This is a genomic window from Pseudomonas sp. 18.1.10 (assembly GCF_024655625.1).
GTDB lineage: Bacteria > Pseudomonadota > Gammaproteobacteria > Pseudomonadales > Pseudomonadaceae > Aquipseudomonas.
Window position 1 is genome coordinate 1 of the sequence record NZ_JANLGL010000012.1, and the last position, 56,199, is coordinate 56,199.

The following is a 56,199-nucleotide window of genomic DNA, read 5'->3' on the forward strand; positions in this document are numbered from 1 at the left end:
AATGCGGTCTACCAGTGACAGATGTACTGGCTGATCCACCGCATTCGCGAGCAAGCCCGCTCCCACATTTTTGTACGGTGTGGTGTCAGAAAATATAGTCGGTGGTTAAAAAGCTGGAGTCACGGTTTTTCAGGATGTCACTGACCAACGCCTTGTTGCTCTCCTGGAACTTGGTCGCCACCAACGTACGGATCGAGAACACGCGCAACGCGTCATGCACCGACAGCGTGCCCTCGGCCGAGTTCTTGCGCCCGTTGAACGGGAACGTGTCCGGCCCGCGCTGGCACTGCGCGTTGATATTGATACGGCCGACCTGGTTGGCGAAGGTGTCCACCAGCTTGCCGACGGCTTCGGGATTGGTGCCGAAGATGCTCAGTTGCTGGCCGAAATCCGAGTCCAGCACGTAGTCGATCACGGTCTCCAGGTCGCGGTAGGGCACGATCGGTACCACCGGGCCGAACTGTTCTTCGTGGTACACGCGCATCTGCGGGTTCACCGGGTACAGCACCGCCGGGTAGAAGAACGAGCCGCGACTTTCGCCGCCATGGGCGTTCACCACCTGGGCGCCGTGTTGCGCGGCATCGGCCACCAGGCCGTTGAGGTAGTCGACCTTGCCGGCCTCCGGCAGTGGCGTCAGCGACACGCCATCTTCCCACGGCATGCCGGGTTTGAGGCTGGTCAGCTTCTGGTTGAATTTCTCGATAAAGCGTTCAACCACGTCTTCATGCACAAAGAGGATTTTCAACGCGGTGCAACGCTGGCCGTTGAACGACAACGAGCCGGTGACAGCCTCGCTCACGGCATTGTCCAGGTCCACCTCGGGCAACACGATGCCCGGGTTTTTCGCATCCAGGCCCAGGGCCGCGCGCAAACGGTGCGGTTTTGGGTGCAGCTTTTTCAGGTCGCTGGCGGCCTTGTTGGTGCCGATAAACGCAAAGATGTCGATCTTGCCGCTGGCCATCAGCGCGCTGACGGTCTCGCGGCCGCTGCCGTAGATCACGTTGATTACACCCGCCGGGAAGCTGTCGCGGAACGCTTCCAGCAACGGGCGGATCAGCAGTACGCCGAGCTTGGCCGGCTTGAACACCACGGTGTTGCCCATGATGAGTGCCGGGATCAGCGTGGTGAACGTCTCGTTGAGCGGGTAGTTGTAGGGGCCCATGCACAACGCTACGCCCAGTGGTACGCGGCGGATCTGGCCGAGGGTGTCCTGTTCCAGCTCGAAGCGGCTGGAGCGGCGGTCGAGTTCCTTGAGGGCGTTGATGGTGTCGGTGATGTAGTCGCAGGTGCGGTCGAATTCTTTCTGTGAGTCCTTGAGGTTCTTGCCGATCTCCCACATCAGCAGCTTGACCACGGCGTCGCGCTGTTCACGCATGCGGCTTAAAAAAGCTTCGACATGCCGGATGCGGTCGACCACGCGCATCGTCGGCCACTCGCCTTGGCCACGGTTGTAGGCACGCACGGCGGCATCGAGGGCGGTGAGGGCGGTGTCGGCGTCCAGCAGCGGCGTGCTGCCGATGTGTACGCGCTTGTCACCGAGCTGCACCGGGCTTTGCACTTGGGCCAATGGGCCGTTCCACACCTGCAACTGGCCATCGACCAGGTAATCACGCTGTTCAATGGGCGCCGCCAGGCGGTATTGCTCGGGAATGTCGTTGGCGGTGGCGGGAAACAGCTTGTCGAGCAGGTTGCTGGTGGTCATGTCGCTACCCCTGGAATAGTTGCAAAACATGACTAGAGAGTCACCCAACACAGGGCTCTATGGCAAGGCTTGCGCGCTTTCTTGTACGCCTGCGGGTAAACTGCGTGGCTTTCTTGAAGGAGTTCACATGAGTCAGTACCAGCCGGGCATTCTTGCCGCACCGGTGCCGTTGCAGGCACGCCATCTGTTTTTTGCCGTGGATTCACTGGCCGCCGTGCCCGCTGCGCTTGATGCGCTGGTGCAGTTGACGGATGCGCAGGTGGTGGTCGGTTTTGGTGAGCCGCTGGTCAATGCACTGGACGCTCAGATTGACGGCTTGCGCAGTTTTCCCACCGTCAGCGGCCCGGGTGCGCACAACCCGTCCACCCAGCAGGCGTTGTGGGTGTGGCTGCACGGCGTGGATCGCGGTGAGTTGCTGTTGCGCAGCCGCGCCTTTGAAAAAGCCCTGGCCCCGGCGTTCAGCCTGGTGCAGATGACCGAAGGCTTCCGCTACAAGACCGGCTTCGACCTCACCGACTACGAAGACGGCACCGAAAACCCCCACGACGACGCTGCCGTCGAAGCCGCCCTGACCGACAGCGGCGCCAGCTTCGCCGCGATCCAGCAATGGCAGCACGACCTCGACGGCTTCGCCGCGTTGCCGGCGCAGGAGCGCGACCACATCATCGGCCGTCGCCATGGCGACAACGAAGAACTCGACGACGCCCCGGAATCCGCCCACGTCAAACGCACCGCTCAGGAAAGCTTCACCCCGGAAGCCTTCGTGGTGCGCCGCTCCATGCCATGGGCCGAAAACGGCCAGGCGGGGTTGATGTTCCTGGCGTTTGGCCATTCCTTCGACGCGTTTGAAGCGCAACTGCGCAGGATGAGTGGGCTGGAGGATGGGATTGTTGATGGGTTGTATCGCATCAGTACGCCGTTGACGGGGGGCTACTACTGGTGCCCGCCGGTCAAGGACGGGCGCTTGGCGCTGAGTGTGTTGGTACGCTGATCTAAGCGAGTAATTCAACCTCGCCACTGTGCAGGCGGTAAATGCCGCCGACGATGTTCAATTGGCCGTTGGCCAGTGCCTCGGTCAGCAGGCTGGACTCGCGCTTGAGCCGCGCCACAGTATCCCGGACATTTTGCGCAATAGCGTTGTCGAGGAGATTGCCGGGTGCTTTCAACACCGTGTTCACGGATGGTTTGAACGCACTCGCCAGGCCCTGGATCTTGCCGGGGAACGTGGCGTTGTCGGTGACGGCCTTGACGCCGGCCGCAACGGCGCCACAGCTGTCATGCCCCAGCACCAGGATCAGTGGGGTGTTCAGCACCGCGACGGCGTATTCGAGGCTGGCAAGCCCGTCATTGGTGACGAAGTTGCCCGCGACGCGGACTGAAAAAAGTTCGCCCAGGCCGGTGTCAAACATGTACTCAGGAGCAATCCTTGAATCGGCGCAGGCCAGTACCGCTGCGAACGGATGCTGGCCGTTGACCAGAGCCGCGCGTTCATCCATCAGGCCACGGCGCTTTGTGACATCTGCGGCGTATCGACGGTTGCCTTCCTGCAGCCGCGCCAGGGCTTGTTGTGGGTTTGTCACAGCGGGTGGAGCAGCCACGTCATGTGCCAGCGCAGGCGGCAATGCACCTGCCAATAGCAGTGCTCCGGCGCCGGCGGTGGCCAGTCGTAGAAAGTTGCGGCGGTCATTCATCAAGGTGGGGGGAGCGGGGTGGTGGGCGTTGTCCATCGATGGGCTTCTCGCAGTGGTTGAAACAGAGAAGTACCAAGGTTGCAAACAACGCTGCGCAAGGCTGTAGGAGGCCTCCGATTGAGGCGTAAACATTGGCATTGGACATGAAGATGTTGACAGCTGGCCAATCGGCCGCTGAAAAAAATTGCCGCTGCCCGTACTCTAGACACTTTTGCCACCCGTACGGATTGTTCATGTCTTCAGTTGCCGATGGGCTGCCCCTCAATAAACGCCTGCCGGCCGTGATCGCGATCTCCCTGGGGATCGGCATGGCGACCCTGGACACGGCCATCGTCAACACGGCGTTGCCGACCTTGGCCGAAGGCATTGGCACCGACTCGGCCTCGGTGATCTGGGTGGTCAACGCCTATCAACTGGCGATCATCGCCACGGTGCTGCCCTTTGCGTCGCTGAGCGAGGTGTTGGGGCATCGCCGCGTATACCTCGGCGGCTTGTTGCTGTTTATCGTCTCGTCGCTGTTTTGCGGGCTTGCCGGCTCGCTGGAAACCCTCACCGCCGCGCGGGTGGTGCAGGGGCTCGGGGCGGCGGCGATCATGAGCGTGAACACCGCGTTGCTGCGGCATATCTATCCGTCGCGCATGCTCGGGCGTGGCCTGGGCTATAACTCGCTGGTGGTGGGGTTGGCGTTTACCCTTGGGCCGACGGCGGCGTCGGCGATCCTGGCGGTGACCACCTGGCACTGGCTGTACCTCATTAATGTGCCGCTGGGGCTGTTGGCCCTGGCGTTGGGCCTGCGCTCGTTGCCGACCCTGCCGATGACAGGGCACGCGTTTGACCGGCTGGCGGCCGTGCTGTGTGCCGGGTTGTTCGCCTTGCTGGTGTTGGGGCTGGGTACGGCGGTGCATGGCGCCCAGGGCGCACTGACCCTGGGCTTGATCGCCGTGGCGTTGCTGTGCGGCGCCTTGCTGCTGCGCCGCCAGGCCGGGCACCCGGCGCCGATGCTGGCGGTGGACCTGTTCAAGCGGCCGGTGTTTGCCTTGTCGTCCCTCACCGCGATTTGCGCGTTCAGTGCCCAGGGCCTGGCGTTTGTGTCGTTGCCGTTCCTGTTGCAGGCGGTGCTGGGCCATAGCCAGGTGGAAACCGGTTTTCTGATGACGCCGTGGCCGGCTGTCGTGGCGGTGATGGCGTTGGTGGCCGGGCGCCTGGCGGACCGCGTGTCGCTGGGCGCGTTGTGCGGCATCGGCCTGTTAATGCTCAGCCTGGGTATGGCGGCGTTGGCCAGCCTGGGCAATGAGGCGTCGGCCTGGGACATTGGCTGGCGCATGGCCTTGTGTGGCGCCGGTTTTGGCTTCTTCCAGTCGCCCAACCTCAAGGCCATCATGACCAGCGCGCCGCTCGCCCGCAGCGGTGGGGCCAGTGGCATCGTGGCGATTTCGCGGTTGCTGGGGCAGACGCTGGGGGCGTCGCTGGTGGCCCTGTGTTTCCACCTCTTCGTCGACAGCGGCCCGCAATTTGCGTTGTGGCTGGGCTGCGTGTTTGCGCTGGTGGGCGCCGTGGCCAGCGTGTTGCGTTTGCTGCCCTATGGAAAAAAGCCCGCCAGGCCGTTGTAAAACACGCGGGGGGAGGGCTACCGTGGCGACCTGAATATTTCGGGATGTTTCAGATTTATGACCGCCGTCGCCCAACGCACTGCTGACAGCCAATCCCGCCGCGCCGCGCTGACCCTGGCTTTGTGCCTGCCCAGCGATGTGCTGCTGTACCTGCTGCTGCCGATGGAATCCCAGGCCTTCGGCATCACGCTGGCCCAGGCCGGGGTATTGCTGGCGGCCAACCGCCTGGTGCGGATTTTCGGCTACCGGCATGTGCTGAACTTCTACGCACGCAACGGCGACCGCCTGACCTGCATGATCGCCGCCGGCGCCGCGACGCTGTGCGCCTTGGGCAACTCGGTGTTGTCGGGCTTTGCCGCATTGCTGGGGTTGCGGTTGGTCTGGGGCCTGTGTTTTGCCGCGTTGAACCTCTCGACCCAAGTGTTGGCGACGTCGGAACCTGCGGGCGCCGCACGCCGGGCCGGACGCTCACGGGCAGTGATCGCCCTCGGGCCGATGCTCGCGCTGCCGCTGGGCGGTTGGCTGACGTTATGGGCCGGGCCGCGCCCGATCTTTCTGATCCTCGCCGGTTGCTGCCTGGCGGGCTTGTGGGTGGCGCGCGGCTTGCCCGTCGCCGGCCATGATCTGCACAGCAGCGGGCGCCGTTTCAAGTGGCCGGACAGCGTGGCGCTGTGGTCGTTTATCGAAGGCGTGGCGTTGGATGGGCTGTTTATCTTTGGCCTGTCGATCCAGGCGCAGAAGATCCTTGGCGGCAATGCAGTATTGATCGCTGGCGGGTTGATGGCGCTGCGCTATGTCTCGGAAATGCTCCTGAGCCCCCTGGGTGGGCGCGCGGCCCAGCGCTTCGGCGCGACCTCGATGTTGCTGCTGTTCTCGTTTATGAGTGCGCTGGCCCTGACCGCGTTTGCCAGCTACTGGGTGATCGTCGGCGCGGCCGCGGTGCTGGTGTTGCGCGCGCTGCAACTGCCGCTGGTGACGACCTTGGTGGCCGAGCGCAACCCCGGTGCGAGGCGGGTGTCGGCGCTGGCCTCGAATGCGGTCTGGCGTGATATCGGCGCGGGCCTTGGGCCGTTGTTGGCGGGGTTGTTGCTGCCGGTGGCATCGGCGCCGCTGGTGTTTGGCCTGGCCGGCGCCGCGATTGCCGTGAGTGCGCTGTTCTGCTGGCGCGCCGGTCGGGTCGCCTAACCGCGCAGTTGCTCCAGCCACGCCGGATCAAGGCGTGTTTGTTCGGTCTCGATGCCCAGCGCCTGCATTTTCGCCTTGTGCTCTTCGACTTCGCTGAGCAGTTGCGCCTGGGCGCTGGAGTTGGCGTCGAGGGCATGCATCTGCGTCAGCCCCAGGTGGTAGAAGCGCAGCAGCTTGATTGCCGTTGGGTCATTGGCCTGCACACGTTCGGTAACCTTGTGCATCACATTGGTTATGCTCATCAGGCTGCGCTTGAGCTGCCAGCCATACACCGCGGGCGCCAGCCACGCCTGGGTCCAGAACGGGCCGCGCACCAGGGCCAGGGTAATCAGCACGCCAGCAAATACGCCGCCGACGTTGAAGCGAAAGTTGTCACCGCCTGGCTCGCCGAAGATCGTCACGGCCAGGGTCGATAACCCCATGGCCAGCAAGAGGAACAGCAAGGCCACAATCAACGTGCTGCGGCGGGTTTGCTGGCGAAAGGTGGCTGGGTCGCAGGGTTTGAGTTCGAACATCCGGTTCTTCTCTCCAAGAGGGGCGGGCTGGCATCTTCGCATGGCAGCAGGGGAAGGGATTGATTTTCCAGCGTCCCGGCGCCCATCGACGATTTGCCCGTTCAGGTCTGCGACCGACACCTACATCGCAGTATGCCCGCTAATCAGTGACAGGAAAGGCACAGACATGTCCTGCACGGCGTGGGTGGCAAAACAAGTTGAACGATGCTTTGCAACGGTTTCTCTAAACCTTGTAGACCCACTGAGGTGAACCATCATGGCCGAATACAAACAGCCTCCCCCCGGCACTCCGAACCCTGACCGCACACCCGGCGAGGAGGAGCGTGACAACGATGCGTTACGCCCCAACGACCCTGCGGAGCGTCAGGACAATGACGTGGAGCAGGTCGAAGAGAACCTGGAAAACCTTCACGACAAAGCCCGTCCACTCTGAGCAAGGAGAACACTGTGAGTAATCCCCCAAAAGGCCCAAGCTCGGTTGAGCATGGCAGTGGTAAGGATGAGCTGGGGTTTGATCCGGACTCGCCGGATGTGAGCGATCCGCAGGTTGATCCGGTTGGCCCCGCCATCGCGCCGTTGGATAAAGAGAAAGAGCAGGCCGAAAAAAAGCCGCCCTATGATCCATTGGGCGACTTGAAGCCATAACCTGAGCCCCGCCATTGCGGGGCTTCGGCTTATTTAGGCGCTATCCACGTCACCTCAGTAATCCCAAATTTCTCCGCCCAAGGTCGCGTCGTCTTCTTCACCTGTTCATGGCCCACGCGCCCTATGCGGCTCACATGGGCGATATCGGCATCCACCGCTGCCCAGTGCCAGGCCTCGGCGTTGTTCATCACTTCGGCGCGTACGACAAAGGACTTTTGTTGACCGTGCAGTTGGTAGTTGATCGTGTAAATTTTTGCGGTACTCATGGTGCCTCCCTGTCTTGTTATAAATGGATAGGGCGGCGTTCAAAAAGGTTCATTCAAAATGACAATTTGCACGTCGGCGCGGCATAGTGTCGCCTCTGCACTGTGCCCAAGGACTGCGCCATGCCCGACCTGACTCATCGCCAGCTTTACCTGCAACGCCTGGGCTACGACACGCTGCCAGCGCCCACCCTGCAAACCCTGCGCGACCTGCAACTGCGCCATGTGTGCACCTTTGCCTTTGAAAGCCTGTCCACCTTGCTGCGCCAGCCGGTGCCCATCGACCTGGCCAGTGTCGAGCGCAAAGTGCTGCTCGATGGGCGAGGGGGGTATTGCTATGAGTTGAACCAGATGTTTCTGGCCCTGTTGCAGGAACTCGGTTTTGACGCGCGCGGCATCACCGGCCGCGTGGTCATGGGCGGGCCGCCGGATGCACGCACGGCACGCACCCATCGCTTGAGCCTGGTGACCCTGGACGGCGTGCGCTACATCACCGACGTCGGCTTTGGCGGCATGGTGCCCAGCGGCCCGTTGCGGTTGGACAGCGAGGCGGAGCAAGCCACGGCTCACGAATTCTATCGCCTGACGCACAATGCGGACGACAGCTACACGTTATGGGCGGAAGTCGGCGGGGAGTGGCGTGGGTTGTATGTGTTCGACCTGCAAGAGCAGGCGGATATCGACTATGAGATTGGCAACTGGTACGTGTCTACGCATCCGGGTTCGCCGTTTCTGGGCCAGTTGAAAGTGGCCCTGTTGGCACCGGGCAAGCGCCACACGTTGAACAACGCCCACTATGCGGTCCACTACCTGGATCGGCCCAGTAAGAAACGCACGATTAAACAGGCCGATGAACTCTTGGTGCTGCTCAGGGAAACCTTTGGGATTCGCTTACCGGCAGATAGCCATCTTGTTGAAGAAATCAATGGCCTAATAATGGCAACTAGCTAGAAATATTGAGATAGAGCCATCGCTGAACCGTTTTATCTCCCTGTCTGCGCAAATGAATGCGAACCTTTTTCCTACATTTAGGCTCGAAGCGGTTCCGGAGTAATTTGCTCACCAGACAAGGAGCTGTAAAACGATGTCCAAGCTATTCGGAAAATTCCTCAAGCACACCTCGGTATTTGCGCTAGTCGCAGCGCCTGCCATGGTGTTCGCCGCACCGCCTACGGGGCCGATTTCCACCTTCGGTATCCTGGGCGCCTACAACGACTTCAAGCTCGAAGGCGGCAGCCAGAGTGACAAGGACAACATGCCCGAAGCGGGCTTGTTCTATAACTTCGGCAACAAGCTCACCGCTGAGTCCGGCTTCATCTACCAGGCGGGCGTTACCGCCAAGTACGGCAAAAAGAGCGACAACAAGCTCAAGGACGGCCAGGCCGACCTGGACCTCGGCTGGCGTGCCGCGCTGGATGCGCGCAACTCGGTCGATGTGATTGCCGGCGGCGGCTACAGCTGGACCCGCTACGAGCTGGACTCCAACAACGAAGACCTGGAGCTCACCAGCAAATCGCCATTTGCCAAGGCGGCGCTGGGCTACAACCACCAGTTCGATGACATGACCCTGCGTGTCGAAGCCGGTGCCCGTCGCACCCTCGACGGCCGCGCCAAGATCAAGGTGGACGGCCTGGGCAGCGACACCGTGGACCTCAAGGACCGCACCAACCCGTACGCCGAAGTCAGCCTGCTGATGAACCAGAAGGGCGACTTGCCGGTGGTCGCGGGCCTGTACTACACCCGCACCGAGTACAAGCTGGATGAAGACTCGGAGGTGGCGGATAACACCAGGCTCAAGCGGGATGAGTATGGGGTGAAGGTCGGTATCGCGTTCTAACGCCAGCACCGAGTAACACATGTGGGAGCGGGCTTGCTCGCGAAAGCGGTGGGTCAGTCGAAGTTTCTGTGACTGATACTGTGCATTCGCGAGCAAGCCCGCTCCCACACAAGCCCCCACACACGGGTATGGGGTGTTAACTCAATGCAGCAAGTTGCGCCACGGTTTCCGGAAAACGCTCCACCAGCCGGATCAAGGTCACTGCCTGGGCATTGGGTTTGGCCCGGCCTTGCTCCCAGTTCTCCAGCGTGCGGGTATTGGTGCGCAGATACATGGCAAATACCGAGCGGGAGAGGTTGAGCTGTTGGCGTACCGCGACCACTTCCTCTGCGCTCAGCGGTGCCAATTTGTTGAGATGGACCTTGTGGGTCCGCAGGGTGACTTTGCCTTGGCGTGCGTTTGCCAGTGCGTCGAAGCCTTCGATCAGTTCGGAAAAAATGTCACGTTTCATGATGTGTTCTCGCTTTGATTTCCCTGTCCAGCATGTGTTTTAGGGCCTTCTTGTGTTGCGGCGCCAGGTCGTCCTGTTCGTGTTTGCCGTACAGGGTAAACAGCCAGAATTGCGTGCCACCCGACCACCAGTAGTAAATGACGCGCAGTCCACCGCGCTTGCCCTTGTTTCGTCGCTCGTCGATGAAGCGGACTTTGCGTAAGCCTCCCGTTCCCTCGATCACGTCTCCTGCTTGTGGGTGCCTCATCAACTCCTGTTGAAACCCCTGGTAAAGCTCGTCACTCAGATAGTCCTTGCGATGTCGCTCGAAGGCCGGCAGTTCGATAAATAGAGCATCCATGTTCTGTACGTAGCCTGCGTAGAGTTTGCTGGCCCACTCGCTGTGGGTCAAGTGACCCTGCTGTGGGAACTTTCCTAAAACGCAGACACCATACGGCGGCCTTCGGCGGCTTGATGCCGGACGAAGCATGCAGGGAGAAGAGGAATTTTCAACAAGTGGAGGAGGGCAAAAAGCACTTGCACATGAAACGCAAAACGGCGCCCGAAGGCGCCGTTTTGTTTACCACATCGACTTAAGCGATCAAACGCCCAACACCGCATGCTGCACCAAAGTGAGCAACGGCTGTGGGTACACGCCCAGGAAGAACGCGAGCAGGGCGATGGCCAGCAGCATCACGCCGCCTGCCTTCTGTTCCCAATGCAGCTCGGCATCCACACGGCGCAGGTTTGGCTCGATCAGGTACAGGGTGACCATCACGCGCAGGTAGTAGAACACGCCGATGGCGCTGCCCAGTACGAGGGAAGCAACCAGCCACCATTCGTGGGCTTCAACACCGGTAGCCACGATGTAGAACTTGCCGATAAAGCCCGCCGTCAGCGGAATGCCGGCCAGGGACAGCATCATCACGGTGAGTACGGCGGTCAGGTACGGACGGCGCCAGAACAGGCCGCGGTATTCGTACAGGGCGTCGGCGTCACGGCCTTTGAACGGCGAGGACATCAGCGTGATCACGCCGAATGCACCGAGGCTGGTGATCACGTAGGTGACCAGATACACGCCCATGGCTTCCACGGCCAGGCCTTTGCTCGCCACCAGGGCGATCAGCAGGTAGCCGAAGTGGGCGATGGAGGAGTAACCCAGCAGACGCTTGAGGTTGTTCTGGGTCAGGGCCAGCAGGTTGCCGAACAGGATCGACGCAATGGCGATCACGGTCAGTACGTCGCTGAGCACGCCGGTGTTGGCGGCAGGGGAGATCTGGAACAGACGCACCATCACCGCAAACACAGCCACTTTCGACGCGGTTGCCAGGAACGCGGCTACCGGCGCCGGGGCGCCTTCGTACACGTCTGGGGTCCACAGGTGGAACGGCACCAAGGAGAGCTTGAACGCCAGGCCGATCAGCATCATCGCCAGGCCCAGTTGGGCAATCGGTGCAGGCATGCTGGTGGTAGCCAGGGCGTGGCCGATACCGGTGAAGCTCAGGCTGCCGGCTTCGGCGTAGAGCAGGGCCATACCGAACAACAGGAACGCAGAACCAGCAGCCGACAGCACCATGTACTTGATGCCGGCTTCCAGGGAGCGCTTGTTGAAGAAGGCGTAGGCCACCAGGCCGTAGGTCGGGATCGACAGCAGTTCCAGGCCGATGAACAGGCCCGCCAGGTGCTGTGCGCTGACCAGCACGATGCCACCGGCCGCAGCCAGCAGGATCAGCAGGTACAGCTCTTCACGGTTGCCTGGGTAGCCGGTGCCGCCTTCGCCGAGGTAGGCGTGGGCGAGGGTGACGCAGGCCAGTGTGGCCACCAGGATCAGCGCGATGTACAGCAGGGCGAAGTCATCGACCATCATCAATGGCGTGACCGCCAGTGGCGCGACCTTGAGGGCCGGGATGATCGACAGCAGGGCCAGGTTCAACCCGGCGCAGGACAGCAGGAACGTTTGCGAGTGATTGCGGCGCCAGGCGATGGCCAGCATCACCGCAACAACGGTGAGGCTGGTAATCAGCAGCGGCGCAAGCGCGATAAAGTGTTGGATCGTGAATTCCATAGCGCTCTTACCGGGCCGAAGCGAGTTGAGAGAAGGCGGTGCCGAACCACTGCTGCACGCCATGCATCGTCGCGGCAGAAGTGTCCAGGAACGGTTGCGGGTACACGCCGATGTAGATCAGCAATACCGCAAGGCCGAGCACCATGATCAGTTCGCGAGCATCCATCCCTTGCAGGACGGTGTCGGACTTGGCCGGGCCGAAGTAGGCGCGGTGGATCATGATTAACGAGTAGACCGAACCGAACACCAGGCCGGACGTCGCAATGGCACTGATCCACGGTGTCTGCACGAAGGCCCCCATCAGGATCAGGAACTCGCCGATGAAGTTGCCGGTACCCGGCAAGCCCAGGGAGGCCGCAGCGAAGAACAGGCTGATGGCCGGCAGGTACGCGATGCGCGACCACACGCCACCCATTTCACGCATGTCACGGGTGTGCAGGCGCTCGTACAACTGGCCACTCAGGATAAACAGCGCAGCGGCGGAAACACCGTGGGCCAACATCTGGATCACTGCGCCCTGCAGCGCCAGCTGGCTGCCGGAGTAGATGCCGATCAGTACGAAACCCATGTGGGAAACGGACGAGAAGGCAATCAGACGCTTGATGTCGGTTTGGGCGAAGGCCAGGAACGCGCCGTAGAAGATCCCGATCAGACCCAGGGTCATGGCGATCGGCGCGAACTCGGCCGAGGCATTCGGGAACAGCGGCAGGGCGAAACGCAGCAGGCCGTAGGCCGCAGTCTTCAGCAAGATACCGGCGAGGTCCACGGAACCCGCGGTCGGCGCCTGGGCGTGAGCGTCAGGCAACCAGGAGTGGAACGGTACCACCGGCAGCTTCACCGCGAACGCGATGAAGAAGCCCAGCATCAGGATGTACTCGGTGGTCAGGGACATCTTGGTTTTCAACAGGTCGGCGTAGTTGAACGTAATCACGCCGGTGGTGTTGAAGTTGACCAGTACCAGACCCAGGATCGCCACCAACATAATCAGGCCGGAAGCCTGGGTGAAGATGAAGAACTTGGTCGCCGCGTAGATCCGGGTTTTCTTGCCGTCCGAAGAACTGTGACCCCAGAGCGCGATGAGGAAGTACATCGGCACCAGCATCATTTCCCAGAAGAAGAAGAACATGAACAGGTCGAGGGCGAGGAACACGCCCACCACACCGCCCAGGATCCACATCAGGTTCAGGTGGAAGAAGCCCACGTGACGCTGGATCTCTTTCCACGAGCAGAGTACCGAGAGGATACCCAGCAGGCCGGTCAGCAGGATCATCAACAGCGACAGGCCGTCGAGGGCCAGGTGCACGTTGATGCCGAAGCGCTGGATCCACACGTGCTTGAATTCAAGCGCGAACGTTGGATCGACACCCGGTGCCGGAGCAAATGAATAGTCGCCATGGGCCCACAGCCAGAGGCCGAGCGCGAGTTCCAGGGACATGGTCAGCAACGCAATCCAGCGGGGGAGGGTGGCGCCGAAGCGTTCACCCATCCAGCAGAGCAGGCCGCCGATAAAGGGGATCAGGATTAGCCAGGGCAGAATCATGACAGGCTCGTTTCCTTTCGCAAGTTCGCAAAGTTGGCAAAGTTCATAGTCACACCGCTACCACGACGATGGCGCCGATCACCAGTACCGCACCGGCAGCCATGGACGCTGCATACCAACGCAGTTGACCGGTCTCGCTGCGGCTCAAGGCGGTATGACCGGCCTTGGCGGCGCGCGGGATCAAACCGATGGTCTGGTCGAGCGGGTCTTTGCGCAGTACATGGCTGATGGCCAGGTATGGCTTGACGAACAGTTTGTCGTAGATCCAGTCGAAGCCCCAGGCAGCGAACCACCAGGCCGACAGGAAGCGGCCAATGCCACTGTTGGCCACGGCGGTCACGAAGCGACGCTTGCCGAGGAACAGCAGGGCGGCCAGCAGGATACCGGCGATGGCGATGGCGCCCGAGGCGATTTCCAGGCTGTGCTTGGCAGCGCCACCGGCGTGGCCGGCGCTTTCCGGCAGCACACCGGCCAGCGGTGGGGTGATAAGGGCGCCGACGAAGGTCGACAGCACGATCAGCACCGACAAGGGCAACCAGTGGGAAATGCCATGGCCTGCATGGGCTTCGGTCTTGGCTTCACCGTGGAAGGTGATGAAGATCAGGCGGAAGGTGTACAGCGAGGTCATGAACGCACCCACCAGGCCTGCATACAGCAGGTTCTGGTTACCGCTGGCGAACGCTTCCCAGAGGATTTCGTCCTTGGAGTAGAAACCGGCGGTCACCAACGGCAGGGCGGCCAGGGCGGCACCACCGACGATGAAGCTGGCGTAGGCCAGTGGCAGTTTCTTCCACAGGCCGCCCATCTTGAAGATGTTCTGCTCGTGGTGGCAGGCAACGATCACCGCACCGGACGCAAGGAACAGCAGGGCCTTGAAGAAGGCGTGGGTCATCAGGTGGAAGATCGCCGCGTCCCAGGCGCCAACGCCCAGGGCCAGGAACATGTAGCCGATCTGGCTCATGGTCGAGTAGGCGAGGATACGCTTGATGTCGGTTTGCACCAGGGCAGCAAAGCCGGCCAGGACCAAGGTCACGCCACCGACGATGCCCACCAGGTGCAGGATGTCCGGCGCCAGGGTGAACAGGCCGTGGGTACGGGCGATCAGGTAGACACCGGCAGTGACCATCGTCGCCGCGTGAATCAGTGCGGAGACAGGGGTAGGACCGGCCATCGCATCCGCCAGCCAGGTTTGCAGCGGCAGTTGTGCCGATTTACCCACGGCGCCGCCCAGCAGCATCAGGGTCGCCAGGGTGATCCAGAAGTCGCCGACCTGGAATTTCTGCGGTGCCAGCACCAGCAGTTCCTGGATGTTCAGCGTGCCCACCTGTTGGAACAGGATGAACAGGCCGATGGCCATGAACACGTCGCCGATACGGGTGACGATAAAGGCCTTGAGTGCCGCGTTACCGTTGTTGCGGTTGCTGTAGTAGAAACCGATCAACAGGTACGAGCACAGGCCCACGCCTTCCCAGCCGAAGTACAGGAACAACAGGTTATCGCCCAGCACCAGGAACAGCATGCTGGCGATAAACAGGTTGGTGTACGAGAAGAAGCGCGAGTAGCCGGCTTCACCGCGCATGTACCAGGACGCGAACAGGTGGATCAGGAAGCCCACGCCGACGACCACGCCAAGCATGGTGATCGACAGGCCGTCGACGTAGAGGGCGAAGTTGGGCTTGAAGCCCTCCACCGACATCCACTGCCACAGCACCAGGGTGTAGTGGCCGCCTTCCGGCGGTGCCACGTTGAATTGCCAGATGACGTAGGCAGTCACGATGGCCGACAGGCCAATGGAACCCACGCCCACCAGGGCAGACAGGTTTTCCGACCAGCGCCCGCGAGAGAACGACAGCAGCAGGAAACCGATCAGGGGGAATACGAAAGTCAGAAAGATCATGTTCATCCGCGCATCTCACTGGCAGCGTCGATATCAAGCGTGTGGAAGCGACGATACAGTTGCAGCAGGATCGCCAGGCCAATACTGGCCTCGGCGGCTGCCAGGCTGATCACCAGGATGAACATGACTTGTCCATCCGGCTGGCCCCAACGTGCACCGGCAACGATGAACGCCAATGCGGCGGCGTTCATCATGATTTCCAGGCTCATCAACACGAACAGAATGTTACGGCGAACCATCAGGCCGACCAGGCCAAGGCAGAACAGGATGCCGGCGACCGCCAGACCATGCTCCAAAGGAATAGCAGGCATCGTCATTGCTCCTTGGCTTCGTTGCGGCCCAAGTGGAAGGCGGTGATGGCTGCGGCGAGCAGCAGCATCGAAGCCAGTTCGACCACCAGCAGGTACGGGCCGAACAGGCTGATGCCCACGGCCTTGGCGTCTACGGTGGTGTGGCCGATGGCCTGGCCGCTCTGGTGAGCGAACAGCACATACAGCAGTTCACCCAGCAGCAGCGCTGCCAGGATCACCGGGCCGAGCCAGATGCCGGGCTTGAGCCAGACGCGCTCCTGGGCGACCGAAGCCGGCCCCAGGTTGAGCATCATGACCACAAACACGAACAGCACCATGATGGCGCCCGCGTAGGCGATCACTTCCAGGACACCGGCGAACGGTGCGCCGAGGCTGAAAAAGGTCATGGCCACGGCGATCAACGAAATAATCAGGTAGAGCAGGGCGTGCACAGGATTGGTGTTGGTGATCACGCGAAGCGTGGACACCACTGCAATACCGGACGCGAAATAGAAAGCGAATTCCATCTTTCTTCCTTAAGGCAGCAAGCTCTTCACGTTGATCGGCTCGGCTTCGTTTTGTGCGGCGCCTTTCGGCTTACCGGCAACGGCCATACCTGCAACACGATAGAAGTTGTAATCAGGGTTTTTACCGGGACCAGAGATCAGCAGATCTTCTTTCTCGTACACCAGGTCCTGACGTTTGAACTCGGCCATCTCGAAATCCGGGGTGAGCTGGATCGCGGTGGTCGGGCAAGCTTCCTCGCAGAGGCCGCAGAAAATGCAGCGCGAGAAGTTGATGCGGAAGAAGTCCGGGTACCAGCGACCGTCTTCGGTTTCAGCTTTCTGCAGGGAGATGCAACCCACCGGGCACGCCACGGCGCACAGGTTGCAGGCTACGCAACGCTCTTCGCCATCGGGGTCGCGGGTCAGCACGATACGGCCGCGATAACGCGGCGGCAGGTACACCGCTTCTTCCGGGTATTGCAGGGTGTCGCGTTTGCGGAAGCCGTGACCGAACACCATCACCAGGCTTCGCAACTGGGTACCAGTACCCTTAACGATGTCGCCAATATATTTGAACATGGGTCAAATCCTCACTGAACCGCGCCGGCGGGCGTGTTCAACAACACAACGGCAGCCGTCACCAGCAAATTGATCAGGGTCAGCGGCAGGCAGAAGCGCCAGCTGAAATCCATCACCTGGTCGTATCGTGGACGCGGAATGGAAGCGCGCAGCAGGATGAACAACATGATGAAGAACGCGGTCTTGAGGAAGAACCAGAAGAACGCCAACTGCGGCAGGATGCCGAACGGACCGTGCCAGCCGCCGAAGAACAGCGTGACCAGCAGGGCCGAGATCAAGATGATGCCGATGTACTCACCGACGAAGAACATGCCCCATTTCATGCCGGCATATTCAATGTGGTAACCGTCGGCCAGTTCCTGTTCCGCTTCCGGTTGGTCGAACGGGTGACGGTGAGTCACGGCGACGCCAGCGATGAAGAAGGTACAGAAGCCAAAGAACTGCGGAATGATGAACCACAGGTTCTGCGCCTGGTACTCGACGATGTCGCGCATGTTGAACGAGCCAACCTGCACCACGATGCCCATCAGCGCGAGGCCCATGAACACTTCGTAGGACACGGTCTGGGCCGAAGCCCGCAAGCTGCCCAGCAGGGCGAACTTGTTGTTGCTCGACCAACCGGCGAACAGCACCGCGTAGACCGACAGGCCGGCCATGGCGAAGAAGAACAGCAAGCCGATGTTCAGGTCCGCCACGCCCCAGGTCGGGGTGATCGGGATGATCGCGAAGGCGATCAGCAAGGCGCTCATGGCCACGACCGGTGCCAGGGTGAAGATCACCTTGTCGGCAAACGGCGGGGTCCAGTCTTCCTTGAAGAACATTTTCAGCATGTCGGCCGCGATCTGGAACATGCCGAATGGGCCAACGCGGTTCGGACCGTAACGGTCCTGCCACCAGCCCAGCAGGCGACGTTCGACGAAGCTGAGCAGGGCGCCCGCGACGACCACGGCCAACAGGATCACGATGGCCTTGACCACCGAGATGATCACGTCAATTACTTCCGGCGTGAACCAAGTCATTGCGCTGCCTCCTGCAGACCGTCAACGGTTTTGCCAAAGATCGCCGCTGGAATACCGGCGATGCCTTTAGGCAGTGCAACCAGGCCGGCGCCCAACTCGTCGTTGATACGCAGCGGCAGGCGCAGGGTCTGGCCGGCAACGTTCAAGCTGAGCAGGGCACCGTCGTTGACGCCGAGGCGGTCGGCTTCGGACTTGGCCACGGACACGTAGGCGGCGGGGATGCGCTCTTGCACCGGTGCGGCCTTGGAAGAGTTCTCTTCGCTGCCGAACAGGTGGAAGAACGGCACAACCTGCCAGGTGCCCTGGGCCGGGTTGAACGGACGCGGTACGGCAGCGAACCAGTTCAGTGAGTCACCGGTGCTTTCGATCAGGCGGGTGCCCGGGTCGCCAGCGCGGATATGACCACCGACTTCGTCCTGGAACTTGTTCCAGGCTTGCGGCGAGTTCCAACCCGGCGACCAGGCGAACGGCACCTGCTGACGGGGTTCGGCCGAACCCGAGTAACCTTCCATGGAGAAGGCGAACGCGGTGTCCGGGTCTTGCGGCGTACGTGGTTCGTGCACGCTGATATTGGCGCGCATGGCCGTGCGACCGGAGTAACGCAGCGGTTCGCGGGCCAGTTTCATGCCCTTGATGCGGAACGCGGCGGATGGCGCAGCATCGATGATGCGGGCCAGTTGCGGCGCGCTCGCAGCGGTGGCGGCGGTCACGTGGTCGAGCTGGGTCCAGTCGATCGGCTGGTTCAGCAGGGTGGCGCGCAGGGCATGCAGCCAGCGCCAGCCTTCGTGAACCAGGATGCTGGCGTCCATGTACTTCGGATCGAACACCTGGAAGAAACGCTGGGCGCGGCCTTCCTGGCTGACCAGGGTGCCGTCGCCTTCGGCGAAGGTGGCGGCTGGCAGCACCAGGTCGGCACGGTCGCTGGTAGCGGTCTTCTGGTGGTCGGCGACGATCAGGACCTTGGCAGCGTCCAGTGCAGCGTCAACCTTGGCGGCATCGGTGCGGGTGTACAGGTCGTTTTCCAGCACCACAATGGCGTCGGCCTTGCCGTCGATCACTGCTTGCAGGCCAGCGTCCAGGGACTCGCCACCGAGCATGGCCAGGCCAAGGCTGTTGGCTTCCGGGACCACCAGGCTGATGGAGCCGTTCTTGTCGCGCAGCTTCAAGGCTTTGGCGATGTTGGCAGCGGCTTCGATCAGCGCCTTGGAACCCAACGAGGTGCCGGCAATGATCAATGGGCGCTTGGCGGCCAGCAGGGCGTCGGCGATGCGTTGGGCCAGGGCCACGGCTTCGCTGTCCAGGCCTTCGACGGCCGGAGCGCTGGCGTCGAGGGCGTGGGCCACGGCGAAACCGATGCGGGCCAGGTCGTCCGGCGCGGCGTGTACGCATTCTTCGGCGATGTCGTCGAGCTTGGTCTCAGCCAGGCTGGCGATGAACAGCGGGTTCAGCGCGTGCTGGCCGATGTTTTTCACGGCGGCGTCGAGCCACGGCTGTACGCGCATGGCGTCGGCCATGTCTTCGGCCTTGCCTTTGACCGACTGGCGCAGCGACAGGGCGACGCGGGCAGCGGTCTGGGTCAGGTCTTCACCGAGGACGAAGATTGCGTCGTGGTCTTCGATGTCGCGCATGTTCGGCACGGGCAGCGGGCTGTCGTTCAGCACTTGCAGGACCAGGCGGATGCGCTCCAGCTCAGCGGCTTCGATACCGCTGTAGAAGTGCTCGGCGCCGACCAGTTCGCGCAAGGCGAAGTTGCTTTCGAGGCTGGCGCGCGGCGAACCGATACCGACGATGTTGCGGCCGCGCAGCAGGTCGGCGGCTTTATCCAGCGCGTCGTCCAGGCTCAGCTTGGCGCCACCGGCCAGCAATGGCTGGCGCGGGCGGTCTGCGCGGTTGACGTAGCCATAGCCGAAACGGCCACGGTCGCACAGGAAGTACTGGTTGACCGAACCGTTGAAGCGGTTTTCGATACGACGCAGTTCGCCGTAGCGCTCGCCCGGGGAAATGTTGCAACCGCTGGAGCAGCCATGGCAGATGCTCGGGGCGAATTGCATGTCCCACTTACGGTTGTAGCGCTCGGAGTGGGTCTTGTCGGTGAACACACCGGTCGGGCAGACCTCGGTGAGGTTGCCGGAGAACTCGCTTTCCAGTACGCCGTCTTCAACGCGGCCGAAGTACACGTTGTCGTGGGCGCCGAACACACCGAGGTCGGTGCCGCCGGCGTAGTCTTTATAGAAGCGCACGCAGCGGTAGCAAGCGATGCAGCGGTTCATCTCGTGGGAAATGAACGGGCCCAGTTGCTGGTTCTGGTGGGTGCGCTTGGTGAAGCGATAACGGCGCTCGTTGTGGCCGGTCATCACCGTCATGTCTTGCAGGTGGCAGTGACCGCCTTCCTCACAGACCGGGCAGTCGTGGGGGTGGTTGGTCATCAGCCATTCGACGACACTGGCGCGGAACGCCTTGGATTCTTCATCTTCGATGGAGATCCAGGTGTTGTCGGTGGCTGGAGTCATGCACGACATGACGATACGACCACGGGTGTCGTTCTCGTCGGTGTATTGCTTGACCGCACACTGGCGACAGGCACCGACGCTACCAAGTGCGGGGTGCCAGCAGAAATACGGGATGTCGAGGCCGAGTGACAGACACGCCTGTAACAGGTTGTCCGCCCCATCGACTTCGAGCGCTTTGCCGTCTACGTGGATAGTGGCCATGGTTCAAAGTTCTTCGTTGGCCCGTTGTCAGCGGGCGTGGCTAATGGAATCTTGTTATTCATGTGCATCTACACAGCCGTTAAGGCGCCGGCACATGAGAAAGCGAAGGGCACGGACCCTTCGCCTTTTAAAGCGTTACGCGCCGACTACGATCGGCCTCGCCAGAGGCGGGACGGCGGCGCTGGTAGGCGCGATGCCGGCTTCGAACTCCGAGCGGAAGTATTTGATGGCGCTGCCCAATGGCTCCACGGCGCCCGGTGCGTGAGCACAGAACGTCTTGCCTGGGCCGAGGAAACCGACCAGACCCAGCAGGGTCTCGATGTCACCCTCGCGGCCTTCGCCGTTTTCCAGGGCCATCAGCAGCTTCACGCTCCACGGCAAACCGTCGCGGCATGGGGTGCAGAAGCCGCAGGATTCACGGGCAAAGAACTGTTCCATGTTGCGCAGCAGCGAGACCATGTTCACGGTGTTGTCCACCGCCATCGCCAGGCCAGTACCCATCCGGGTGCCGACCTTGCCGATGCCGCCGGCATACATCTGTGCGTCGAGGTGCTCGGGCAACAGGAAACCGGTGCCGGCGCCGCCTGGCTGCCAGGCTTTCAAGGTATAGCCGTCGCGCATGCCGCCGGCGTAGTCCTCGAACAGCTCGCGTGCGGTCACGCCGAACGGCAGTTCCCACAGGCCAGGGTTCTTGACCTTGCCGGAGAAGCCCATGAGCTTGGTGCCCATGTCTTCGCTGCCTTCGCGGGCCAACGATTTGTACCAGTCCACGCCGTCGGCGATGATCGCCGGCACGTTGCACAGGGTCTCGACGTTGTTCACGCACGTCGGCTTGCCCCACACGCCCACGGCGGCAGGGAAGGGCGGCTTGGAGCGCGGGTTGGCGCGGCGGCCTTCGAGGGAGTTAATCAGTGCGGTTTCTTCACCGCAGATGTAACGCCCGGCGCCGGTGTGCACGAACAGTTCGAAGTCGAAACCGGAACCCAGGATGTTCTTGCCCAGCAGGCCTGCTGCCTTGGCTTCTTGCACCGCACGGTTGAGGTGCTTGGCGGCGGTGGTGTACTCGCCACGCAGGAAGATATAGCCACGGTAGGTTTTCAGCGCGCGGGCGCTGATGAGCATGCCTTCGATCAGCAGATGGGGCAGTTGCTCCATCAGCATGCGGTCTTTCCAGGTGTTCGGCTCCATTTCATCCGCGTTGCACAGCAGGTAGCGGATGTTGATGGATTCGTCTTTTGGCATCAGGCCCCACTTAACACCCGTGGGGAAGCCTGCACCGCCGCGACCTTTGAGGCCGGCGTCTTTCACGGTCTGGACGATATCGTCCTGGGCCATGTCGGCGAAGGCTTTGCGTGCCGCCGCGTAACCGTTCTTGGCCTGGTACTCGTCGAGCCATACCGGCTCGGCATCGTCACGCAGGCGCCAGGTCAGCGGGTGGGTTTCAGGCGAACGCTTAATCAGGTTGGCCGGGCCGAAAGATGTAAGGGTCATGGGTAGCCCTCGAGCAATTGGGTCACGCCAGCTGCCTGCACGTCACCGAATGTGTCGTCGTCGATCATCAACGCCGGCGCCTTGTCGCAGTTGCCCAGGCAGCACACCGGCAGCAGGGTGAAACGCCCGTCTGCAGTAGTCTGGCCGAGGCCGATGCCCAGTTTGGTCTGGATCGCGTCGACCACTTTCTCGTGGCCGCCGATGTAGCAGACCATGCTGTCGCACACGCGAATGATGTGGCGGCCTACTGGCTGGCGGAAGATCTGGCTGTAGAACGTGGCCACGCCTTCAACGTCGCTGGCCGGGATGCCGAGGATCTCGCCGATGGCGTAGAGGGCGCCGTCCGGCACCCAGCCACGTTCCTTCTGGACGATCTTCAAGGCTTCGATCGACGCCGCGCGCGGGTCTTCGTAGTGATGCAGCTCGTGCTCGATGGCCGAGCGCTCGGTTTCACTGAGGGTGAAACGGTCTGTCTGGATAAGCGTGCTGTTCATGCTTAGCGGTCCACGTCGGCCATAACGAAATCGATACTACCCAGGTACGCAATCAAGTCCGCGACCATCTCGCCTTTGATCACCGAAGGGATCTGCTGCAAGTGCGGGAAGCTTGGGGTACGAATCCGGGTGCGGTAGCTCATGGTGCCGCCATCGCTCGTCAGGTAATAACTGTTGATACCCTTGGTCGCTTCAATCATCTGGAAGGATTCGTTGGCCGGCATGACCGGGCCCCACGAAACCTGCAGGAAGTGCGTAATCAGGGTTTCGATGTGCTGCAGCGTGCGCTCTTTCGGCGGCGGCGTGGTCAGCGGGTGATCCGCCTTGTACGGGCCGGCCGGCATGTTGCGCATGCACTGCTCGATGATCTTCAGGCTCTGGCGCATTTCTTCGACGCGCACGATGCAACGGTCGTAGGCATCGCCATTGGCCGCCAGCGGTACTTCGAACTCGAAGTTCTCGTAGCCGGAGTACGGGCGCGCCTTGCGCAGGTCGAAATCGCAACCGGTGGAACGCAGGCCGGCACCGGTGACGCCCCATTCCAGGGCCTCTTTGGTGTTGTAGGCAGCGACGCCGATGGTCCGACCCTTGAGGATGCTGTTGTCCAGCGCGGCCTTTTGGTATTCGTCCAGACGCTTGGGCATCCAGTCGATGAATTCCTTGACCAGGCGCTCCCAGCCATTCGGCAGGTCGTGGGCCACGCCGCCGATGCGGTACCAGGCCGGGTGCAGGCGGAAACCGGTGATGGCTTCGATGACCTTGTAGGCGCGTTGACGGTCGGTGAAGGTGAAGAACACCGGGGTCATGGCGCCGACGTCCTGGATATAGGTACCCAAGAACAGCAGGTGGCTGGTGATCCGGAAGAACTCGGCCATCATGATGCGGATGGTGTCGACGCGGTCCGGCACCTTGATGCCGGCCAGCTTCTCGACCGAGAGCACGTACGGCAGGTTGTTCATCACGCCGCCGAGGTAGTCGATACGGTCGGTGTACGGGATGAAGCTGTGCCACGACTGGCGCTCGGCCATTTTCTCGGCACCACGGTGGTGGTAGCCGATGTCGGGTACGCAGTCGACGATTTCTTCGCCGTCCAGTTGCAGGATGATACGGAAGGCACCGTGGGCCGAAGGGTGGTTCGGGCCCAGGTTGAGGAACATGTAGTCCTCGTTGGTGCCGGAACGTTTCATGCCCCAGTCTTCCGGGCGGAAGCGCGCGGCCTCTTCTTCAAGCTGCTGCTTGGCGAGGTTGAGGCTGAACGGGTCGAATTCGGTGGCGCGGGCCGGGAAGTCCTTGCGCAGCGGGTGACCTTCCCACGTTGGCGGCATCATGATGCGCGTCAGGTGCGGGTGGCCCGGGAAGTCGATACCGAACATGTCCCAGACTTCACGCTCGTACCAGCTGGCGTTCGGCCAGATACCGGTCACGGTCGGGACGCTCAGGTCGCCTTCGGACAACGCGACCTTAATCATCACGTCGCTGTTACGTTCGATCGACATCAGGTGGTAGAACACGGTGAAGTCGGCGCCGCTCGGCAGCCCTTGACGCTTGGTGCGCAGACGCTCGTCCACGCCATGCAGGTCATAGAGCATGACGTACGGCTTGGGCAGGTTACGCAGGAAGGTCAGGACTTCGACGAGCTTGGCGCGCGCCACCCACAGCACCGGCATGCCGGTGCGCGTGGCCTGGGCGGTGAAGGCGTCAGGGCCAAAACGGTTATTGAGTTCGACGACCACATCCTGGTCGTCTGCCTTATAAGGCGGGATGTACAGAGCGCTGCCTGTAGTCATGGTTTTTTTATCGCTTTCGGTCAACGTAAAGAATGAAGCCAGGTTTTCGTTCTATAAAAGAAGCGGGCTGGATCAGACTTCGTCGGGGCTGCGCAGGTTGGTCACTGCGATTCGCTGTTCGCGGCGCTGTTCCTTTTGCGAAGGCATCTCGGCGCGGTAAACGCCTTGATCGCCGACGACCCAGGACAGTGGGCGACGCTCCTTGCCGATCGATTCCTGCAGCAGCATCAAGCCTTGCAGGAACGCTTCAGGGCGGGGCGGGCAGCCAGGCACGTAGACGTCCACGGGCAGGAACTTGTCCACCCCCTGGACAACGGAGTAGATGTCGTACATGCCACCGGAGTTGGCGCACGAACCCATGGAGATAACCCACTTCGGTTCGAGCATTTGCTCGTAGAGACGCTGGATGATCGGCGCCATCTTGATGAAGCAGGTGCCGGCGATAACCATGAAATCCGCCTGGCGCGGTGATGCCCGGATGACTTCGGCGCCGAAGCGTGCGATGTCGTGGGGCGCCGTGAAGGCGGTGGTCATTTCCACGTAGCAGCACGAAAGGCCGAAGTTGTACGGCCACAGGGAGTTTTTACGCCCCCAGTTGACCGCGCCACTCAGCACGTCTTCCAGCTTGCCCATGTAGATGTTTTTGTGGACTTGATCTTCTAACGGATCGGAGACGGTTTCCCGTTCGCCGATAGGGTACTGATCGTTAGGAGCATCCGGGTCGATCCTGGTGAGATTGTATTGCATCGCCAAAGCCTCATTGTTTCAGCTTCGCTTGCCGCTTACGACGAGCTTCCGGAGCCCAGTCAAGGGCGCCCACTCGGAATAGGTAGACAAGGCCTGCCAACAGAATTGCTATGAAAACGAGAGCTTCGACGAATCCGGTCCAGCCGCTTTCGCGGACGGACACAGACCAGGCAAAGAGAAAGAGGGCTTCGATATCGAAGATCACGAACAGCATCGCGACCAGATAGAATTTGGCTGAGAGCCGCAAGCGGGCGCCACCTGTAGGTAGCATGCCGGACTCGAACGGTTCGTTTTTGCTGCGGCCCCAGGCTTTTGACCCGAGGAGGCTGGAGACGCCAAGCATGAAGGCGCAAAGGCCGACAACACCGAGAAGGAAAATGGCAAAGCCCCAGTTGTGGGCCATGAGTCCTGTCGCTTCGGTCATGCTGGAAGTCCTTAACAGAGAGCAAGGGTCTCTGAGCTTAAAAAAGTAACGATGCAGTGACGATATGTCGCACTGCAATCAATCGCGGTGATTTTATGGCTAAACACCGGGCAAGTAAAATTCCTATAGCGAAATTATTCGATGGAATAAGGACATAGTGCACCTCGATGGGGCTGCAACCCTTGTGTGGTGGGCATTAGCGGGCATTTAATCAAATGTGTTTTGTTTAAGCGGTAACGAAGTTTTCATGCGCCAAATGATAATGAATATTGTTTGCGTGGGGTTTAAGCGAATGTTTCGCGTGTGGCGGGGGAAGTTGTCGTTACTTGCTTGATTGCTGCTTAGTTGTTGACGGGGATCTTTTAGCCGATCTGCTCGCAGCGAATACCGCTCTGGATCAATGTTTTGCCAAAAAAACTCCTGACTGAATGCATTTCCCTTGTGGGAGCGTGCTTGCCCGCGATGGCGGTGCATCAGATATGAAGGGGGTGTCTGGCCCACCGCTATCGCAGGCAAGCCAGCTCCCACATTTTGATTTGTGTTGTGTCAGTCGGATTTTTATCAGCGCAAAAAAAACGCCCCGAACAGGTCGGGGCGTGATCTTTGTGCGGCACTGCGGTTAGGTCTTCCTTGGGGCCGCAGTGGCCGTGTACGCGGTGCTTAGTGGAACTGCTCTTCTTCCGTCGAACCGGTCAGCGCGGTCACGGACGAGGAGCCGCCCTGGATCACGGTGGTCATGTCGTCGAAGTAGCCGGTGCCCACTTCCTGCTGGTGCGCCACGAAGGTGTAGCCTTTGGCGGCGTCAGCGAATTCCTGCTCTTGCAGCTTCACGTAGGCAGTCATGTCGTTGCGGGCGTAGTCGTGCGCCAGGTTGAACATGCTGTGCCACATGTTGTGAATGCCGGCCAGGGTGATGAACTGGTGCTTGTAGCCCATGGCGGACAGTTCGCGCTGGAACTTGGCGATGGTCGCGTCGTCCAGGTTCTTCTTCCAGTTGAAGGAAGGCGAGCAGTTGTAGGACAGCAGTTGGTCCGGGTATTCCTTCTTGATCGCCTCGGCGAAGCGACGGGCTTCGTCCAGGTCTGGCTTGGCGGTTTCGCACCAGATCAGGTCGGCGTACGGCGCGTAGGCCAGGCCGCGGGCGATGGCCTGGTCGAGACCGGCGCGCACCTTGTAGAAACCTTCCTGGGTACGTTCGCCAGTGACGAACGGCTGGTCGTACGGATCGCAGTCCGAAGTCAGCAGGTCAGCCGCGTTGGCGTCGGTACGGGCCAGGATGATGGTCGGTGTACCGGCAACGTCAGCCGCCAAACGTGCAGCGGTGAGCTTCTGTACGGCTTCCTGGGTTGGCACCAATACCTTGCCGCCCATGTGGCCGCATTTCTTCACCGACGCCAGTTGGTCTTCGAAGTGCACGCCGGCAGCGCCTGCCTCGATCATGCTCTTCATCAGTTCGTAGGCGTTGAGTACGCCGCCGAAACCGGCTTCAGCGTCAGCCACGATTGGCGCGAAGTAGTCGATGTAGCCAGCGTCGCCTGGGTTCTTGCCGGCTTTCCATTGGATCTGGTCGGCACGACGGAACGAGTTGTTGATGCGCTTGACCACGGTTGGAACCGAATCCACCGGGTACAGCGATTGGTCGGGGTACATGGATTCAGCGGAGTTGTTGTCCGCTGCCACTTGCCAGCCGGACAGGTAGATCGCCTGGATGCCGGCTTTTACCTGTTGCACTGCCTGGCCGCCAGTGAGGGCGCCCATGCAGTTGACGAAATCTTTGTCGGGACGGAAGGACGGCTTGGCACCTTGGGTCACCAGGTTCCACAGCTTCTCGGCGCCGAGTTTTGCAAAGGTGTGCTCCGGTTGAACCGAGCCACGCAGGCGGACGACGTCAGCAGCGGAATAAGCGCGGGTCACGCCTTTCCAGCGTGGGTTTTCAGCCCAGTCTTTTTCGAGGGCTGCAATTTGCTGTTCGCGTGTCAGTGCCATGGGAGTAAACCTCGTCGCGTCTTGTTTAGAAGATCCGTTTTCCAGCCGTGCAATCGATGCGTGGGCAGGGCTGCTCGCTGACCAGAAGCTTAGGCGGTCATGTCGGGTTTGGCGGGGAATGCGACGGGATGAACGAGTGGCGAGAGGAGGAGTTGAGCAGGTAGGGGCGAACTGCGGGCGGTCTTCGGGCGTCGTGGGCCTTTGTACGATCCATCAGTGTGTAGCCGGGTTACCTGGTTAGCTTCCGTCCCTCGGGACAACTTCGTTCCAGTCGCAACCTCGTCAAACACACCTTGTGGGCGGTACAGACACGAATCGGCTCGGGTGGGTAGCTTGGAGCGCGATCCGAAGGCCCTTGCCAGGGCCCCTGATTAGCGGGAGCGAGGCCATCATGCCCATGCTTTTTTGGCTCGTCAAATGTTTTGTAGTGCTTATTTTCAAGCACTACATCTTTAGTCTAAGACGACTCATCAGTCAGTTTTTGGTGCTTCAGTTCAGGGTGTCGACCTTGACCCGCAAAGTCAGGTCGTCACGGCCCTGGGTAGAGTAGGTGCGGGTTCCAGACGATTTGTCGGTCTGGGTCTCGCGGTTGATGCCGGCCAGGGGGATCCATTCACCCAAGCGGCCGCTGACGGTTGTGTCGGTACTTTGCACGTTCACTACATCGGGACGTTCCTGGCTCATGCGGTCACGGTTGGTACTGATAGCCAGGTGAACGGTCTCGCCGGTGACGCTTGCCGTCACGTAAAAGCCCTGGGTCACGTTGCGGTATTGGGTCTGGTTTTGCGGGCGGCCGTAGGCGTCCGGCTGGGTGGTGGTCAGCGGAACGCTCTGGCCGACCTGGATCAGCGCAGGCACGCCTTCACTGGCCTGGATCTGCTGCACGCCGCCGTCGCGGCTGGCGGTGCCGTAGCTGATGATGCGGGTCTGGTTGTCGCCACTGTTCTGCTGGTTGTTCTCGTTGGTATCGACCGTAATCAGCAGGCGCTTGGCCGGGGTGTCGAGCTGCGCAAGCAGGGCGCGCAGGTCCTGGATCTTGGCGGGGGCGGCGTTGACAATAAGCTGGTTGCCATAGGCGCTGACGGTGCCGTCCTTGCCGATGAAGTTCTGCGCGACGGGCAGCAGGTCTGCGCTGGTGCGGTTGCTCAGGTTGACCACTTCGGTGTCGGCCATGGCCGAGACGCTAGTGGCCAGCAGGAGGGCGGTGAGCAGGGTGCGTAGGGACATGTCCGTTATCTCTGCGAGTCAGTTGGGCTTGATAGTGCCAGTTTGTCGGCCGGGCGGGGTGCTTGTTGAATCGTAGACGGCAAAATGCCCTGGCAGGGCAGGGCATTTGTGGTGCTGCTGAAATAGCTTTCGCGAGCAAGCCCGCTCCCACATTTGACTGAGTACATCCCTTGGAGTGCGGTCAAAATGTGGGAGCGGGCTTGCTCGCGAAAGGCGCGACGCGGTCTCGAATCAGTCCCCGCGCACCATATCAACATGCGGAATCCCGACTTCCAGGAATTCCTCACTGACGATCTTGAACCCCAACCGCTCATAAAACGGCGCCGCGTACACCTGCGCACTGAGAAACTGCTTGGCCTGGCCACGTTGCTCAGCCACGCCAATCACCGCTTCCATCAGCTTGTCGCCGACTTTAAGCCCGCGCCAATCCTTGAGCACCGACACGCGCCCGATCTCGCCGCTGGGCAGCAGGCGGGCGGTGCCTATCGGAAAGTCGCCTTCGAAGGCGAGGAAATGCACCGCATCAGCGTCGTCCGCGTCCCATTCCAGCTCAGGTGGAACCGATTGCTCAGCGATAAATACCGCTTCACGAATGCGCCGTATCTCGGCGATATCCTTTTGCCAGTCCGCGACACTTACGTGAATCTTATTCATCGGCAAACCCCAGGCTTCCTTGCTTGACCAGTTCGCACAGCAGATCGCGGCCGTCTTCGTCCGCCAGCCACGGGCCGAGGTTTTCGGCGTGCAGGGCGTCGGCGGCGCAGATCAGTTTCAGCAGTTCGCGCAACTTGCCCGGCAGGTAACGGCTCTGGCCGCTGGCGAACAGCAGCACGTCGTCGTCCACTTCCGACCAGGCCATGCGCGCGCTTGGGTTGCGCACCAGGATCGCGCCGTCTTGCAGGGCGCCGAGGAAGTCGTCCTCGCCCAGTTCTTCGCCGGCCACCAGTTCCGGGTAGCGTGGTTCGGTCATGAACTGGCCGAACCAGGTCAGCAGCATGCGCTCGTCGCTCATGTGCTCGGCCAGCAGGCTTTTCAGGCGGTCGAGGGCGTCGCTCTGGATCTGGTGCGGGTCGCTGACCGGCTGGGCGTCGGCGTCGGTGTAGCGTTCTTCGTCAGTCAGGTACTGGGCGAGGAAGTCGGTGAAGTGGGTCAGCACTTCGGCCGCGCTCGGTGCGCGGAAGCCTACGGAGTAGGTCATGCAGTCGTCTTCGGCGATACCGAAGTGGGCCAGGCGCGGCGGCAGGTAGAGCATGTCGCCCGGTTCCAGTACCCACTCGGCGCTTTCTTCGAATTCGGCAAGGATGCGCAGGTCCGCGTGCTGCAGCAGCGGGCTTTCGGAGTTGCACATCTGGCCGATCTTCCAGTTGCGCTTGCCTTGGGCTTGCAGCAGGAACACGTCGTAGTTGTCGAAGTGCGGGCCAACGCTGCCGCCCGGTGCGGCAAAGCTGATCATCACGTCGTCGATGCGCCAGCTTGGCAGGAAGCGGAACTGCTCCAGCAGCTCGGCGACTTCCGGCACGAACTGGTCGACGGCTTGTACCAGCAGGGTCCACTCGCGCTCAGGCAAGGCGCCGAAAGCATCTTCGGCGAACGGGCCGCGACGCAGCTCCCACGGACGTTCGCCGTGTTCGATCACCAGGCGCGACTCGACTTCTTCTTCCAGGGCCAGGCCGGCCAGTTCGTCGGCGTCGATCGGGCTTTCGAAATCGGGGATGGCCTGGCGGATCAGCAGCGGTTTTTTCTGCCAGTAGTCGCGCAGGAATTCCCGTGCCGTGATGCCGCCCAGAAGTTGAAGAGGGATGTCAGGATTCATGTGTAACCTATTGAAAGAAAGCACTTTTCAGACTGGAATAAAAACGCCCGGCGCGGCCGGGCGTCTCAAAGGGTCTTGCGATGATCAGATGCGCTTGGCTTGCTCTACAGCGTTGCCGATGTAGTTGGCCGGGGTGAGCAGTTTCAGCTCGGCCTTGGCCGCGGCTGGCATGTCCAGGCCGTCGATGAAAGTTTGCAGCGCCTCAGGGCTGATGCCCTTGCCGCGCGTCAATTCTTTCAGCTTCTCGTACGGGTTTTCGATGTTGTAGCGACGCATCACGGTCTGGATCGGCTCGGCCAGGACTTCCCAGCACGCGTCCAGGTCAGCGGCGATCTTCTGCGCGTTGAGCTCCAGCTTGCTGATGCCTTTGAGGCTGGCTTCGTACGCGATCACGCTGTGGGCAAAGCCCACGCCGAGGTTGCGCAGTACGGTGGAGTCGGTCAGGTCGCGCTGCCAGCGGGAGATCGGCAACTTGCTGGCCAGGTGCTGGAACAGGGCGTTGGCGATGCCGAGGTTGCCTTCGGAGTTTTCGAAGTCGATCGGGTTGACCTTGTGCGGCATGGTCGACGAACCGATTTCACCGGCAATGGTGCGCTGCTTGAAGTAGCCCAGGGAGATGTAGCCCCAGATATCGCGATCGAAGTCGATCAGGATGGTGTTGAAGCGCGCAATGGCGTCGAACAGCTCGGCGATGTAGTCGTGGGGTTCGATCTGCGTGGTGTACGGGTTGAAACCCAGGCCCAGCTCGTCTTCGATGAAGGCGCGGGCGTTTTCTTCCCAGTCGATTTCCGGGTAGGCGGAGAGGTGGGCGTTGTAGTTGCCCACGGCGCCGTTGATCTTGCCCAGCAGCGGGACGGCGGCGACCTGGGCGATCTGACGCTCCAGGCGGTACACCACGTTGGCCAGCTCTTTGCCCAGGGTGGTCGGCGAGGCCGGCTGACCGTGGGTGCGCGACAGCATCGGCACGTCGGCGAAGCGGATCGCCAGTTCGCGGATGGCGTTGGCGGTCTGGCGCATCAGCGGCAGCATCACGTCATCACGGCCTTCGCGCAGCATCAGGGCGTGGGACAGGTTGTTGATGTCCTCGCTGGTGCAGGCAAAGTGGATGAACTCGCTGACCTGGGCCAGTTCCGGCAGCTTGGCCGCTTGCTCTTTGAGCAGGTACTCGATGGCTTTGACGTCGTGGTTGGTGGTGCGCTCGATCTCTTTCACACGCTCGGCGTGCTCCAGGGAAAAGTTTTCCGCCAGGGTGTTGAGCACAGCGTTGGCTTCGGCGGAGAACGCCGGCACTTCGCTGATGGCGGGGTGAGCGGCCAGGCGCTGGAGCCAGCGCACTTCAACCAGAACACGAGCACGGATCAGGCCGTATTCGCTGAAAATAGGGCGCAGGGCCTGGGTTTTGCCGGCGTAGCGGCCGTCAACAGGGGAAACCGCAGTGAGCGAAGAGAGCTGCATGGGGTGTTCTCGGACAGTCGGGCAACGAAATGGGGCGCGTATCATACATGAAAAAATCCGCCGGTCCGTCGCCAACTGACCGGCGTATTACGCGTAACGCTTGAAAAAATGCGGTTGCTGCGACTTATTCGTTGCGCATCAACGGGTAAAGCTCTTTGAGTAATTTGCGCCGGCTGATGACCAGCTGCCAACGATGACCGCCCAACTGGCGCCACAACCGCGCCGAACGAATACCGGCCAGGAGCAGGGCGCGGATTTTCGAGGCGTTGTTCGGTTGTTGCAGGTTGCGCATGTCGCCGTGGACCTGGATCCGCTGGCGCAAGGTACTCAAGGTGTCCTGGTACAGCGCACCACAGGCGGCGATCACGTTTTCGTGGGCCGGGCCGAAGTGTTCCACCTGGGATTGAATCTGTGGCAGGCGCTTGCCGATGACTTCCAGCATGTCCTCGCGCTTGGCCAGTTGCCGCTCCAGGCCGAGCATCGACAGGGCATAGCGCAACGGCTCGCGCTGCAAGGTGCTGGGGTCGCGCTCCAGGGCGCCGATCAGCGCGCGGTAGCCTTCGCGCAGGGCGATATCGTCGCCGCCGTAGACTTCCAGGGTGTCCTTGGGGTCGCGGATCAGCAGGCTGCCGAGCATGCAGGTCAGGCCCGCCTCGGTGACTTGGCCGGTCTTGGCGATCTTGTCCACCAGGACGGCGGCGAGGAAAACCCCGCCCAATGCCGTCAATTGCTCCTGGGTCGGGCTCATGCCTTTTGGCTCCAGACTTGCGCGACTTCAATCACGCCGCCGCCCAGGCAGATTTCGCCGTCGTAGAACACCACGGACTGGCCGGGGGTGACTGCGCGTTGTGGATCATCAAAGGTGGCGCGGTAGCCGGTAGCGGTCTTTTCCAGCGTGCACGGCTGGTCGCTCTGGCGGTAGCGCACCTTGGCCGTCAGGCGGCGCGGGGTGCTCAGGTCGATCGGATTGACCCAATAGATTTCCGAAGCCAGCAGGGCGCCGGAGAACAGCAATGGGTGCTCGTTGCCCTGGCCGACGATCAGCTCGTTGTTTTCCAGGTCCTTGACCAGCACGTACCACGGCTCTTCACCGGCGTCTTTCAAGCCGCCGATGCCCAGGCCCTGGCGCTGGCCGATGGTGTGGTACATCAGGCCATGGTGGCGGCCGATGACTTCACCGTCGGTGGTCTTGATTTCGCCCGGTTGTGCCGGCAGGTATTGCTTGAGGAAGTCGCTGAAGCGGCGTTCACCGATAAAGCAGATTCCCGTGGAATCTTTCTTCTTGGCCGTGGCCAAGCCGTGTTGCTCGGCAATCTTGCGCACTTCGGGCTTTTCCAGCTCGCCCACCGGGAACAGGGTCTTGGCGATCTGTTCACCGCCGACGGCGTGCAGGAAGTAGCTCTGGTCTTTGTTCGGGTCCAGGCCCTTGAGCAGTTCGGTGCGGCCATCGATGTCGCGGCGGCGCACGTAGTGGCCGGTGGCAATCAGGTCGGCGCCGAGCATCATGGCGTAGTCGAGGAACGCCTTGAACTTGATCTCGCGGTTGCACAGGATGTCCGGGTTCGGCGTGCGGCCGGCCTTGTACTCGGCCAGGAAGTGCTCGAACACGTTGTCCCAGTACTCGGCGGCAAAGTTGGCGGTGTGCAGCTTGATACCGATCTTGTCGCACACGGCCTGGGCGTCCGCCAGGTCGTCCATGGCGGTGCAATATTCCGTTCCATCGTCTTCTTCCCAGTTCTTCATGAACAGGCCTTCCACCTCATAACCCTGCTCCATGAGCAGAACGGCGGAAACGGAAGAATCCACGCCGCCGGACATGCCGACGATGACGCGCTTCTTTTGTGTGTCAGAAGGGGCTGGATCACGCATAGGGTTTCAACGGGTGTCTTGAAAAAGGACGCGATTCTATCAGGCTCGGGCCTTCAAGGCTAAAGAGAAGGGCGGATCAATTCGAGGCTGTGGCGCTGGCCGGCCAAATAATCATCGATGCAACGGATAATCAGCTCGCTGCGCCAGTCTTCGCGCACGGCCAGCAACTCGTCACGGGTCAGCCAGCGGGCGCGGATGATGCCTTCGTCGAGTGGGGAGTCAGGGTGGTGTTTCAGGGCCTTGGCGATGAAGCAAACCCGTTGATAGGTCACGCCATTGCTCGGGGCGGTGTAAAGGTAAATGCCGACGATACCGGTGGCTTCGACGTCCCAGCCGGTTTCCTCGAGGGTTTCGCGGATGGCGGCTTCGGTGAGGGTTTCATGCGGGTCGAGGTGGCCGGCGGGCTGGTTGAGCACGGCGCGGCCGCCTTTGAGTTCTTCGACCATGAGGAAGCGGCCGTTGTCTTCGACAATGGTGGCGACGGTGATGTGGGGTTGCCAGGTCATAAGCGGCCTCAAAGATGATGTGGCTGGAGAAACTCGGTCAAATGTGGGAGCTGGCTTGCCTGCGATGGCTGTCTGTCAGTTGGCACAGTTGCAACTGACCCACCGCTATCGCAGGCAAGCCAGCTCCCACATTTGATTGGGTTTCTTCAGTGAGTCTGCATAAGCAATCTGCATGATGAGCCTGACATTTTATGATTTTACGGATGCCAGGGCGTGGCGCAGTTTACCTCTTCAAGTCAATTTGGAGAGTGTCATGAGTCCGGTTGCCCACAAAAGCTACGAAGTACGTCTCACCTCGCCGCTACCCATTGCCTTCATTCTGCTGTGGAGCTCCGGTTACATCGGCGGCGCGTTCGGCGTCCGTTATGGCGAGCCGTTCACCATGACGTTCTACCGATTTGCCCTGGCGGCGCTGGTTTTCCTGGGAGTTGCACTTGCGATTAAAGCTGAATGGCCGAAAAAGCTGACGCCTTACCTCCACGCTGCTGCAGTTGGGCTGCTTCTGCAGGCGTTACAGTTCGGTGGCTTGTACACCGGCATTAGTCAGGGCGTTCCAGCAGGGCAAGCCGCCTTGATTGTTGGGTTGATGCCGGTATTTGTCGTGATCGGTGCTTATTGCTTTTTAGGTGAGCAATTGAGTTGGCGCGACCTACCGGGGTCCATCCTGGGTGTCGGCGGTGTGGTCATTGTCGTAGCCAGCAGCCTTTCCGGCTCCGAGGCGTCATTAGGCGGGTACGGCGCAGTGGGCCTGGCGTTGTTGGGTATCACGCTCGGCACGCTCTATCAGAAGCGCTTTCTTGGTGGCGTTAACCTATGGGTGGGCTGCTTCATTCAGATGGTTGTCGCGTCGCTGGTTATGTTGCTTCTGGCCTACACCACCGAAACCATGCGCGTGACTGAATGGGCACCATTTGCAGCATCGGTAGCCTGGATCACGTTGATGAATTCAGTTGGGGCGCTGACGCTGCTGTATTTGATGATTCGACGGGGTGAGGCCAGTAAGGCGACTAACTTGTTTCATGTTATTCCGGCGGTCACACAGATTATGGCGTCGCTAGTGTTGGGGGAAGTGCCGAGTACGGTTGCGATTGTGGGGTTTGTTGTTTCGGCGGTTGGGGTTTATTTGATGAATCATGCCCGCGCTAAATGATTGATAAACAGTTCATTCGTGACAAGCCGGAGAACGGTCATGCATACGATAGGCAGTGGCGAAATATTTGACATTCAGATGAGTAAGCTAGGCGGTGGATTATCTACCGACGATCTTGAGAATTTAAAGTTTGAGCCTTATCAAATTGATGGTCGCGAGGGCGTTTCGATATTTTATCTGTATGACGCTCGGCAAAATGCGCAAGGGCCCGCCGCAGCGTTGGTCCGTTACAATGCGGGGGCCTTTACCCCAAGACATATGCACTTGGGCTGGGAGTTGGTTTTAGTATTAAAGGGTGAGCTGCTTGATGATAGGGGGCTTCATGCAGAGGGCGTGTTGCAGATTTATCCACCCGGTTCTTCGCATGAACTCTGTTCGATGACAGGTTGTACATTCCTGGTTGTTTGGGAGCAACCCGTTCAGGTTGTTACGTCACCAGAGGACAGTGCAGGCGCTGCTTCAACTCATGAGGCCGACATATGAAAGTCATTAGCGAGCAACAAGCTGCGGACTTGATCGAAGACGGTTGGACAATCATCCCCGGTGGTTTTGGAAGTTGCGGGCATCCAGATGGTCTCACGCACGCAATCAGTGAACGTTTCAAGCGCGAAGGGCGGCCGCGCCAAATTGGTCTGCTATTTGCTTCGGCCTCTGGGGATCTTGAGGGGCGAGGTGTCGATCTATTTGCTAAGCCGGGGCTCGTGGCCAGGGCGATTGGCGGTTTTTGGGGGTTGGTTCCGCGACTGGGTGAGATGGCGCGGCGCGGCGAAATAGAGGCGCATAACTGGCCGCAGGGTGTTATCAGCCAGCTCTTTCGTGCCATCGCAGCCAAAAAGCCCGGGGTAATATCGAGCATCGGGCTGAATACTTTCGTTGATCCTAATAATGAAGGGGGCTGTTTGAATGATCGAGGGCGCGGTCCGCTTGTTCAAAGAGTTGATGTCGCGGGGGCGACAACACTTTTCTATCCCGCGCTTGACGTTAATTGTGCGTTGTTGAGAGGTACCTGTTGCGATCCTGATGGAAATATCTCAATGGAGAGGGAGGTTTCTTATAGTGACTCACTCGCGCAGGCTATGGCTGTTAAAAATTGCGGCGGCACCGTAATCGTGCAAGTTGAAGCCTTGGTAGGGCGGCATGAGATAGAGCCACAACATGTAAAAATTCCAGGTGTGTTAGTAGACTACGTCACCGTGTCTTGCCCCGGAGAACATCCTCAAACCTATGCCGAAGTCTATAATTCCGAATTCATATGTCCGGGAGTTCAGACACCTGATAGGGGGGCAATATCCTGTGCCGAGCGGATTATTGCCAAGCGCGCGCTACAGGAAATTCGCCAGCAGAACGCTCAAGTAGTCAATCTCGGTATTGGTATGCCCACGGTTATTGGTCGAGTGGCTGAAGAGAATGGTAGTCCGGGGAGCGAGGTCTTTACTGTTGAGTCTGGAGTTGTGGGTGGTAGGCCTGCTTTCGGATTGTCGTTTGGAGCCAGCTATCGACCGAGTGCTGTGATCGAGCAGGCAGCCTTGTTTGATTTTTATGAAGGCGGCGGCATTGATGTGGCGTGCTTGGGTTTTGCTGAAGTTGATGCCGCTGGCAATGTCAATGTCTCGCAGTTTGGCAGCAAGTTGCAGGGCGCTGGCGGTTTTATAAACATCTCACAGTCTGCGCGCTTCATTATATTTTGCGGAACTTTAACCGCTGCTGGGCTGAATGTCGAAATGGGTCCAGAGGGGCTGCAAATTGTCCAGGAAGGGCGCATCAAGAAGTTTGTACGCCATGTTTCGCACCTGACATTTAACGGAGGCTACGCTAAGTTGTTGCGTCAGCGCGTAATGTTTGTGACGGAGCGCGCTGTTTTTTCGTTGCGTAATGGAGTTATTTATTTGGATGAGGTCGCGCCAGGTATTGATATCGCGCGGGATATTGTGCCGTGTATCGAAGGCGGATTTGTTGTCTCGGCTAATTGCAAGCGCATGAAGGGCGATGTTTTTTTAATTTAGCTTTGCGGGTTGTTGTGGGGTTTGAAGTTGGATGGCGTTGTGAGGTGTTAGCGGGGTGATCAATTCGATTTAAGGGAGGCTGTTATGTCAAATAACGTGATTACAATCATCGGCGGTGGCGCATCGAGCGTTGCGTTTATCTATTCGTTGTTGGAGGGGCTCGGCAGGGCGGGTTGTTACTCGAGTGTCTCTTTGTTTTTAATTGACAGGCAGTCTCAATGTGGGCGGGGGCTCGCCTATTCAGAGGACTGCATCACGAATCTTTTAAATACTCGGGCTGAGTTCATTTCGCCTTTCGCCGATCAGCCTGGGCATTTCTATAAATGGTTATCGAATAATCGGGAGGTTTGGGAGGATGACTTTCCAGGTGTTGAATTATTGCCTCAGTCCTTTCTACCTCGGCCGCTGTTTGGGCTTTATCTTGCGCATATGATTCGGTGGTTGGTTAATAGGGCAGTGGCACTTGGTTGTCAATTGATTCAGGTTCATGATGAGGCGGTCAGCCTGAGTTTTGCGCACGACGGGAAAGTGGTGGTTTTAACCAGAGGAAATCTTTCCTTTCCAAGTGATCACGTGGTACTCAGTTGCGGTAATGCCCGAAGTCTGGAGTATCGGCATCTGGAGGCTTCAGAGGGTTTTTTCAACAGTCCTTACCCTCTAAGGCGTACATGTCGCTTGATTCCAAAGCATGCAAGTGTGGCCATTGTTGGCTCAAGGCTCAGTGCCATCGATACATTGATCGGGCTCACCACTAATGGGCACGTGGGGCCAATCACATTGCATTCGCGTACCGGTGCGTTGCCCTATGTTCGTGGGACCCAGGCACGCTATAAGCCGAAAATTCTGACGCCTGAGACGGTCAAGTCTTGCATTTCTAGGTGTGGGGTGGTCCGACTTGAAGATGTGATGCGTTGGACGTTGCAGGAGTTGGCTTTCGGTGGAGAGGCAATTGGCGCCATTGATTGGTCATCCAAGTGCGCCCAGAAGCCTGCTATTGAGTTCCTGGGCGATGAAATCGAACAGGCACAATATCCCAGATTTTGGCAGTCAGTACTTTATTCTACCAATGCGGTACTTGATTTGATTTGGCCAGCAATGCCTGATGAGGACAGGCGAAGATTTTTAGGTTATTCAAGTTGGTGGATGATCTACCGCGTTTCCATTCCGGTTGAGAATGCAGTAAAAATAAAGGTGTTACTTGAGGCGGAACAATTGTCGATCCTCAAGGGTGAGCTTAAAGCGGTGGAGTGTGACGGGAGGTTTACCTTGGTAGTAGATGATTGTTCAGGTATTCGTCGCTGCGAGTATGACGCAGTGGTTATTGCGACTGGTACGCCTCGTGACGTCAAAATGTTCGACAACCCTATTGTGCAAAATATGCTTCATCAGGGCCTCGCCAGTGTTGATCCCTTCGGGGGTGTCAGGGTTTCTGCTGAAACAGGCGGACTGATTAAACAGCTAGGTTATGTGGACGACAGAATTACAGTGTTAGGTGAGCTCACGAGCGGCGCATTCTTTTTTACCAGTGCGTTGGAAATCAATTCCCGTCATTCGGCGAGGCGAGCTAACGACGTCCTATCGAGGCTGTCACTTGTTCGTGATGGAGGTTCCTGCAGTTCAGGGTCGCGTTTGTTTGCATAGGGTGTAGGAGGAATTACAGGAGTACACGTTAAGTTTGATCTTCCTACGCGAGTAACATCTCTACCTAGCCGAACAGTCAGTTGTAAGTGCCGCAGGGAATTGCCACACTCCGAAGCGTTATTCCTCGGTGGGTGGTGTGTCATGAGGGTCAATCTTGATGTTCAGTCCTTGCGCAGTTTTATCAAGGTGGGTGAAACCAAAAGCTTTACGCGCGCTGCGCAAGCATTGAGTTTGACTCAGCCCGCGATCAGTCAGCAGATCAGGCGTCTCGAGGACTTGCTGGGTGTCGAGCTCTTCGTAAGGGAAAGGCGTCAGGTGCTGCTCACCCTGGATGGGGAAAAGCTATTTGGCTACGCCAAGGATATTGTTGCTTGCAACGACAAGATAGGCGGGCTGTTTGAAAAGGAAAAAAGAAGAGAAACAGTCGTACTGGGTATGCCTGAGCATTTTTGTGAACGTGTGCTACCGCATATCATTTCCAATATGGCCATCCAGTTTCCATCTACGCAGATGGTGGTAAAGGTCGCAAGGTCTGGCGTGTTGTTGGAGGCCGTAAATGACGGTGAGATCGACTTATGTCTGGTTATAGATGATCTGGGTGTTGCGAGCGAGCCGCCTTGGCATACGTTATCGGTTAAATGGTTTGGCAGTGCGCAGGTCGGCTTAGGCGATGATTTGAAAGATGTGCCCTTGGTGTTGTTCAAGCCCCCTTGTGGATTCCGCAGTTTGGCGATCAGGAGTCTTGAGGCGTGCGGGCTAAAATGGCACTGCGTCTATGAATCGGAAGACTTGATGTCATTGCGCTCTGCGGTGCAAGCGGGTGTGGGGGTGACGTTGCTGCCTTATGTTGCGCAGGTGCTGGGTTTGAGAAGCCTCGAGGGTGTTTCCAGTCTGCCGAGGCTGCCCGAGTTTGCCGTGATGCTAAGGGAGCGAGCTGGTTGGAATCCCGACTGTCGTCAGCAGATGCTGGACTTGATCCGCACAGCATGGGCTTCTGAGTATATCGATGGTCCACTTTGATTAAGGCCTGAAAACACAAACCCCGGCACATGGCCGGGGTTTGTGGTCTCACCTTACAACCTTACTTCAACTTGGCAATCGCCGCATTGAGGGTGTTGCTCGGGCGCATCGCCTTGCTGGTCAGCTCCGGGCTCGGCGCGTAGTAGCCGCCGATGTCCACTGGCTTGCCCTGTACGGCGTTGAGCTCGGCAACGATGGTCGCTTCGTTCGCGGTCAGGGTTTCGGCCAGTTCGCCGAACTGCGCTTGCAGTGCAGTGTCTTCAGTCTGGGCAGCCAGGGCTTGTGCCCAGTACAGCGCCAGGTAGAAGTGGCTGCCGCGGTTGTCGATGTTGCCGACTTTGCGCGATGGCGACTTGTTGTTGTCGAGGAACTGGCCAGTGGCCTGGTCCAGGGTCTTGGACAGTACCAGGGCTTTCGGGTTGTTGTATGTCACACCCAAATGCTCAAGGGAGGCCGCCAGGGCCAGGAACTCGCCCAGGGAATCCCAGCGCAGGAAGTTTTCTTCCACCAGTTGCTGCACGTGCTTCGGAGCCGAACCACCGGCGCCGGTTTCGAACAGGCCGCCGCCGTTCATCAGCGGCACGATGGACAGCATCTTGGCGCTGGTGCCCAGTTCCATGATCGGGAACAGGTCGGTCAGGTAGTCGCGCAGTACGTTGCCGGTCACCGAGATGGTGTCCAGGCCCTTGCGGGTGCGCTCCAGGGTGAACTTCATCGCGTCGACCGGGGCCATGATGCGGATGTCCAGGCCTTCGGTGTTGTGGTCTTTCAGGTAGGCCTGAACTTTCTCGACCACGACGCCGTCGTGTGCGCGCTTAGGGTCCAGCCAGAAGATGGCTGGGGTGTTGCTGGCGCGGGCGCGGTTGACGGCCAGTTTGACCCAGTCCTGGATCGGCGCGTCTTTGGTCTGGCACATGCGGAAGATGTCGCCGGCTTCGACGTTCTGTTCCATCAGCAGGTTGCCCTTGCTGTCGGTGACGCGGACGACGCCGTCAGCCTTGATCTGGAAGGTCTTGTCGTGGGAGCCGTACTCTTCGGCTTTCTTCGCCATCAGGCCAACGTTTGGCACGCTGCCCATGGTGGTTGGATCGAACGCGCCATTGGCCTTGCAGTCTTCGATGACGGCTTGGTAGATGGTGGCGTAGCAGCGATCCGGGATCACGGCCTTGGTGTCGTGCAGCTGGCCGTCGGTGCCCCACATCTTGCCGGAGTCACGGATCATGGCGGGCATCGAGGCGTCGACGATGACGTCGCTCGGCACGTGCAGGTTGGTGATGCCTTTGTCGGAGTTGACCATCGCCAGGGAAGGGCGAGCGGCGTAGACCGCCTGGATGTCAGCTTCGATCTGCGCTTGCTGGTCGGCCGGCAGGGCCTTGATGCGAGCGTACAGGTCGCCGATGCCGTTGTTCAGGTTGAAGCCGATCTGCTCCAGCACGACAGCGTGCTTGGCCAGGGCGTCTTTATAGAACTCGGCAACGATCTGGCCGAACATGATCGGGTCGGAGACCTTCATCATGGTGGCTTTAAGGTGAACCGACAGCAGCACGCCTTGTTGCTTGGCGTCTTCGATTTCAGCGGCGATGAACGCGCGCAGGGCTTTTTTGCTCAGTACGGCGGTGTCGATGATTTCGCCGGCCTGTACCGAAGTCTTTTCCTTCAGGACAGTGGTGGTGCCGTCTTTGGCGATCAGTTCGATCTTCACGGCATCAGCGGCTTCGATTTGTACGGCTTTTTCGCTGCCGTAGAAGTCGCCGTTGTTCATGTGCGCGATGTGCGACTTGGAGTCAGCAGCCCAGGCGCCCATCTTGTGCGGGTGCTTGCGTGCGTAGTTCTTGACCGACAGCGGTGCGCGGCGGTCGGAGTTGCCTTCGCGCAGTACCGGGTTCACGGCGCTGCCCTTGACCTTGTCGTAACGTGCACGGGTTTCTTTTTCCGCGTCGGTGGTTACGGTTTCCGGGTAGTCCGGCAGGGCGTAGCCCTGGGCCTGCAGTTCCTTGATCGCGGCTTGCAGCTGCGGGGTCGAGGCGCTGATGTTAGGCAGCTTGATGATGTTGGCTTCAGGCGTAACGGCCAGGTCGCCCAGTTCGGCGAGGTGGTCCGGGATAGCCTTGGTGCCCAGTTGCTCGGGGAAGCTTGCGAGGATGCGCGCGGCGAGGGAGATGTCGCGGGTTTCCACGGCAATATCAGCGGAAGCGGTGAAGGCCTCTACGATAGGCAGCAGTGAATAGGTGGCGAGGGCCGGGGCTTCGTCGGTGAAGGTGTAGATGATCTTCGAGCGGGTGGGCATATTCGGATTAACTCTCTTCTTTGCTGAAAGCGTGCGCAGAAACTCGAGATGCGCCGGGTGGAGCGCGTTCGTTCAAAGTCATCCATGAGCGAAATGTCGAGGTTTCTTCGCGGTGATGTTGGGTTGCATCAGTCGAGCGTCAAGCGTTTGGACTATGGTAATGGTCCTGCTTTCTGGCTGAGGGCTACGCACACTGTTTACAAGTGCAGGAGCGGTCAGCCGTCGTGACTCTTGGGTCAGCGGCGGCATTATACATAGGTCGCTATGCTTACGCCGAGCCTTCATACAAAAGGTGTGTCGTCCATTGGTCTAAAGGTCGCAGGTACCACAGTGCTCCCAAAGTCGTATGGTGTGCTCAAGATTGGCGAATTTGCCTTATATTTCAGGCTTGTAGGCGACTAAATATGCTGTTTTCGACGCAAATGACGATGGCGTGAGGTTTCAGTCATCATTTATCTGGAGTAGGCTCGAACGCAGCCAGATGTTCAATCCATAGATGGAGTTCAGCATGGGATACAAGAAGATTCAGGTTCCAGCCGTCGGCGACAAAATCACCGTCAATGCAGACCATTCTCTCAATGTTCCTAATAACCCGATCATCCCTTTTATTGAGGGTGATGGTATCGGCGTCGACATTAGCCCGGTGATGATCAAGGTGGTCGACGCAGCTGTTGAAAAGGCCTACGGCGGCAAGCGCAAGATCTCGTGGATGGAGGTGTATGCCGGCGAAAAGGCCACTCAAGTCTACGACCAGGACACCTGGCTGCCCCAGGAAACCCTGGATGCGGTCAAGGATTACGTGGTTTCCATCAAGGGTCCACTGACCACGCCGGTGGGTGGCGGCATCCGTTCGCTGAACGTGGCCCTGCGCCAGCAGCTCGACCTGTACGTGTGCCTGCGCCCGGTGCGCTGGTTTGAAGGCGTGCCGAGCCCGGTTAAAAAGCCGGGGGATGTGGACATGACCATCTTCCGCGAGAACTCCGAAGATATTTACGCCGGCATCGAGTGGAAGGCCGGTTCGCCGGAAGCCATCAAGGTAATCAAGTTCCTCAAGGAGGAAATGGGCGTTACCAAGATTCGTTTTGACCAGGATTGCGGGATTGGCGTGAAGCCGGTTTCCAAGGAAGGCACTGAGCGTCTGGCGCGTAAGGCCTTGCAATATGTAGTGGATAACGATCGCGACTCGCTGACCATCGTGCATAAAGGCAACATCATGAAGTTCACCGAAGGCGCCTTTAAAGAGTGGGCCTACGGGATTGCCGAGAAAGAGTTCGGCGCGACGTTGCTCGACGGTGGCCCGTGGATGCAATTCAAGAACCCGAAGACCGGCAAGAATGTCGTGGTTAAAGATGCCATTGCCGACGCCATGCTCCAGCAGATCCTGCTGCGCCCGGCTGAGTATGACGTGATCGCCACCCTCAACCTCAACGGTGACTACCTGTCTGACGCCTTGGCGGCAGAGGTGGGCGGTATTGGGATTGCGCCGGGGGCCAACCTGTCTGACACCGTGGCGATGTTCGAGGCAACCCACGGGACTGCGCCGAAATATGCGGGCAAGGACCAGGTCAACCCCGGCTCGCTGATCCTGTCGGCAGAGATGATGCTGCGCCACATGGGTTGGATCGAAGCGGCCGACCTGATTATCAAGGGCACCAATGGTGCGATTTCGGCCAAGACGGTGACCTATGACTTCGAACGTTTGATGGAGGGTGCGAAGCTGGTGTCGTCATCGGGCTTTGGCGATGCGCTGATCTCACACATGTAAGGGTCGTACAGAAAAAGGCCACTCCAAGTTGATTGGAGTGGCCTTTTTTTTATCGCACCGTTCTCGCTTCTTGGCGGACTAGGCCGTTTGTATCTTTTCTTTTTGAGCGTGCGAGTGTGCGTGATTGTCAGGCAGCGCGTGTTTGGCGGCCTTGATTGCCACGGCGTGCAGTCCTTTAGGCCCTTGAATGATATCAAATTCCACAGGTTGGCCCGCTTTCAGCGTCTTGTAGCCATCCATTTCGATCGCTGAGTAATGCGCAAACAGGTCTTCGGTTTTACCTTCTTCATTGACGAAGCCGTAGCCTTTGGCATTGTTGAACCACTTGACCTTACCACTAGCCATCTCCATATCCCTCTGCACCAGACTCCATCACTGGAGTATCATCCAGTTTATCCGTCCTAACCCGAATAAATAAGGTTGACTGCGCGGACCTTTTTTACCCACTGTGGGTTCTATTGGTTGTAACACTGATTTGCCGATAGTCAAGGCGACCAGTCGGTCAGAGTTGAAATTCTGACAGGTCGCCCCCACCACTGTATTTGAACCACTGACGAACCTTTCTTTCCATGCATGCAAACAGCCAGATTCGACTAACATTCAATCAGGATCGCCCGGATCAGGAACACGATGACGACGGTTCTGCAGGCATTGCTGTCCAGGAGGCCAAGCCTGCTCTACAGGCGCCGCCGATGTACAAGGTGGTTTTGTTTAATGATGACTACACACCGATGGATTTCGTCGTCGAAGTGCTCGAGGTGTTTTTTAACCTGAACCGCGAGTTGGCGACCAAGGTAATGCTGGCCGTTCATACAGAAGGACGGGCAGTATGTGGAGTGTTTACCCGCGACATCGCCGAGACAAAGGCCATGCAGGTCAACCAGTACGCCAGGGAAAGCCAGCATCCGCTACTCTGTGAAATCGAGAAGGACGGTTAACGCCGACCACTTGGGTATGAGGTGAAGCTATGTTAAACCGCGAGCTCGAAGTCACCCTCAATCTTGCCTTCAAGGAGGCTCGTTCGAAGCGTCATGAATTCATGACCGTCGAACACCTGCTGCTGGCACTTTTGGATAACGAAGCTGCCGCCACCGTCTTGCGCGCGTGCGGCGCCAACCTCGACAAACTCAAGCATGACCTGCAGGAGTTTATCGACTCCACCACGCCACTTATTCCCGTCCACGATGAAGACCGTGAAACCCAGCCAACCCTGGGCTTCCAGCGGGTGCTTCAGCGTGCCGTGTTCCATGTGCAGAGCTCCGGCAAGCGTGAAGTCACAGGCGCCAATGTGCTTGTGGCAATTTTCAGCGAACAGGAAAGCCAGGCAGTGTTCCTGCTCAAGCAGCAGAGCGTTGCCCGTATTGATGTCGTCAACTACATCGCCCACGGTATCTCCAAGGTGCCCGGGCACGGCGATCATTCCGAGGGTGAGCAGGATATGCAGGACGACGAGGGCGGTGAGTCTTCTTCTTCGGGCAATCCATTGGATGCCTATGCCAGCAACCTCAATGAACTGGCGCGCCAGGGGCGGATCGATCCGCTGGTGGGGCGCGAGCTTGAAGTTGAGCGCGTAGCGCAGATCCTCGCACGTCGTCGCAAGAACAACCCGTTGCTGGTGGGTGAGGCAGGCGTGGGTAAAACCGCGATTGCCGAAGGCCTGGCCAAGCGCATTGTCGATAACCAGGTGCCGGATCTGCTGGCCAACAGTGTCGTCTACTCCCTGGACCTGGGCGCGTTGCTCGCCGGGACCAAGTACCGTGGCGATTTCGAGAAGCGCTTCAAGGCGTTGCTCGGCGAGCTGAAAAAACGCCCGCAGGCGATCCTGTTCATCGACGAAATCCACACCATCATCGGTGCCGGTGCGGCGTCGGGTGGGGTGATGGATGCCTCCAACCTGCTCAAGCCGTTGCTGTCGTCGGGTGATATCCGTTGCATCGGTTCGACCACGTTCCAGGAATTCCGTGGCATCTTCGAGAAAGATCGCGCCCTGGCGCGGCGCTTCCAGAAAGTCGATGTGTCGGAGCCTTCGGTTGAAGACACCATCGGCATCCTGCGCGGGCTCAAGGGGCGTTTCGAAGCGCACCATGGCATCGAGTACACCGACGAGGCGCTGCGTGCGGCGGCCGAGCTGGCGTCGCGCTACATCAATGATCGGCACATGCCGGACAAGGCCATCGACGTGATCGACGAGGCCGGCGCCTATCAGCGCCTGCAGCCGGTCGAGAAGCGTGTGAAGCGCATCGACGTGCCTCAGGTCGAGGACATCGTCGCGAAGATCGCGCGGATTCCGCCTAAACACGTCAACAGTTCCGATAAGGAGCTGCTGCGTAACCTGGAGCGTGACCTCAAGCTCACCGTATTTGGCCAGGATGCGGCCATCGATGCGCTGTCCACGGCGATCAAGTTGTCCCGTGCGGGCCTCAAGTCGCCGGACAAGCCAGTCGGTTCGTTCCTGTTCGCCGGGCCTACTGGCGTCGGCAAGACCGAAGCGGCGCGGCAGTTGGCCAAGGCCATGGGGATCGAGCTGGTGCGTTTCGACATGTCCGAATACATGGAGCGTCACACTGTGTCGCGCCTGATCGGTGCGCCTCCGGGCTATGTCGGGTTCGACCAGGGCGGTTTGCTGACCGAAGCGATCACCAAGCAACCCCATTGCGTGCTGCTGCTCGATGAAATCGAGAAGGCCCACCCGGAAGTCTTCAACCTGCTGTTGCAGGTGATGGACCACGGGACCCTGACCGACAACAACGGGCGCAAGGCGGACTTCCGCAACGTGATCGTGATTATGACCACCAACGCCGGTGCCGAAACGGCCGCGCGGGCCTCGATCGGCTTCAGCCATCAGGATCACTCTTCCGATGCGATGGAAGTGATCAAGAAGAGCTTTACGCCGGAGTTCCGCAACCGCCTGGACACCATTATCCAGTTTGGTCGCCTCAGCCATGAGGTCATCAAAAGCGTGGTGGACAAGTTCCTTACCGAGCTTCAGGCGCAGTTGGAAGACAAGCGCGTGCAGCTGGAAGTGACGGACGCGGCGCGCAGCTGGCTGGCCGAAGGTGGCTACGACGCGGCAATGGGTGCACGCCCGATGGCGCGCCTGATCCAGGACAAGATCAAGCGGCCATTGGCCGAAGAGATCCTGTTCGGCGAGCTTTCCGACCATGGTGGCGTGGTGCATATCGATCTGAAGGATGGCGAACTGACCTTCGAGTTCGAGACTACGGCTGAAATGGCCTGATCGCTGACTGCAACACAGCAAAAAGGCGCCGAAAGGCGCCTTTTTGCTGTCTCCAGGTTTGGAATGCGGTCTTCAAGACAATAGAGATCAAATGTGGGAGCCGGCTTGCCTGCGATAGCGGTCGGTCAGCGAAGCATTTTTTGGCTGATACACCGCTATCGCAGGCAAGCCAGCTCCCACAGGGTCATGTGGTGTCTGATAAATCCCACACACACACAAAAACGCCCGGCATAACCGGGCGTTTTGTATTGACTTGCTTAGCGAGCGCGGTAAGTGATGCGCCCTTTGCTCAAGTCATAGGGCGTCAGCTCGACGCGCACTTTGTCACCGGTAAGAATACGAATGTAGTTCTTGCGCATCTTGCCGGAGATATGCGCGGTTACGACGTGCCCATTTTCCAACTCCACACGAAACATGGTGTTGGGCAGGGTGTCGACGACAGTGCCTTCCATTTCGAAGCTGTCTTCTTTCGACATGCAGTAAAGCCCTCGGTATCCAGTGAATGGCCCGGTGCAACTGCGCCAGGCAAAAGCGGCGTGCATTGTGCCCGAAAAAGGGTGTTTAAGCCAAGGGGTTCTAGTTAAGCGTGACCCATCTTTGATTAATCAGCAGTTCTATGGGGCGATATTGGGTCTTGTAGCTCATCTTTTTGCAGTTTTTGATCCAGTAACCCAAGTACACCGCCTCCAGTTCCAGGCGCAGGGCCTCACCAATTTGCCACAGGATCGCAAAACGCCCCAGGCTGCGGCGTTCCTCGGCGGGCTCATAGAAGGTGTACACCGCCGACAGCCCGTTGGGCAGCAAATCGGTCACGGCGACGGCCACCAGGCGTCCGTCGAGGCGGAACTCGTAGAAGCGCGAGAACGGCAGGTCGCGCACCAGGAAGGTGGAGAATTGGTCGCGGCTGGGCGGAAACATATCGCCGTCAGCGTGGCGTTGTTCGATGTAGCGTTGGTAAAGGTCGAAATATTCTTCGCTGTAGCGTGGCTTGGTGGCGGTCACGGTCAGGTCGGCATTGCGCTTGAGGATGCGTTTCTGGTTACGGTCCGGCAGGAATTGCGCCACAGGAATGCGTGCCGGTACGCAGGCATTGCAGTTCTGGCAATGGGGGCGGTACAGGTGGTCGCCGCTGCGCCGAAAGCCCATTTCCGAAAGGTCGGCGTACACGTGCACGTCCATCGGCTGGCTGGGATCGAGGAACAGGGTGGTGGCCTGCTCGTCGGGCAGGTAGCTGCAAGAGTGGGCTTGAGTGGCATAAAACTTCAAGCGTGCCAGCTCGGTCATGATCAACCCTCGGGATAAGCTTTGAAACAAGTGTAAGCCACGTGCGCGAAAGTCGCCTAGGAAACCCAGGGTCCGGCGTTGGGTTGGTCCAGATGGTCGTGCAGGTATTGCGCAAACTCGCTGCGCGGGATGGCGCGGGCGCCCAGGCTGTGCAGGTGATCGTTGGGCATCTGGCAGTCGATCAGCACAAAACCCCAGGCCTGCAACTGCCGGGTCAGGGTGGCGAAGCCGAATTTCGAAGCGTTGTCGGCACGGCTGAACATGGATTCGCCAAAGAACAATTGGCCCATTGCCAGGCCGTAGAGCCCGCCCACCAGTTTGCCCGCGTCCCACACTTCGACGGAATGCGCGTAGCCGCGCTGGTGCAGCGCCAGGTAGGCGTCCTGGATGCCTTCGGTGATCCAGGTGCCGTCGGCATAGGCGCGGGGTGCGGCGCAGGCCTGGATGACGGCGGCGAAGTCCTGGTCAAAGGTCACGGTATAGCGTTGTTGGCGCAACAGCTTGCCGAGGCTGCGAGAGACGTGCAGTTCTTCGGGGAAGATCACCGTGCGCGGGTCGGGCGACCACCAGAGGATCGGCTGGCCGTCCGAGAACCACGGGAAGCATCCATGGCGGTAAGCCTGCACCAGGCGTTCGGCCGACAGGTCGCCACCGGCGGCCAGCAGGCCATTGGGTTCACGCATGGCCTTGGCCAGCGGCGGGAAGGTCAGGGAGTCACGTTGCAACCAGGTCAGCATGGCATCCAGGCTTGAGGAGGGGAGGGGAGCGACAGGTGCCGCGAGTAGGGGTGATTATTGTCGAGACAGCGCCCCAGGGCCAGCCCGAATCGGGTGCAGCTCAGGAATAGCGTGAGCGGGTGTTTCTGCAACTCTGTGCCGAGGATGTGGTCGTAACCGGGGTTACACCATGCAGGCCATTTGCCAAGCTTGCCTTGTTTGGTAAAAACACCCCATAAGCCTTTGTCAGCAAAGACAATGCATGCTCAAATTGAACATGTTGTAACACTTGAATTGTCTATGCTGCCGGGGGAAGGGCAAGGGCGTGGCAACGGGGGCACAAACCCGTACAATGCGGGCACTGTGGCGTTATCGCCGTTTCAGCGCTTCATCTCCCGGTGTTAAACGTAGAATCAACGACGTTCGTTTATTTTTCAGCTGCTCGGATTGGGCAGTGGTTGCAGTCATTCAATAGATGGACGCGCTAAAAGCGCAGGAAAAGACCCGTTTTGAAGAAATCCGCCGCAACACCTAAAGCAGCAGTCGTGCCGGCCTGGCGCCAGCACCTGCACTACCGCCTCAAGGAAGGTGCGCTGATCGCGATCGGCGCCCTGTGCCTGTTCCTGATGATGGCCTTGCTCACCTATGGCAAGGACGATCCGGGCTGGAGCCACAACAGCAAGATCGACGATGTACAGAACTTCGGCGGCCCCGCCGGTTCCTACAGCGCCGACATCCTGTTCATGGTGTTGGGTTACTTCGCGTATATCTTCCCCTTGCTGCTGGCGATCAAGACCTGGCAGATCTTCCGCCAGCGCCACGAGCCGTGGCAGTGGAGCGGCTGGCTGTTCTCCTGGCGCCTGATCGGCCTGGTGTTCCTGGTGCTGTCCGGCGCGGCCCTGGCGCATATCCATTTCCATGCACCTACCGGCCTCCCGGCGGGCGCCGGTGGTGCGCTGGGCGAAAGCCTGGGCGACCTGGCGCGCAAGACCCTGAACATCCAGGGCAGCACGTTGATGTTTATTGCCCTGTTCCTGTTCGGCCTCACCGTGTTCACCGACCTGTCGTGGTTCAAGGTGATGGACGTGACCGGCAAGATCACCCTCGACCTGCTGGAGCTGTTCCAGGGCGCCGCCAACCGCTGGTGGGCAGCCCGGGTCGACCGCAAGCGCATGGTCGCCCAACTGCGTGAAGTGGACACCCGCGTCAACGAAGTGGTGGCCCCGAGCACGCCGGACCGCCGTGAACAGGCCAAGGTCAAGGAGCGCCTGATCGAGCGCGAGCAGGCCCTGAGCAAGCACATGTCGGACCGCGAGAAGCAAGTGCCGCCCGTGATCGCACCGGCGCCGCCCAAGGCCCCCGAGCCGAGTGCCCGTGTGCAGAAAGAGAAACAGGCGCCGCTGTTTGTCGACAGCGCCGTCGAAGGCACCTTGCCGCCGATCTCGATTCTCGACCCGGCCGAAAAGAAACAACTCAATTATTCCCCGGAGTCGCTGGCTGCCGTTGGCCATCTGCTGGAAATCAAGCTGAAGGAATTCGGCGTCGAAGTGACCGTGGACTCGATCCACCCCGGTCCCGTCATCACCCGTTACGAAATCCAGCCGGCCGCGGGCGTCAAGGTCAGCCGCATTTCCAACCTGGCCAAAGACCTGGCCCGTTCCCTGGCCGTGACCAGTGTGCGCGTGGTGGAAGTGATCCCCGGCAAGACCACCGTGGGCATCGAGATTCCCAACGAAGACCGCCAGATCGTGCGCTTCTCCGAAGTGCTGTCGACGCCCGAGTACGACAACTTCAAGTCGCCGGTCACCCTGGCCTTGGGCCATGACATCGGCGGCAAGCCCGTCATTACCGACCTGGCAAAAATGCCCCACCTGCTGGTGGCCGGTACCACCGGTTCCGGTAAGTCGGTGGGTGTGAACGCGATGATCCTGTCGATCCTGTTCAAGTCCGGCCCGGACGACGCCAAACTGATCATGATCGACCCGAAGATGCTCGAATTGTCGATCTACGAAGGCATCCCGCACCTGCTGTGTCCGGTGGTCACCGACATGAAGGACGCCGCCAACGCCCTGCGCTGGAGCGTGGCGGAGATGGAGCGACGCTACAAACTGATGGCGAAAATGGGCGTGCGTAACCTGGCGGGCTTCAACGCCAAGATCAAGGAAGCCCACGAACGTGGCGAGACCATTGATGACCCGCTGTACAAGCGTGAAAGCATTCACGACGAAGCGCCGAAGCTGACCAAGCTGCCGACCATCGTGGTGGTGGTGGATGAATTCGCCGACATGATGATGATCGTCGGCAAGAAGGTCGAAGAACTCATCGCCCGTATCGCCCAGAAGGCCCGTGCGGCCGGTATCCACTTGATCCTGGCCACCCAGCGCCCGTCGGTGGATGTGATTACCGGTCTTATCAAGGCCAACATTCCGACGCGCATGGCGTTCCAGGTGTCGAGCAAGATCGACTCGCGGACCATCATCGACCAGGGCGGCGCCGAGCAACTGCTGGGCCATGGTGACATGCTCTACATGCCGCCGGGCACCAGCCTGCCGATCCGTGTACACGGCGCCTTTGTCTCCGATGATGAAGTGCACCGCGTGGTGGAAGCCTGGAAACTGCGAGGCGCACCCGAGTACAACGACGACATCCTCAACGGCGTCGAAGAAGCTGGCAGCGGCTTCGAGAATGGCGGCGGTGGCGGTGACGACGATGCGGAAACCGATGCCCTGTACGACGAAGCCGTGGCCTTCGTGCTCGAAAGCCGCCGCGCCTCGATTTCTGCGGTGCAGCGTAAGCTGAAGATCGGCTACAACCGCGCCGCCCGCATGATCGAAGCCATGGAAATGGCTGGCGTCGTGACCGCCATGAACACCAACGGCTCGCGTGAAGTCATCGCCCCCGGGCAGATGCGCGACTGATCCCGCGCCGCGTGGCAGCACGCGGCGCGCCCTAACGACTCAATGAGGACTCCCATGCGTCTTATCCGCATGCTGTTGTTGCCGGCACTGGCCCTGACCGCTGTTTCGGCTCACGCTGACCCGGCCTCCGTCGCCAGCCTGACCAACCTGTTGGACAAATCCAAGACCCTGACCGCGCGCTTCTCCCAGCTGACCCTGGACGGCGGCGGCACCCAGCTGCAGGAAACCGCCGGTGAAATGGCCGTGCAGCGCCCTGGCCTGTTCTTCTGGAAGACCGACGCGCCGAACGAGCAGACCATCGTCTCCGACGGCCAGAAGGTCACCCTGTGGGACCCGGACCTGGAGCAGGTGACCATCAAGAAGCTTGACCCGCGCCTGAACCAGACCCCGGCGCTGTTGCTGTCGGGCGATGTGTCGAAGATCAGCGACAGCTTCGAGATCACCTCCAAGCAAACCAGCAACGTGATCGAGTTCACCCTCAAGCCGAAGTCCAAGGACACGCTGTTTGACACCCTGTCCCTGTCGTTCGGCAATGGCGTGATCAACAACATGCGCCTGATCGACAGCGTCGGCCAGCGCACCGATATCCTGTTCTCCGGGGTCAAGGCCAACCAGCCGGTGCCTGCCTCCATGTTCAAGTTCGACATCCCCAAGGGTGCCGATGTGATCCAGGAGTAAAACGCTGCCCATGGACCTGTTTCGCAGTGACCCGATTGCCCAGCCCCTGGCCGCGCGCTTGCGCTCGACCAACCTGGATGAGTACGTCGGCCAAGAGCACCTGCTCGCGCGCGGCAAGCCTTTGCGCGAAGCCCTGGAGCAAGGTGCGCTGCACTCGATGATTTTCTGGGGGCCGCCCGGGGTGGGTAAAACCACCCTGGCGCGCCTGCTGGCGAAAGTCTCGGATGCACACTTCGAAACGGTCTCGGCGGTACTCGCCGGGGTCAAGGAGATCCGCCAGGCGGTCGAGGTGGCCAAGCAGCAGGCCGGGCAATACGGCAAGCGCACCATCCTGTTTGTCGACGAAGTGCATCGCTTCAACAAGTCGCAGCAGGATGCGTTCCTGCCCTATGTGGAAGACGGCACGCTGATCTTTATCGGCGCCACCACCGAAAATCCTTCATTCGAATTGAACAACGCCTTGCTCTCGCGGGCGCGGGTCTATGTGCTCAAGAGCCTGGACGAAGCGGCGATGCAAAAGCTGCTGCACCGCGCCTTGAGCGAAGACAAGGGCCTGGGCAAGCGCCAGCTGAGCGTGAGCGAGGAAGGCTTCAAGATTCTGCTGACGGCCGCCGATGGCGATGGGCGACGCTTCCTCAACTTGCTGGAAAACGCCTCCGACCTGGCCGAAGACGGCAGCGAGATCGGCGTCGACCTGCTGCAAAGCTTGCTGGGTGACACCCGCCGGCGTTTCGACAAGGGCGGCGAAGCCTTCTACGACCAGATCTCGGCGCTGCATAAATCCGTGCGTGGCTCCAACCCCGACGGCGCGCTGTACTGGTTTGCGCGCATGATCGACGGCGGTTGCGACCCGCTGTACCTGGCCCGCCGCGTGGTGCGCATGGCCAGCGAAGACATCGGCAATGCCGACCCGCGTGCGCTGAGCCTGTGCCTGGCGGCATGGGACGTGCAGGAACGCCTCGGCAGCCCGGAAGGCGAGTTGGCGGTGGCCCAGGCCATCACTTACCTGGCCTGCGCGCCAAAAAGCAACGCGGTGTACATGGGCTTCAAGTCGGCGCTGCGTGCGGCGGCCGAATATGGCTCCCTCGAAGTGCCACTGCACCTGCGCAACGCGCCGACCAAGCTGATGAAACAGCTGGGCTACGGTGATGAATACCGCTACGCCCACGACGAGCCGGACGCTTATGCCGCCGGCGAAGACTACTTCCCCGATGAGCTTGAGCCGCTCGCGCTCTATCAGCCGGTGCCCCGTGGCCTGGAGCTGAAAATCGGCGAAAAACTGAATCACCTCGCCCAACTCGATCGACTCAGCCCCAGACAGCGGAGAAAGTAGTGCTCAAGACGATTCTTGCCGTGTCCGCAGCCGGCATCGCTGGTACATTATTGCGTTTCGCCACCGGTACGTGGGTCAGCGCCCATTGGCCGAAGCATTTTTATGCGGCGACCCTGGCGGTCAACCTGGTGGGCTGCTTGATTATCGGGCTGTTGTACGGCTGGTTCCTGTTGCGCCCGGAAGTGCCGATTGAGATTCGCGCCGGCTTGATTGTCGGCTTTGTAGGCGGTCTGACGACCTTTTCATCCTTTTCACTGGATACGCTGCGCCTGTTGGAAAGCGGGCAAGCCCTGGTTGCCTTCGGGTACCTGGGCATCAGCGTGTTCGGCGGGCTGCTCGCCACCTGGGCTGGCCTGTCCCTGACCAAACTTTGATAAACGAGAGACCGACATGCTCGATTCCAAACTGTTACGTAGCAACCTTCAGGACGTAGCGGACCGCCTGGCATCCCGTGGCTTTGCCCTGGATGTCGCGCGCATCGAAGCGCTGGAAGAACAGCGCAAGACCGTCCAGACCCGCACCGAAGCACTGCAGGCTGAACGTAATGCCCGTTCCAAATCCATCGGTCAGGCCAAGCAGCGCGGCGAAGACATCGCGCCGTTGATGGCGGACGTCGAGCGCATGGGCACTGAGCTGTCCGACGGCAAGGTCGAGCTGGAAGGCATCCAGTCCGAACTGGACTCGATCCTGCTGGGCATCCCCAACATTCCGCACGAATCGGTGCCGGTGGGTGCCGACGAAGACGGCAACGTCGAAGTGCGCCGCTGGGGCACGCCAAAAGCCTTTGATTTCGCGGTCAAGGACCACGTTGCCCTGGGCGAATTGACCGGTGGCCTGGACTTCGAAACCGCCGCCAAGATGTCCGGCGCCCGTTTCTCCCTGCTGCGTGGCCCGGTGGCCCGCCTGCACCGTGCCCTGGCGCAGTTCATGATTAACCTGCACACCGCCGAGCACGGCTACGAAGAAGCCTACACGCCGTACCTGGTACAGGCACCGGCGTTGATGGGCACCAGCCAACTGCCGAAATTCGAAGAAGACCTGTTCAAGATCAGCCGTGAAGGCGAAGCCGACCTGTACCTGATCCCGACGGCCGAAGTGTCGCTGACCAATATCGTCTCCGGCGAGATCCTCGACGCCAAAGAGCTGCCACTGAAGTTTGTCGCCCACAGCCCGTGCTTCCGCAGCGAAGCCGGCGCGTCGGGCCGTGATACCCGCGGCATGATCCGCCAGCACCAGTTCGACAAGGTCGAGATGGTGCAGATCGTCGAGCCGTCGACCTCCATGGAGGCCCTGGAAGGCCTGACCGCCAACGCCGAGCGCGTTCTGCAACTGCTGGAGCTGCCGTACCGCGTCCTCGCGCTGTGCACCGGCGACATGGGTTTCAGCGCCGTGAAGACCTACGACCTCGAAGTATGGGTGCCGAGCCAGGACAAGTACCGCGAGATCTCGTCGTGCTCCAACTGCGGTGATTTCCAGGCCCGTCGCATGCAGGCGCGTTTCCGCAACCCGGAAACCGGCAAGCCGGAACTGGTGCACACCCTTAACGGTTCGGGCCTGGCCGTAGGCCGTACCCTGGTGGCCGTGCTGGAAAACTACCAGCAGGCGGACGGTTCGATCCGTGTGCCGGACGTGCTCAAGCCGTACATGGCGGGCGTTGAGGTCATCGGCTAAATGGAATTTCTGCCGCTGTTTCATAACCTGCGCGGCACTCGTGTGTTGGTCGTCGGTGGCGGGGAGATTGCCTTGCGCAAATCCCGGCTGCTGGCCGACGCCGGTGCGTTGCTGCGGGTGGTTGCTCCCCAGATCGAAAGCCAGCTCAACGAGTTGGTCCTGGGCAGTGGCGGGGAACTGATTTTGCGCGGTTATCAGGAGGCCGACCTCG

At 60.0% G+C, this 56,199-nt stretch carries 53 protein-coding genes (1 of these 53 only partly in view); 21 read left to right on the forward strand and 32 right to left on the reverse strand.

Going from position 1 to position 56,199, the window contains the following annotated elements; all coding sequences use genetic code 11:
* Positions 1-85: 85 nt before the first annotated feature.
* Positions 86-1,702 (reverse strand): NADP-dependent glyceraldehyde-3-phosphate dehydrogenase, encoded by a 1,617-nt coding sequence (locus tag NUV89_RS03690; RefSeq protein ID WP_257780335.1) that lies wholly within the window; start codon positions 1,700-1,702, stop codon positions 86-88.
* Between the two features lie 127 nt (positions 1,703-1,829).
* Here NUV89_RS03690 and NUV89_RS03695 point away from each other — a divergent pair, with 127 nt between their 5' ends.
* Positions 1,830-2,693 carry a Dyp-type peroxidase gene (locus NUV89_RS03695; RefSeq protein ID WP_257780336.1) on the forward strand — a complete coding sequence of 288 codons (864 nt, stop codon included), beginning with the start codon at positions 1,830-1,832 and terminating at the stop codon, positions 2,691-2,693.
* A 1-nt stretch (position 2,694) separates the two neighbouring features.
* Here the strand turns inward: NUV89_RS03695 and NUV89_RS03700 are convergent, their stop codons facing one another.
* Entirely contained in the window at positions 2,695-3,429 is a 735-nt protein-coding gene (locus NUV89_RS03700) for a carbonic anhydrase (RefSeq protein WP_257780337.1), read from the reverse strand.
* Between the two features lie 197 nt (positions 3,430-3,626).
* On the opposite strand from NUV89_RS03700, the gene NUV89_RS03705 reads away from it, so the two are divergent.
* Positions 3,627-5,003, forward strand: a complete 1,377-nt coding sequence (locus tag NUV89_RS03705) for an MFS transporter (RefSeq protein ID WP_257780338.1) — start codon at positions 3,627-3,629, stop codon at positions 5,001-5,003.
* Positions 5,004-5,060: 57 nt separating this feature from the next.
* Positions 5,061-6,188 (forward strand): MFS transporter, encoded by a 1,128-nt coding sequence (locus NUV89_RS03710; protein ID WP_257780339.1) that lies wholly within the window; start codon positions 5,061-5,063, stop codon positions 6,186-6,188.
* Here the strand turns inward: NUV89_RS03710 and NUV89_RS03715 are convergent.
* On the reverse strand, positions 6,185-6,703 hold the full coding sequence (locus tag NUV89_RS03715) for a DUF3087 domain-containing protein (protein ID WP_257780340.1): 519 nt from the start codon (positions 6,701-6,703) through the stop codon (positions 6,185-6,187). The two genes, NUV89_RS03710 and NUV89_RS03715, sit on opposite strands and share 4 nt — an antisense overlap.
* 256 nt (positions 6,704-6,959) lie before the next feature.
* Between NUV89_RS03715 and NUV89_RS03720 the strand changes: the two genes are divergently transcribed.
* Positions 6,960-7,136: a hypothetical protein gene (locus tag NUV89_RS03720; RefSeq protein ID WP_257780341.1), complete on the forward strand. Its 177-nt coding sequence runs from the start codon at positions 6,960-6,962 to the stop codon at positions 7,134-7,136.
* A gap of 14 nt (positions 7,137-7,150) precedes the next feature.
* Positions 7,151-7,348 carry a DUF6021 family protein gene (locus NUV89_RS03725; RefSeq protein ID WP_257780342.1) on the forward strand — a complete coding sequence of 66 codons (198 nt, stop codon included), beginning with the start codon at positions 7,151-7,153 and terminating at the stop codon, positions 7,346-7,348.
* Positions 7,349-7,377: 29 nt separating this feature from the next.
* Here NUV89_RS03725 and NUV89_RS03730 read toward each other — a convergent pair whose 3' ends face one another.
* Positions 7,378-7,614, reverse strand: coding sequence for a DUF6555 family protein (locus tag NUV89_RS03730; RefSeq protein WP_257780343.1), 237 nt, complete (start codon positions 7,612-7,614; stop codon positions 7,378-7,380).
* Positions 7,615-7,734: 120 nt separating this feature from the next.
* On the opposite strand from NUV89_RS03730, the gene NUV89_RS03735 reads away from it, so the two are divergent.
* Positions 7,735-8,562, forward strand: a complete 828-nt coding sequence (locus NUV89_RS03735; protein WP_257780344.1) for an arylamine N-acetyltransferase — start codon at positions 7,735-7,737, stop codon at positions 8,560-8,562.
* A 133-nt stretch (positions 8,563-8,695) separates the two neighbouring features.
* Positions 8,696-9,448, forward strand: coding sequence for a porin family protein (locus NUV89_RS03740; RefSeq protein WP_257780345.1), 753 nt, complete (start codon positions 8,696-8,698; stop codon positions 9,446-9,448).
* Positions 9,449-9,584: 136 nt separating this feature from the next.
* Here the strand turns inward: NUV89_RS03740 and NUV89_RS03745 are convergent, their stop codons facing one another.
* The 23 genes from NUV89_RS03745 to NUV89_RS03855 all read right to left on the reverse strand — a co-directional run bounded on the left by NUV89_RS03745 (position 9,585) and on the right by NUV89_RS03855 (position 34,284).
* On the reverse strand, positions 9,585-9,899 hold the full coding sequence (locus NUV89_RS03745) for a DNA-binding transcriptional regulator (RefSeq protein WP_257780346.1): 315 nt from the start codon (positions 9,897-9,899) through the stop codon (positions 9,585-9,587).
* On the reverse strand, positions 9,889-10,239 hold the full coding sequence (locus tag NUV89_RS03750; RefSeq protein ID WP_257780371.1) for a type II toxin-antitoxin system RelE/ParE family toxin: 351 nt from the start codon (positions 10,237-10,239) through the stop codon (positions 9,889-9,891). The genes NUV89_RS03745 and NUV89_RS03750 overlap by 11 nt, the downstream gene beginning before the upstream one ends.
* Positions 10,240-10,479: 240 nt before the next feature.
* Entirely contained in the window at positions 10,480-11,943 is a 1,464-nt protein-coding gene (gene nuoN / locus NUV89_RS03755) for an NADH-quinone oxidoreductase subunit NuoN (RefSeq protein ID WP_257780347.1), read from the reverse strand.
* Between the two features lie 7 nt (positions 11,944-11,950).
* Entirely contained in the window at positions 11,951-13,483 is a 1,533-nt protein-coding gene (nuoM, locus tag NUV89_RS03760; RefSeq protein WP_017737145.1) for an NADH-quinone oxidoreductase subunit M, read from the reverse strand.
* Between the two features lie 49 nt (positions 13,484-13,532).
* A complete protein-coding gene (gene nuoL, locus NUV89_RS03765; RefSeq protein WP_257780348.1) occupies positions 13,533-15,386 on the reverse strand; it encodes an NADH-quinone oxidoreductase subunit L in 1,854 nt (617 codons plus the stop codon).
* A complete protein-coding gene (gene nuoK / locus NUV89_RS03770; protein WP_003174727.1) occupies positions 15,383-15,691 on the reverse strand; it encodes an NADH-quinone oxidoreductase subunit NuoK in 309 nt (102 codons plus the stop codon). Before nuoK ends, nuoL begins: the two co-directional genes overlap by 4 nt.
* Positions 15,692-15,693: 2 nt before the next feature.
* Positions 15,694-16,197, reverse strand: coding sequence for an NADH-quinone oxidoreductase subunit J (gene nuoJ / locus NUV89_RS03775; RefSeq protein ID WP_003219561.1), 504 nt, complete (start codon positions 16,195-16,197; stop codon positions 15,694-15,696).
* 9 nt (positions 16,198-16,206) lie between these two features.
* Positions 16,207-16,755 (reverse strand): NADH-quinone oxidoreductase subunit NuoI, encoded by a 549-nt coding sequence (gene nuoI / locus NUV89_RS03780; RefSeq protein ID WP_003174725.1) that lies wholly within the window; start codon positions 16,753-16,755, stop codon positions 16,207-16,209.
* A gap of 11 nt (positions 16,756-16,766) precedes the next feature.
* Positions 16,767-17,774, reverse strand: a complete 1,008-nt coding sequence (gene nuoH, locus NUV89_RS03785; RefSeq protein WP_017137518.1) for an NADH-quinone oxidoreductase subunit NuoH — start codon at positions 17,772-17,774, stop codon at positions 16,767-16,769.
* On the reverse strand, positions 17,771-20,485 hold the full coding sequence (gene nuoG, locus NUV89_RS03790; protein WP_257780349.1) for an NADH-quinone oxidoreductase subunit NuoG: 2,715 nt from the start codon (positions 20,483-20,485) through the stop codon (positions 17,771-17,773). Before nuoG ends, nuoH begins: the two co-directional genes overlap by 4 nt.
* A 135-nt stretch (positions 20,486-20,620) precedes the next feature.
* Positions 20,621-21,976: an NADH-quinone oxidoreductase subunit NuoF gene (gene nuoF, locus NUV89_RS03795; protein WP_257780350.1), complete on the reverse strand. Its 1,356-nt coding sequence runs from the start codon at positions 21,974-21,976 to the stop codon at positions 20,621-20,623.
* On the reverse strand, positions 21,973-22,470 hold the full coding sequence (gene nuoE / locus NUV89_RS03800; protein WP_017737149.1) for an NADH-quinone oxidoreductase subunit NuoE: 498 nt from the start codon (positions 22,468-22,470) through the stop codon (positions 21,973-21,975). Before nuoE ends, nuoF begins: the two co-directional genes overlap by 4 nt.
* Before the next feature lie 2 nt (positions 22,471-22,472).
* Positions 22,473-24,257 carry an NADH-quinone oxidoreductase subunit C/D gene (nuoC, locus tag NUV89_RS03805; RefSeq protein WP_207043773.1) on the reverse strand — a complete coding sequence of 595 codons (1,785 nt, stop codon included), beginning with the start codon at positions 24,255-24,257 and terminating at the stop codon, positions 22,473-22,475.
* Between the two features lie 72 nt (positions 24,258-24,329).
* The gene (locus NUV89_RS03810) at positions 24,330-25,004 is read right to left on the reverse strand and encodes an NADH-quinone oxidoreductase subunit B family protein (protein ID WP_012724951.1); all 675 of its coding nucleotides are present in this window, start codon (positions 25,002-25,004) and stop codon (positions 24,330-24,332) included.
* 10 nt (positions 25,005-25,014) lie between these two features.
* Entirely contained in the window at positions 25,015-25,428 is a 414-nt protein-coding gene (locus tag NUV89_RS03815; protein WP_003219575.1) for an NADH-quinone oxidoreductase subunit A, read from the reverse strand.
* Positions 25,429-26,088: 660 nt separating this feature from the next.
* On the reverse strand, positions 26,089-27,414 hold the full coding sequence (gene aceA / locus NUV89_RS03820) for an isocitrate lyase (protein ID WP_017737152.1): 1,326 nt from the start codon (positions 27,412-27,414) through the stop codon (positions 26,089-26,091).
* Positions 27,415-27,903: 489 nt separating this feature from the next.
* Complete coding sequence (locus tag NUV89_RS03825; protein WP_257780351.1) at positions 27,904-28,641, reverse strand: secretin N-terminal domain-containing protein; 738 nt, start codon at positions 28,639-28,641, stop codon at positions 27,904-27,906.
* Positions 28,642-28,872: 231 nt separating this feature from the next.
* Positions 28,873-29,295, reverse strand: coding sequence for a GNAT family N-acetyltransferase (locus NUV89_RS03830; RefSeq protein WP_257780352.1), 423 nt, complete (start codon positions 29,293-29,295; stop codon positions 28,873-28,875).
* Positions 29,288-30,454 carry a cupin domain-containing protein gene (locus tag NUV89_RS03835; RefSeq protein ID WP_017737155.1) on the reverse strand — a complete coding sequence of 389 codons (1,167 nt, stop codon included), beginning with the start codon at positions 30,452-30,454 and terminating at the stop codon, positions 29,288-29,290. The genes NUV89_RS03830 and NUV89_RS03835 overlap by 8 nt, the downstream gene beginning before the upstream one ends.
* A gap of 84 nt (positions 30,455-30,538) precedes the next feature.
* Positions 30,539-31,909 (reverse strand): adenylosuccinate lyase, encoded by a 1,371-nt coding sequence (gene purB, locus NUV89_RS03840; protein ID WP_017737156.1) that lies wholly within the window; start codon positions 31,907-31,909, stop codon positions 30,539-30,541.
* Positions 31,910-32,033: 124 nt separating this feature from the next.
* Positions 32,034-32,657: a high frequency lysogenization protein HflD gene (gene hflD / locus NUV89_RS03845; RefSeq protein ID WP_017737157.1), complete on the reverse strand. Its 624-nt coding sequence runs from the start codon at positions 32,655-32,657 to the stop codon at positions 32,034-32,036.
* Entirely contained in the window at positions 32,654-33,778 is a 1,125-nt protein-coding gene (gene mnmA, locus NUV89_RS03850) for a tRNA 2-thiouridine(34) synthase MnmA (RefSeq protein WP_257780353.1), read from the reverse strand. Before mnmA ends, hflD begins: the two co-directional genes overlap by 4 nt.
* Before the next feature lie 59 nt (positions 33,779-33,837).
* On the reverse strand, positions 33,838-34,284 hold the full coding sequence (locus tag NUV89_RS03855; protein WP_257780354.1) for an NUDIX hydrolase: 447 nt from the start codon (positions 34,282-34,284) through the stop codon (positions 33,838-33,840).
* Between the two features lie 172 nt (positions 34,285-34,456).
* Between NUV89_RS03855 and NUV89_RS03860 the strand changes: the two genes are divergently transcribed.
* From NUV89_RS03860 to NUV89_RS03880, 5 genes are all read left to right on the forward strand, one after another.
* Positions 34,457-35,434, forward strand: a complete 978-nt coding sequence (locus NUV89_RS03860; RefSeq protein WP_257780355.1) for a DMT family transporter — start codon at positions 34,457-34,459, stop codon at positions 35,432-35,434.
* 39 nt (positions 35,435-35,473) lie between these two features.
* Positions 35,474-35,917 carry a cupin domain-containing protein gene (locus NUV89_RS03865; RefSeq protein ID WP_257780356.1) on the forward strand — a complete coding sequence of 148 codons (444 nt, stop codon included), beginning with the start codon at positions 35,474-35,476 and terminating at the stop codon, positions 35,915-35,917.
* Positions 35,914-37,437: an acyl CoA:acetate/3-ketoacid CoA transferase gene (locus tag NUV89_RS03870; protein ID WP_257780357.1), complete on the forward strand. Its 1,524-nt coding sequence runs from the start codon at positions 35,914-35,916 to the stop codon at positions 37,435-37,437. The genes NUV89_RS03865 and NUV89_RS03870 overlap by 4 nt, the downstream gene beginning before the upstream one ends.
* An 84-nt stretch (positions 37,438-37,521) precedes the next feature.
* Positions 37,522-39,078, forward strand: a complete 1,557-nt coding sequence (locus tag NUV89_RS03875) for an FAD/NAD(P)-binding protein (RefSeq protein ID WP_257780358.1) — start codon at positions 37,522-37,524, stop codon at positions 39,076-39,078.
* A gap of 141 nt (positions 39,079-39,219) precedes the next feature.
* Entirely contained in the window at positions 39,220-40,098 is an 879-nt protein-coding gene (locus NUV89_RS03880) for a LysR family transcriptional regulator (protein WP_257780359.1), read from the forward strand.
* Positions 40,099-40,159: 61 nt separating this feature from the next.
* Here the strand turns inward: NUV89_RS03880 and NUV89_RS03885 are convergent, their stop codons facing one another.
* Complete coding sequence (locus NUV89_RS03885; RefSeq protein ID WP_257780360.1) at positions 40,160-42,385, reverse strand: NADP-dependent isocitrate dehydrogenase; 2,226 nt, start codon at positions 42,383-42,385, stop codon at positions 40,160-40,162.
* Positions 42,386-42,893: 508 nt separating this feature from the next.
* Between NUV89_RS03885 and icd the strand changes: the two genes are divergently transcribed.
* Entirely contained in the window at positions 42,894-44,150 is a 1,257-nt protein-coding gene (icd, locus tag NUV89_RS03890; protein WP_257780361.1) for an NADP-dependent isocitrate dehydrogenase, read from the forward strand.
* A gap of 78 nt (positions 44,151-44,228) precedes the next feature.
* Here icd and cspD read toward each other — a convergent pair whose 3' ends face one another.
* Positions 44,229-44,495: a cold shock domain-containing protein CspD gene (cspD, locus tag NUV89_RS03895; RefSeq protein ID WP_257780362.1), complete on the reverse strand. Its 267-nt coding sequence runs from the start codon at positions 44,493-44,495 to the stop codon at positions 44,229-44,231.
* A gap of 224 nt (positions 44,496-44,719) precedes the next feature.
* Between cspD and clpS the strand changes: the two genes are divergently transcribed.
* Together clpS and clpA are read left to right on the forward strand one after the other, a co-directional pair.
* Positions 44,720-45,088, forward strand: a complete 369-nt coding sequence (gene clpS / locus NUV89_RS03900; protein ID WP_005789091.1) for an ATP-dependent Clp protease adapter ClpS — start codon at positions 44,720-44,722, stop codon at positions 45,086-45,088.
* A gap of 29 nt (positions 45,089-45,117) precedes the next feature.
* Entirely contained in the window at positions 45,118-47,388 is a 2,271-nt protein-coding gene (clpA, locus tag NUV89_RS03905) for an ATP-dependent Clp protease ATP-binding subunit ClpA (RefSeq protein ID WP_257780363.1), read from the forward strand.
* Between the two features lie 257 nt (positions 47,389-47,645).
* Here the strand turns inward: clpA and infA are convergent, their stop codons facing one another.
* The 3 genes from infA to aat all read right to left on the reverse strand — a co-directional run bounded on the left by infA (position 47,646) and on the right by aat (position 49,409).
* Positions 47,646-47,864 (reverse strand): translation initiation factor IF-1, encoded by a 219-nt coding sequence (gene infA, locus NUV89_RS03910; RefSeq protein ID WP_002553999.1) that lies wholly within the window; start codon positions 47,862-47,864, stop codon positions 47,646-47,648.
* Between the two features lie 100 nt (positions 47,865-47,964).
* The gene (locus tag NUV89_RS03915) at positions 47,965-48,672 is read right to left on the reverse strand and encodes an arginyltransferase (protein ID WP_257780364.1); all 708 of its coding nucleotides are present in this window, start codon (positions 48,670-48,672) and stop codon (positions 47,965-47,967) included.
* Positions 48,673-48,728: 56 nt separating this feature from the next.
* Entirely contained in the window at positions 48,729-49,409 is a 681-nt protein-coding gene (gene aat, locus NUV89_RS03920) for a leucyl/phenylalanyl-tRNA--protein transferase (RefSeq protein ID WP_257780365.1), read from the reverse strand.
* 488 nt (positions 49,410-49,897) lie between these two features.
* Between aat and NUV89_RS03925 the strand changes: the two genes are divergently transcribed.
* The 6 genes in view from NUV89_RS03925 to cysG are tightly spaced (at most 54 nt apart) and all read left to right on the forward strand, a layout consistent with a single transcriptional unit that may run on beyond the window.
* Positions 49,898-52,306, forward strand: a complete 2,409-nt coding sequence (locus NUV89_RS03925; protein WP_257780366.1) for a DNA translocase FtsK — start codon at positions 49,898-49,900, stop codon at positions 52,304-52,306.
* Positions 52,307-52,360: 54 nt separating this feature from the next.
* Positions 52,361-52,984 (forward strand): outer membrane lipoprotein chaperone LolA, encoded by a 624-nt coding sequence (gene lolA / locus NUV89_RS03930; RefSeq protein WP_257780367.1) that lies wholly within the window; start codon positions 52,361-52,363, stop codon positions 52,982-52,984.
* Positions 52,985-52,994: 10 nt separating this feature from the next.
* Positions 52,995-54,317 carry a replication-associated recombination protein A gene (locus tag NUV89_RS03935; protein WP_257780368.1) on the forward strand — a complete coding sequence of 441 codons (1,323 nt, stop codon included), beginning with the start codon at positions 52,995-52,997 and terminating at the stop codon, positions 54,315-54,317.
* Positions 54,317-54,691 (forward strand): fluoride efflux transporter CrcB, encoded by a 375-nt coding sequence (crcB, locus tag NUV89_RS03940; protein WP_057721801.1) that lies wholly within the window; start codon positions 54,317-54,319, stop codon positions 54,689-54,691. The genes NUV89_RS03935 and crcB overlap by 1 nt, the downstream gene beginning before the upstream one ends.
* A 16-nt stretch (positions 54,692-54,707) precedes the next feature.
* Positions 54,708-55,988 (forward strand): serine--tRNA ligase, encoded by a 1,281-nt coding sequence (serS, locus tag NUV89_RS03945; RefSeq protein WP_257780369.1) that lies wholly within the window; start codon positions 54,708-54,710, stop codon positions 55,986-55,988.
* On the forward strand, positions 55,989-56,199 hold the 5' portion of the coding sequence (gene cysG, locus NUV89_RS03950) for a siroheme synthase CysG (RefSeq protein ID WP_257780370.1). Its footprint extends 1,184 nt past the window's final position; the window shows 211 of its 1,395 coding nt (coding positions 1-211); the start codon lies at positions 55,989-55,991; its stop codon lies off the right edge, out of view.

What these genes read in the sequence shown, in the direction of transcription:
- NUV89_RS03690 (WP_257780335.1), bottom strand. Translation starts at nt 1,702, where the DNA reads ATGACCACCAGCAACCTGCTCGACAAGCTGTTTCCCGCCACCGCCAAC.
- NUV89_RS03695 (WP_257780336.1), top strand. Translation starts at nt 1,830, where the DNA reads ATGAGTCAGTACCAGCCGGGCATTCTTGCCGCACCGGTGCCGTTGCAG.
- NUV89_RS03700 (WP_257780337.1), bottom strand. Translation starts at nt 3,429, where the DNA reads ATGGACAACGCCCACCACCCCGCTCCCCCCACCTTGATGAATGACCGC.
- NUV89_RS03705 (WP_257780338.1), top strand. Translation starts at nt 3,627, where the DNA reads ATGTCTTCAGTTGCCGATGGGCTGCCCCTCAATAAACGCCTGCCGGCC.
- NUV89_RS03710 (WP_257780339.1), top strand. Translation starts at nt 5,061, where the DNA reads ATGACCGCCGTCGCCCAACGCACTGCTGACAGCCAATCCCGCCGCGCC.
- NUV89_RS03715 (WP_257780340.1), bottom strand. Translation starts at nt 6,703, where the DNA reads ATGTTCGAACTCAAACCCTGCGACCCAGCCACCTTTCGCCAGCAAACC.
- NUV89_RS03720 (WP_257780341.1), top strand. Translation starts at nt 6,960, where the DNA reads ATGGCCGAATACAAACAGCCTCCCCCCGGCACTCCGAACCCTGACCGC.
- NUV89_RS03730 (WP_257780343.1), bottom strand. Translation starts at nt 7,614, where the DNA reads ATGAGTACCGCAAAAATTTACACGATCAACTACCAACTGCACGGTCAA.
- NUV89_RS03735 (WP_257780344.1), top strand. Translation starts at nt 7,735, where the DNA reads ATGCCCGACCTGACTCATCGCCAGCTTTACCTGCAACGCCTGGGCTAC.
- NUV89_RS03740 (WP_257780345.1), top strand. Translation starts at nt 8,696, where the DNA reads ATGTCCAAGCTATTCGGAAAATTCCTCAAGCACACCTCGGTATTTGCG.
- NUV89_RS03745 (WP_257780346.1), bottom strand. Translation starts at nt 9,899, where the DNA reads ATGAAACGTGACATTTTTTCCGAACTGATCGAAGGCTTCGACGCACTG.
- NUV89_RS03750 (WP_257780371.1), bottom strand. Translation starts at nt 10,239, where the DNA reads ATGGATGCTCTATTTATCGAACTGCCGGCCTTCGAGCGACATCGCAAG.
- nuoN (WP_257780347.1), bottom strand. Translation starts at nt 11,943, where the DNA reads ATGGAATTCACGATCCAACACTTTATCGCGCTTGCGCCGCTGCTGATT.
- nuoM (WP_017737145.1), bottom strand. Translation starts at nt 13,483, where the DNA reads ATGATTCTGCCCTGGCTAATCCTGATCCCCTTTATCGGCGGCCTGCTC.
- nuoL (WP_257780348.1), bottom strand. Translation starts at nt 15,386, where the DNA reads ATGAACATGATCTTTCTGACTTTCGTATTCCCCCTGATCGGTTTCCTG.
- nuoK (WP_003174727.1), bottom strand. Translation starts at nt 15,691, where the DNA reads ATGCCTGCTATTCCTTTGGAGCATGGTCTGGCGGTCGCCGGCATCCTG.
- nuoJ (WP_003219561.1), bottom strand. Translation starts at nt 16,197, where the DNA reads ATGGAATTCGCTTTCTATTTCGCGTCCGGTATTGCAGTGGTGTCCACG.
- nuoI (WP_003174725.1), bottom strand. Translation starts at nt 16,755, where the DNA reads ATGTTCAAATATATTGGCGACATCGTTAAGGGTACTGGTACCCAGTTG.
- nuoH (WP_017137518.1), bottom strand. Translation starts at nt 17,774, where the DNA reads ATGACTTGGTTCACGCCGGAAGTAATTGACGTGATCATCTCGGTGGTC.
- nuoG (WP_257780349.1), bottom strand. Translation starts at nt 20,485, where the DNA reads ATGGCCACTATCCACGTAGACGGCAAAGCGCTCGAAGTCGATGGGGCG.
- nuoF (WP_257780350.1), bottom strand. Translation starts at nt 21,976, where the DNA reads ATGACCCTTACATCTTTCGGCCCGGCCAACCTGATTAAGCGTTCGCCT.
- nuoE (WP_017737149.1), bottom strand. Translation starts at nt 22,470, where the DNA reads ATGAACAGCACGCTTATCCAGACAGACCGTTTCACCCTCAGTGAAACC.
- nuoC (WP_207043773.1), bottom strand. Translation starts at nt 24,257, where the DNA reads ATGACTACAGGCAGCGCTCTGTACATCCCGCCTTATAAGGCAGACGAC.
- NUV89_RS03810 (WP_012724951.1), bottom strand. Translation starts at nt 25,004, where the DNA reads ATGCAATACAATCTCACCAGGATCGACCCGGATGCTCCTAACGATCAG.
- NUV89_RS03815 (WP_003219575.1), bottom strand. Translation starts at nt 25,428, where the DNA reads ATGACCGAAGCGACAGGACTCATGGCCCACAACTGGGGCTTTGCCATT.
- aceA (WP_017737152.1), bottom strand. Translation starts at nt 27,414, where the DNA reads ATGGCACTGACACGCGAACAGCAAATTGCAGCCCTCGAAAAAGACTGG.
- NUV89_RS03825 (WP_257780351.1), bottom strand. Translation starts at nt 28,641, where the DNA reads ATGTCCCTACGCACCCTGCTCACCGCCCTCCTGCTGGCCACTAGCGTC.
- NUV89_RS03830 (WP_257780352.1), bottom strand. Translation starts at nt 29,295, where the DNA reads ATGAATAAGATTCACGTAAGTGTCGCGGACTGGCAAAAGGATATCGCC.
- NUV89_RS03835 (WP_017737155.1), bottom strand. Translation starts at nt 30,454, where the DNA reads ATGAATCCTGACATCCCTCTTCAACTTCTGGGCGGCATCACGGCACGG.
- purB (WP_017737156.1), bottom strand. Translation starts at nt 31,909, where the DNA reads ATGCAGCTCTCTTCGCTCACTGCGGTTTCCCCTGTTGACGGCCGCTAC.
- hflD (WP_017737157.1), bottom strand. Translation starts at nt 32,657, where the DNA reads ATGAGCCCGACCCAGGAGCAATTGACGGCATTGGGCGGGGTTTTCCTC.
- mnmA (WP_257780353.1), bottom strand. Translation starts at nt 33,778, where the DNA reads ATGCGTGATCCAGCCCCTTCTGACACACAAAAGAAGCGCGTCATCGTC.
- NUV89_RS03855 (WP_257780354.1), bottom strand. Translation starts at nt 34,284, where the DNA reads ATGACCTGGCAACCCCACATCACCGTCGCCACCATTGTCGAAGACAAC.
- NUV89_RS03860 (WP_257780355.1), top strand. Translation starts at nt 34,457, where the DNA reads ATGATGAGCCTGACATTTTATGATTTTACGGATGCCAGGGCGTGGCGC.
- NUV89_RS03865 (WP_257780356.1), top strand. Translation starts at nt 35,474, where the DNA reads ATGCATACGATAGGCAGTGGCGAAATATTTGACATTCAGATGAGTAAG.
- NUV89_RS03870 (WP_257780357.1), top strand. Translation starts at nt 35,914, where the DNA reads ATGAAAGTCATTAGCGAGCAACAAGCTGCGGACTTGATCGAAGACGGT.
- NUV89_RS03875 (WP_257780358.1), top strand. Translation starts at nt 37,522, where the DNA reads ATGTCAAATAACGTGATTACAATCATCGGCGGTGGCGCATCGAGCGTT.
- NUV89_RS03880 (WP_257780359.1), top strand. Translation starts at nt 39,220, where the DNA reads ATGAGGGTCAATCTTGATGTTCAGTCCTTGCGCAGTTTTATCAAGGTG.
- NUV89_RS03885 (WP_257780360.1), bottom strand. Translation starts at nt 42,385, where the DNA reads ATGCCCACCCGCTCGAAGATCATCTACACCTTCACCGACGAAGCCCCG.
- icd (WP_257780361.1), top strand. Translation starts at nt 42,894, where the DNA reads ATGGGATACAAGAAGATTCAGGTTCCAGCCGTCGGCGACAAAATCACC.
- cspD (WP_257780362.1), bottom strand. Translation starts at nt 44,495, where the DNA reads ATGGCTAGTGGTAAGGTCAAGTGGTTCAACAATGCCAAAGGCTACGGC.
- clpS (WP_005789091.1), top strand. Translation starts at nt 44,720, where the DNA reads ATGCATGCAAACAGCCAGATTCGACTAACATTCAATCAGGATCGCCCG.
- clpA (WP_257780363.1), top strand. Translation starts at nt 45,118, where the DNA reads ATGTTAAACCGCGAGCTCGAAGTCACCCTCAATCTTGCCTTCAAGGAG.
- infA (WP_002553999.1), bottom strand. Translation starts at nt 47,864, where the DNA reads ATGTCGAAAGAAGACAGCTTCGAAATGGAAGGCACTGTCGTCGACACC.
- NUV89_RS03915 (WP_257780364.1), bottom strand. Translation starts at nt 48,672, where the DNA reads ATGACCGAGCTGGCACGCTTGAAGTTTTATGCCACTCAAGCCCACTCT.
- aat (WP_257780365.1), bottom strand. Translation starts at nt 49,409, where the DNA reads ATGCTGACCTGGTTGCAACGTGACTCCCTGACCTTCCCGCCGCTGGCC.
- lolA (WP_257780367.1), top strand. Translation starts at nt 52,361, where the DNA reads ATGCGTCTTATCCGCATGCTGTTGTTGCCGGCACTGGCCCTGACCGCT.
- NUV89_RS03935 (WP_257780368.1), top strand. Translation starts at nt 52,995, where the DNA reads ATGGACCTGTTTCGCAGTGACCCGATTGCCCAGCCCCTGGCCGCGCGC.
- serS (WP_257780369.1), top strand. Translation starts at nt 54,708, where the DNA reads ATGCTCGATTCCAAACTGTTACGTAGCAACCTTCAGGACGTAGCGGAC.